Below are 57671 nucleotides of genomic sequence, written 5' to 3'. Positions count from 1 at the left end.
GGACGGCTCATCCGTACGCAACGGGATTCTGGTACGTATGAAAGCGCCGTATTCATGGCGCCTACGCTCTACGAATACGACTCCTTTGGCAACGTTACCAGACAGGCCCTGGCTTTAGTGGAAGACCCGGGACCGACCAACTCTCCCGTGCAGAAATATTCCTATAGTGTAGAAAACACGGACGAAGGGGTTTTCCAGGTGACGGTGATAACGCGTTATAATATCCAGGGAGCGCCTTTGACCTCCATCAGCAAACAGCTCATTTCCCGGATGTCTTCTTTGTTGGTATCAAAATCAGTCAGCATCAATGAACGCAACTTGACTTCCACGGAATGGGAGGAGTATGCTGAAAATACGAAAAGAATCCAAAAGAGCGTCGTTCCTGACTCTAACATCACGGCTGAAGCAGTGATTGTAGATGGGATCGTGCTCTCACAGAAGGATCACGCAGGAGTAATTTTTACGGCAAGCCGGAGCTATACGGTTACAGGAATGATCCTTACGCAAACGGATGCAAGAGGCAATATAACTACGACGCAGACTGACATCGCAGGCCGTAAAGTTTTAGTCACAAATGCTGCAGGCAACGGTACTGGTTTCATGTACGGCCAACCTCTCGATCAACCAACCACGGTTACCGGTTCCTTGGGCAACACCGTCAACTATCGTTACGACGATCGCGGTCGTAAGGCTGCGGAATGGGGGACGGCCGTTCAACCTGCTCTCTTTGACTATGACTCCATGGACCGTCTAGTCTCTTTGACGACTTTCCGGGTCGGCTCGGAAACGGTATCCAGCGATCCCGGAGGGAGAACCGATGGCGACACTACTATCTGGACTTACCATGAGACTTCCGGATTGGAAATCTCCAAGAGCTATGCCAATGGAACACATGTAGATAAAACCTACAATGTTCTCGGGCTGCCGGAGCGTCTTTGCAATGCGAGGGGGATGAGTGAAATCCGCGAATACGACACCCTCACGGGGCAACTGACCAGGGTGTCCTTCAGTGATGGCTCTACTCCCAGTCAAACCTATACGTACAATCATCTCGGCCAGCTCACTCAAGTAACTGATGCCGCCGGAACGCGAACCATCGGCTACAATGAATACGGCGAGCAGAAAACCGACAGCCTGGCAGCCGGAGGCAAAACCCACCTGATTACGGAAACGCGTGACCAACTGGGACGCAGTACCGGCTACACTTATGCCAAGGATGGAATTGTGGAACAAAACGTTTTCACCGGCTATGCAGATAATGGACGCATCGCTACCGCAGGTTTCCTGCACGGAGGTAAAGGAAAAGAATTCGGTTTTTCCTATCTTGAAGGAACCAACCTTCTGCAGACACTCACGAAGCCAAATGGAATAACGTTCACACAGAGCTATGAAGAAAAGCGTGATCTGGTCGCGGGCATGTACTACAAAAAAGGAAGCACGGCTATTGTAGGAAGGAAATACACCTATGACGTCCTGGGGCGCCCCCTCACACGGAGCACTTCCCGTCAAGGGACCGTGACGAATGACAGCTTCGTTTACAATACCCGCAGTGAACTGGCAGCGGCAACTGTGGATGGAGGAAATTATTCTTACGATTACGACAACATAGGCAATCGCAAGAATGCTGAAGAAGAGACGAAGGAACTTATTTATGGTTCTAACAATATCAACCAGTACACGTCCATTCAGGAAAGAGAAGGAGAAGCCTTTATTCCTGCCTTTGACGCCGACGGAAATCAGACGCTGGTGAAAACTTCTACCGGTACGTGGAAAGTAGTTTACAACGCGGAAAATCGTCCCGTGACTTTCACGAAGACGGAAGAGAACATGGTAACGGTCGTTACCTGCACTTACGACTTCATGGGACGCCGTGCCACGAAGAAGGAGGAAGTCATTACTGCCAGCCAATCCGGAGAAAGAACGGTTTTGGTAACTCTTCATCAGCGTTACATTTACCGGAGATATCTCCAAATCGCCTGTTGTGATCTGACTAGCTTTTCTCATCCCTGCCTGTGGCTGATCACATGGGATCCAGCGGAGCCAGTATCTACCCGGCCCCTGGCTATTCAGAAGGACGATGCGTGGTCTACCTACGGTCTTGATTTTACCAAAAATGTATGGGAAATCTTCAACGCCGAGGGTTCAATATCCATGACCTACAGTTATGAGCCCTATGGGGCAGTGACAGTAGAAGGAGACGTGAGGCAGCCTATCCAATGGAGCAGCGAGCATTTCGATGATGAGCTTGGTCTCGTCTATTATAATTACCGTTACTATAATTCTAGCAATGGAAGATGGGTTAATCGTGATCCTATTGGAGAAGTCGATGATAGGAATTTATACAAGTTTGCTCAAAATAATAGTATTAAAATTATTGATTTACGAGGTCTTCAAGGGGGAATGCGTGTTCCTTTTCCAATAGGTGGATATCCTGTGGAAATAAGTCCTGAATGGATAGTTGCAATCGTTAATTTTGGAAAATGGGTAAAAGGTATTTTACCTCCAGAAACGTATTATGAAGAAGGTAGTATGGAAGTAAATTCCATTAAAAAATCTGTAATAGGTAAAGACATTAGAGAATATTTTTTAGATAAAAATAAAAAATCCAAATACTGTCAGGATTGGGAACCAATATCTAATATAGCGATAATGTTTCCTCGATATCAATCTTTTTATTCTTTTGATAATTTTATTAAAGAATTCGGAAGATTTTTTATGAGTTTGCCAGATGGTATTGTTACATTCGTTGCCACTGTTCGAGGAGACGTTTCTATTGAAACTATTCAGGAGAACGGGGAATGTTTCATCTCGGCTTCTTATAAAGTTACTAATGTAACATCCTTCACTTCATTTGCTTATCATATGGCTCCAAAGGATTTTCCACCGGGAGAAGCTATGGGAAACTGGACTCAATATTATCAGTGGAAAGAAAAAATTAAATGTAGAAGCAAGTTGCCATATGATGATGAAATGGATGATTTAATGAATGAATTCCCATATAATATTGATGAAAATATGAAACTTCCTGACAATCCATTCTTTTTTCCTGTTCTATGAATAATATTTATAGAATTGATGTAACAAAATATATATTTTAATTGTAATCTTATGTTATAAATTATGGAGTTCCTAATTTCTTCTGTATTGATATTTTCAATTTTATTACCTTCTTTTTTTGCCGCTATATCTAAAAGTCAGGACATGATTCTTGTATGGAGAATAGTAGCTGTATTTTTTGGATTGCCATACTTATGTTTAATTTCATATGTAGTGTGGTACTATTCCGGATATTTATTCAGCATTTTTTCAGGAATTCTATTCTTATTTATTTTATATCATATTCAAACAATAATTAGATTTTTATTGAGAATTGCTAAAAAAATTATTTATCCTTTAATAAGATATATAAAAGTATTAATTAAAAAAGATTTTTAGTTGAATCTTAACTTTTGTAAATTATTGATATATGGATATTTTTGGCTTAATTTTTCAAGATGAAATAAATCAATATGTATTAGGAAAGAGGATGATCAATGGATCTATATTAAGAAAAGATGGTTCCATTTGCGGTCACTATTCGATGGAGGCATTTCATCAAAATTGTCATCTAAAGGTATCCATAGAATCTTCTCAACTTCAAGTCAATATACAAAAATCATTGGGAAATCCCACTAAAGGAATAAATAAACTCTTTATGCCATGGGGTAAAGGAAGCATTATTCTCAATGGGAAAGATGTTGCTCAATATACTTCTCATGGAGAGATCCAGTTCAAAAATCCTCAATTAGGTTTTCTGAAGGTTGTTCAGGATGATAGCGCCCGTAGGTTTTTATGGGCCAGGGCTTATGGATGTTCCTATAGTGATTCAAGTAAATTTAGAAATCATCGCCAAACGTTGCTTATGAGCAATGATGCTGTGTTTGGTTCGTTTTGCGGATACTACCAACGTTCTCCTTTTTTCAATGAGAATGATAAAAATATCATTGCTAACATGCCTTCAGAAAAACAATGGTGTATTTTTTCTTTATGCCTCATATGGAATGTAATAAGACCAATGGAAGGATTTTTACAGGATGAAATGACTCCTTCTTATAATTGTTTAGGAGATCCCATTCCAGATATTCCTTCGTTTGTGATATTAGAAAAGAATGGAGAGAAAATACTCTCCATAGCACCGGAAGATGTTAAAGGGAAAGTATCTAATCGTGATAAATTTCTTCAATTTATCAATCGTAATTGCCAATGGTATCTTGGTATTCCTCTCCTCTTGTTATTGTATGCTTTTTTGAAAGATTGTTATGAGTTTTTTGTTTTAAACATGAATGATATTCCTATCGGCAGACTATGGGTAACAGGTATACTATGTCTTTTAGTCTTTATTTTATATTGGAGGTTTGCTTTTAATCATAGTTCTTCGAAACATTATAGATTTTCTCTAAAAAATTAGGGTCTACAAGATTGAGGAAATGCCCAAATATAATAGGTTTTATCCTGAATATATAACTTAATGGGATTAAGATTTGAATCCTCACTCACCTCCGGCAAGTGATCACTTGCCGGAGGTTTTAATTTGAACTTTACATGTTCCGGAAATAGGTGTTAACGCCATACCAGATATTCGTTTCACACTAATGGACTGGAGAAGCGGTAATAAAACGGCATTATAAAACTCAAATTCCTGAGAATGCAAATTTATCATTGATCGCATAATTTCTTTGAAGTCATGAAAGGTCGCGTATAACAATGCTGGCCCTGTAGAGAAGGATACAGGTATGAATGATTTTTCGAAATGAAGTTTCTAATAAAAAATACCTCAAAAATTATCTTGATAGTATTCATAACGCCAAAAAGACGCAATGGAGGATTTTTGGAACTGGACGTACCCTGCCTATGTACAGTTGCAATACGTAATCCTGCTACAGTCTACGCCTCTGTCTAAAATTTAACAGAGTCGAAAGTGTCCATTAGACACTGTTCCGATAGAATAAGAAAAAGATTAAACAGTTTTTTCTTCTTTTCTTACCATTAAAAGGTGAATAAAGGCTGCCGTACAGATAGCTAGGCTGGTGGAACATCCCATCCAGGTGGAGAGCAGAAACGAATACAGAGCAGCAAGGAGTTCAGTAACCATAAAAAAATAACTAAAGAACTTTTCTATTTTCAGGCAAGTTTTTTTCGTTCTGCGAACAAACGGTATTTTTATTCTGAGTAAAAATGAAAAATTATAAAATCCAGCGTAAAAAAAGAGAGAGAAAACAGGAAACAGAACTAAGGCGAAATATATTTCTTGAGGAAGTGGTATGGGAAGATTTGTATTAAAGAGGAAAAGGTATTTTTAGTTTTCTGCTACATTTGAAAATAGCTGTTGATGAAGAATCGCTCAAAGCTGATTATTTTGGAAACAGGAAGTTCAATAAGCGTATAAAAGAAAACCCTGTAAGCATTGAGCTTGCAGGGTTTATTTATTGGTACCGCCGGTGGGACTCGAACCCACACTCTTTTGGAACTCGATTTTGAGTCGAGCGCGTCTACCATTCCGCCACGACGGCACGTGAAGTGGAAGAATTAAGCGGCAAGAGGGTCTCGGAGTCAAGAATTTACTGTGAAATATAGGGGCCTGCCGAAAAAAAACGGAGGGAATCCGTGGTGGATTCCCTCCGGAATGTTTCCGAATGGAAAGGAACTTTTAGAATGAGTAGCGCACGGTGGCGTTAACGCTCTGGTTGGTCATGTGTTTCCTCTGTTCCAGATGGTAGAAGGCTCCGGCGCTCCAGGCGCTGGAGATGACCCAGTTCAGGCCCGCATGGACGATCAGGGCGTGGCGTCCCGGATGGACGCCGTCCACCCGGAAGGGCGTGCCGAAGGCGTCCGTTTTCACGGAAGCGTTGCGGCGGGAGACGTCTCCGGCGTAGGCCACCGTTACCTGCGGCAGCAGGTACTGGCCCTTGCCGACGGTGATTTGCTTCTGCCAGGTGAGTCCGGCGGGGACACTCCAGTTCTGCACGGAGCCGTCCCGGTACCAGGCGGTGCCGGCATCGGAATGTTCCCCGATGACACCCTGGGAACCGTGCAGGAATTCAATGCCAGCGAAGGGTTTCAGCACATCCGTGCTGCTCAGGCGGATGTTCCAGGTTCCCTTCAGGCCGAAGCCGTATACGTCATCATTCCAGGATGCGGTGGTGGGGCTGCTGCCCAGCGTGCCATCTACGTCGTTGTCCATGTTGCCATAGGTGAAGTAGCCGTCAATGTCCAGGCTGTTTCCACGGCGCAGGTCGCGATGGTAGCGCTGGTAGAGCGCCAGCATCAGTCCATCCTGGTCCGCCTTGAATTGCTTGTCCGCGGAGTGGAAGGAACCGAAGGTCTGGCCGAAGGCCGCTCCGGATATCCAGTTTTTCGTCCAGGCGTAGTCCATGCCCACGGCATAGCCGCCGCCCTTGTAGTCAAAGCCGGAGGCTCCCGTGGTGGAGGAGACGTTCATGAAGTCCCCCAGCCCGGAGAACCAGATGTTACGCGCTCCCGGTCCGCGGAAGTCCAGTTGGGAAGCCGCCGTATGGGCGAAGCTGTCCACCACCCGGACGGAGGACCACAGCGTGTTGGCGATGCGGGAGGCTTCCTCTCCGCGCAGGGCTTTCACGGCATTGATGTTGATCTTGCCGTTGAAGATCAGGTGCAGGCCGTCGTCGGAAACCGTGAAGCCGATGTCCGTGACCAGGTCCGTGCGCCCCTTCAGCGTGGGGTCGATGCTGGTGAGGTCCCACAGGGATCCGTCCGGATCAATGACGGTGTCCGGGTCCAGGTTAACCAGGGACAGGGAGAAGATTTGTTCCTTGCTGAAGAGCAAGTTGTCTCCGATGACCACATTGACGTGCGCTCCATCCACATAGTAGGAGGAAGAGACGTTTATTTGGGAATAGGTGTCCGCTCCGGTATGGGCGGCATTGGCGGCCGTCGTCCCGTTCACGATGAACGTGAGTTCCTGCACTCCTCCCCACGCGTTCAGGCCTCCTTCATAGTTGTGGTAACCTGCGGAGGATCCGGTGCCGATCATGATTTCACTGCCGTAATAGGTAACCTCTCCCTTGAACGTGCCGGACCCGGATACGGTGGAACCATTGTTGGTATCCACGTCGGACAAGACGGTGGAGCCGTTCAGCACCAGGTGTCCCGGATTTGCCGCGCGTGTGAATGCCTGTCCCAGCTGGAGGGTTCCGCCTGCCACACCCAGGCTGGCGCCCCTGCCGTCCAGAACGAGGGTGGCGTTATTGCTGATAACGATGTTTTCCGCTGCATAGGAACCTGTGGCTACCACCGTCATGCCTTCCCCCGTGACGTTGAGGTTTTTGAAGGCGCCTCCATTGGCGGCGGAGGCGCTGTAGCCTACCGTGCCGGAGTGTTCCCAGTTCAGGGTCTGTTCCTTTTCATCACTGGCTGCCAGTGTCAAATGACCGGACGTGCCGCTGATGGAGCCGGAGGAGATGACGGCGTCTGACTGGCTCAGATCCGCCTCCCCGCCTTCCAGCACGATGCCGTGCTCCGGCAGGTTTTCTCCAATGATGACCTTGGATCCTTCCCCCACATAGATGCTTTCTCCGGGGTTGACGACGATGGGTTTGCCTTCACCCAGGAATACCTGGCCCTGAAGACGGTAGCTCATGTGGTAGTTTTCCAGTTGGAAGTCCTGCACCTTGGAGCCGTACATGGCCTTGATACCGTCCTTGATCTGGTCCAGCGTGACGACCCAGGCGGAATCCGTGGTGTTGAGCACCGTAGCGCCCACCGTGGCGTTTTGCGCCAGGTCCAGATTTACGTTTAGGCCGTCAAAGCCCACTTCCAGGGCAGTTCCCGCCGCATTCTGCACCAGGGTACCGTTGAGCAGCGTCATGCCTTCCGCAATGGTGAGCGTGCCATTGCCGGACAGAGTGCCCATGTTGTTAATGACGGCTCCTTCACGGAGAATCTGGGAGTTGCCTGTCAGGGTGGCGGCGGAGCCGTAGCCCACGTTGAGCCGGTTGAGCAGCCCGGCGGCTTTTTCCGTGGAGATGGTCCAGTTTGCCTTGTTGTCCGTACTGCCCACATTGAGCGTGACGGAGGAATGGTGGGTGGACGTGTCGGACTTGTTGGTGTTGACGGTTGTCTGCACCGTGTAGTCAAATAGTCCCGGGTCGGCTTCCGTGCCGGAGAGCAGCGTGATAGTGTCCGCGGAGCCCTCTTTGCCGGATCCGCCCAGCTCCCAGATGCCGCTGATGGAAGCACCTGCATGGACGGTGATGTTGTCTGTCGTGTTTTCCGTGTAGAAACCGGAGCCCGTAGTGCCGCCGCTGTACAGGGCATAGGCCATTCCGTCAGCTCCCGTTGCCGCAGCCTGGAGGATGCCGGTGGAACCGATGGTCGTCGTGATGCCAGCTCCGCCCATCAGGGCTGCTGCCGTATTCCCGGCAGTTGCCGCGCTGACGGTTCCATTGATGGTTCCTGTGGACAGGGAGAATTCCGCTAGCAGGCCATAGGCTGCCGCAGTTCCCGTGGAGGTTCCGGAAATGGTGCCGTTGATGTCTCCAACAGTTACGGAACCGGTGGAGCTTGCTCCTGCGGCGGTTCCGGCCATGGCGTTCGCCCGGATGGCGCCGTTCACATTGCCGAGGGTGATGTTGGAGTGAGTCTGGCTGCCGGATTCCTCCCCGGCATAAATGCCATAGGCATCCGTGCCGTTGGTGGTGGCGGTGATGGTTCCCGTTGCTCCCATGGCGCCCAGTGTGATGTTTTCCCTGGCTTCAATGCCGATGGCGGAAAAATCCTCGCTTGTATCGCCGGAGCCGGAGGTTGCCGTAATTTGCCCGTCAAGCCGGGAGATGTTCACCTGTCCGTAGTTGGACTGGATGCCCCTGGCGCCATAGCCGTCGTTTGTCACTGCGGAAATGGTGCCTGTAGAGGAGAAGGTGCCGATGTTGACGTCCTTGTAACGCGGACCCTGGTAGTCCATGGTGTTTCCGTAGGCATACAGGCCTCTGGCATAGTTTCCCGTGCCCAGCTCCACGGAGATTTTGCCTGCCATCGTGCCGATGTCCAGCCGTCCCTGATAGGCATAGATGCCGTTGGAGGAGAAATTGGCCGTGATGGAGATGAGGGCGTCTTCCGTGATCGTTCTGATGGAGAGGATTTTCCCGTAGCTCCGGATGCCGGTGGCATTCGTATTTGCTGCGGAGATGTTGAAGGTTCCTGCCAGGGTGCCGATGTCCAGATTGACTCCGGAGGAGGTGTCAATGCCAAAGGCGTTGTTTCTCGTGGAGGAGACATTGAATACGGCGTCCCCGGCAATCGCGTCAATGCTGAGGGTTCCGGATTTTCCCCAGATTCCGCGCACATTGCTGGAACCCGTCACGTTAAATGTGGCGGAGACCGTTCCCAGGCCCGCGTCTGAGGCTGTTCTGGCTACCGTGGCGTCATAAACGCCGGTCAGGTTTTCCTTGGAAGTATCCTGGGCATGGACCGTTCCCAGCATGCCGAGGCAGGCCAGGGTCATAGCCACAGCCTGCATCCGGTGCCTGGCGTGGCACGGTGTTTTTCCAGGAGTGTTGAACATTCCGGACTTCAAGGAGGCCGGACCATCATAGTCTGCTCCGTTCAAGCGGAGCGTATTGGATGAATGCATGTGTATGGTCTGAATGCCGGAATACTCGCCGGCGGTTCATAAAATACTTCGAGGCTGGCGATCTGGCTCATTGCAGGTTTTTAAGCCGTGCAATATACAGTGGCGGTACCGCTCCGGATTCACACCGGATTCCCCATTTATTTCCTGCCCGTACCACGGGCTTCCCGGAAGCGCCTCCCGTAAATCATGAAGGCCCGGCCAACATACCACAGGGGCACGGCACGGTCAATCTCCGGCGCATTTCTTTATGTGAAAATGCACAGTCCTTTGAAGTTCAAATACTTTTTGCTTTTGTCCTTTTGCCGCAGGTTACAGGGAGGGGAACCGTCCCCGGACGTCCTAACGTTTTTTCACGGTCAGGGGAAGCCCCGCCACCATGAAATAAACTTCATCCGCGCTTTTGGCAAGGAGCTGGTTGGCAATTCCCAGACCGTCGCAGTAGTGGCGCGTTTCCGCGTCCGCCTGGCTGATGCCCATGCCGGTTTCAGAGGAGACCAGAACCCAGGGCACGGGGGATTGGGGGATGAGTTCCTTCAAGGCCTCTATTTCCTCAATCAGCGCTTTCTGGAACGGCTCGTAGTCCGTAGGGTCCTTCTGGGCGTACAGGGTATTGGAGGCGAGCAGGGTCACGCATTCCAGAATGACGCCGTCCACCTGGTCCAGCAGGCCGGATTCCCGGACGGCGGCGGCCACATGGCGGGGGCATTCCAGCGTAAGCCAGCTTGCCGGGCGCCGTTCCCGGTGCTTGCGCACGCGGTATTCCATGGAACCGGCCCCGGGCCACACCTCCGCCGTGGCGACGTACAGGATTTTTTCCCCGAATCCGGCGGCTATTTGTTCGGCGTATTGGCTTTTGCCGCTTCTGATGCCGCCCAGGACGAGCGTCATGCGTGCGGGATTGGCGTCAGTGTTTGGAGATGTAGCGTTCATGGGATTCCAGCATGGCCTGGTGGGAGTTCAGAAAGTCGTCCAGACTGAAGACTTCCAGGGTAATGAGGGGGGAGAAAAGGATGTCCCACATGGGGTGGAGGAGGGCGTCCAGCGTGGCGGCGGGCATGTGGTGCAGGGATTTGTGATCCCGTTTTTCCAGCCCGTGCAGGTGGCACATGCGTATGTCCGGCAGCCAGAGCGGCAGAAGTTCTTCCGGCCGTAGGCCTTCCTTCCAGACATGGCCTATGTCAAAGCAGCGGGAATGGGGCGTGGCGGAGACCAGCTTGTCCAGGTAATCGGTCGGGTGGCGTTCCAGGTTTTCCAGGGCCAGGCATTCCGGAGCGGGCAAATGGGGCGTGATTTGCTCCAGGCTGCGGAGGATGCGTTCCGTTTCACGCTCCGTAAGGTGGGGGCGCATGTCCGGGCCGGGAATGTGGTCCGTAACCACGTGCATGACCCAGGTGTGGGGCTCCAGTTCCCGGGTCAGGTCAATGGCGCGGATGATGTTTTCCGTGTAGCGGCGCCCTGATTCCTCCGTGGCGAAGCCGCCGTCCGTGGGCAGGTGGACGTTCCACTTGACCCCGGCGTCCGCGGCGATTCCGGCCAGCTCCCGGATTTCCGCCGGGGTAATGAGTCCCTCCCCGTGGTCTCCGGCTTCCAGCAGGAGCAGGGCGATGTCATCCGCGTAATGGACGCATTCCCTGATGGCGGGGACGTAGTAGTCCGGGATGATGAAGGAGGTGCAGCCGATGTTGAGGCCCGGAACGCGGCATTTGTGCGGAGTTTTCATAAGGTGCAGAAGGTGAGCAGGACGAGCCATTCCGTGCATTCCACGGTGCAGCCGAACACGTCCCCAGTGACGCCTCCCAGGCGGCGGCGGGCATACAGGAGCAGGGCCGTGGAACCGGCCAGGGCCGTGAGCAGGGCGTACAGCCCGTGCCACCCTGCCAGCGCGCAGGCAGCCAGGGTGACGGCGGCGGCTATCAGGGCGTGGACGGGGCGCGTCCCCTGCTTGAAGGCTTCCCCCATGCCGCTGGGGCGCGCGCCCGGAAAACGCATGGCGATGAAGATCTGGCTGCGGGCCAGCAGCCCGGCCAGCGCGCACGCCGTGAGCAGCAGCTCCCATGAACCGCAGGCCGCCAGAGCCGCCAGCGCGGCGCCCTTGAAGGCCAGGTTAAAGAACAGGGCCGTGCCGCCGAAGGTGCCCAGGCGGGAGTCTTTCATGATTTCCAGCCTGCGTTCCCTCGGCACTTCCACGGGCAGTCCGTCCCCGCAGTCCGCCACTCCGTCCAGATGCAGGCCGCCCGTGATGGCTACCCAGCAGGCGCAGCCGATGACGCCGCAGACCAGCGGGGGGAAGAGCAGGGTGGCCGCCCAGGTCAGGCCGCCTGCCAGCCCTCCCACGACGAGGCCGACCAGCGGGAGCCATGCGGAGATGCCGTTCAGGTCGTTTTGCAGCGGCCACGGGCCTACGGGCAGCCGGGTCAGGAAGCCGAAGGCGGAGCGGATGGTGGTGATGACGGCCATGGTGCAGGGAAAGGAGGAGTTAGCGCGGAACGGTGATGTCCAGTTCCGGCAGGGTTTTCATTTCAGAGAGCACGCGCGTGGCGGCGTCCAGTAGCGGAAAGAACAGGGCCGCCCCCGTGCCTTCCCCCAAGCAGAGGCCCAGGTCCATGTACATGGTGACGCCGATGTGGTCCATAATGAGCTTGTGCCCCGGTTCCGCGGAGTTGTGGGAGCCGATGAAATATTGCGCCGCTTCCGGGCGTATGCCTTGGGCGATGGCTGCCGCCGCCCCGGCAATGAAGCCGTCAATGACGATGGGGACGCGCAGGGAGGCCGCGCCCAGCATCAGCCCGGCCATGGCCCCGATTTCCGGTCCTCCTATCTTCGCCAGCACGTCGATGGCGTCGGAAGGGTCGGGCTTGTTCAGGGCGATTCCCTGTTCGATGAGCTCTATTTTTTTACGGATGACTTCCCCCTTGACGCCGGAGCCGCGCCCCGTCACGGTTTCCACCGGGGTGCCCGTGAGCACGGCCACGATGGCGGAAGAGGGCGTGGTATTGCCGATGCCCATTTCCCCGGCGGCCACGATGTCCAGCCCCCTGGCTTTTTCCTCCCGGGCCATGTCGATGCCCACTTGCAGGCATTCCAGCGCCTGTTCCCTCGTCATGGCCGGGCCCCTGCTGAAATCGTTGGCTCCGTGCATGACCTTTTTTTTCACCAGCCCTGGCAGGTCGCCGAAGTCGTAATTCACGCCCACGTCCACCACGGAGAGGCGGGCTCCCGCGTTGCGCGTGAAGGCGTTGATGGTGCCGCCTCCTTGAAGGAAATTGCGGGTCTGGATGTAGGTGACGTCCGTGGACGTCAGGCTGAGGCCGTGGTCGGCAATGTGGTGGTCCGCGGCGAAGAGGACTACGGCCTTGTCCTTCAGGCGCGGCGCGGGATTGCCGGTCATGGCGGCAATCTGGATGGCTACGGGTTCCAGTTTCCCCAGGGCGAGGGGAGGCTTGGCCAGTATTTTCTGATGCTCCAGGGCGGTTTTGGCGGCCTGTTCGTCCAGCGGGGGGATATGCAGTTTGTTCATGATGGTCAGAAGCGGGGAATGAAGAAAAGGATGAGGGAGAAGATCAGCGTGCCCGCGGCGGCGGTCATCCACATGAGGCGTATGGCCAGGGCCAGGTCACTGACGGTGGCTTCCGTGCGCCCGGTCCCTATCCACGGGTAGTCCGCAGGGACCCCCTTGTAGGAGACCGGGCCGCCGATGCGGAGGCCCAGCGCGCCCGCGAAGGCCGCCTCGCTCCAGGCGGAGTTTGGGCTGGCATGGGCGCGGCGGAAGGCCCAGCCCGTGGTGAATGCCCTCCGGGCGGAGGTTCCCTTCACGAACAGGGCCGCCAGGGAGATGCACGGCAGGATGAGGCGCGCGGGGATAAAATTGAGCGCATCGTCCGTGCGTGCGGCAAAGGTGCCGAAGCGTCTGTATCGGTCGTTCTTTTTCCCCCACATGGCATCCAGGATGTTGAAAACGCGGTGCGTCAGCGCGGCGAAGGCCGCTCCGGAGGCTCCCCCTGCCAGGCAGCCTGCCGCAGCCCAGAACAAGGTGGAAAAGACGCCGTCCGTCAGATTTTCCGCCACGCTTTCAATAGCCGCCCTGGCCATGCCGTGACGGTCCAGCCGTTCCGTGTCCCTCCCCACGATCATGGAAACGGCGTGCCGCGCCTCGCCGTCCTTCCCGCTGCGCAGGGCGTTCGCCACCCGCAGCGCATGCTCCGCCAGGCCGCGCGGGGCCATGCAGATGTAAATGACCAGAACGGCCGGAATCCAGGGAATCCACGGGGAGGGGAAGAGGGAAAAGGGAAGGCAGAATACCGCGCAGGCAAGCCATGCGGCGGCGCAGGTTCCTAAAGCCGCCGCCGTTCCCGCCGTAAAAGTCCCGCCCCACAGCCGCCGCGCCAGAGCTTCCGCGCGGCGCGCGCACCAGCCGATCAGGCAGACGGGATGGAACCTGTTGGGCGGGTCTCCCGCCAGAATATCCAGCAGAAGGGCCGCAGGCAGGATGAACGGGCATGGAAGCATGGGTCAGCGTTTCAGTTGAAGAATACGGTAGATGGCCTTGAGGTCCAGATGCTCCCGGACCACGTCCGCCAGGCGGTCCAGCGCGCCGTCCAGGTCATAGGAGACGTGCAGGGCGGGATTGGCGGACAGCCCGGAATCCACCCTGACCATGTTGATGAACGCGCGGCGGAACTCGTCGCCGTCCAGAATTCCGTGCAGGTACGTGGCCCAGATTCGGCCTTTGCCGTAGCCGCAGGGGGAGCCGTCTTCCCGGAACATGATGGGGATGCTCCTTCCCTCATGGCGGGTGACACCATGGTGGATTTCATAGCCCGCCGCGGGAGGATCCAGCGGCGTGCTTGCCCGGCGCACGTTGAGCAGGGTTTTGGCGGAGGCGAAAGTGGTGGAAAGTTCCAGCAGCCCAAGCCCCGGCGTCCGTTCCTCTGCGGATTCCATGTGCAGCGGGTCCAGAATGTCCGTTCCCAGCATTTGCAGGCCGCCGCAGACGCCCAGCATCCACTTACCCTTTTCGGCGTGCCGGCGGATGGGCTCTTCCAGCCCGGCGGCGCGCAGGCCGGCCAGGTCCGCCGCCACGCTCTTGGTGCCGGGCAGGATGACCAGGTCCGGATTCCCCCATTCCTCCCGTGTCCGCACCTGGCGCAGGCGAACGTCCGGCTCCGCCGCCAGCGGGGCGAAGTCCGTGAAGTTGGAGACGTGGGCGGGCATTACTACGGCCACGTCCAGGCTGTCCGCGTGCCTGGCTTGCCCGTCCTGTTCAAAGGGCAGCGCGGCCCGGTCCTCTTCCGGAATATTGATGTTCCGTATCATCGGGATGACGCCCAGCACGGGCTTGCCCGTACGGTCCAGCATATAGCTGTGCGCCGGAGCCAGCAGCTCCGGATCTCCGCGAAACTTGTTGACCACAAAACCCGCCAGCAGCTCTTTTTCCCAGGGGGCGAACGTCATCCATGTCCCCAGGAAGGAGGCGTACACGCCGCCCCGGTCAATGTCCCCGGTGAGCAGAACTTTGGCGCGCGCGTAGCGGGCCATGTTCATGTTCACCACGTCTGCGGATTTCAGGTTGATTTCTCCGGGGCTTCCGGCCCCTTCCAGGCAGAGGACGTCATACTCGTCCGCCAGGGAATCGTACGCCCGGCGCACGTCCGGCCAGAAGCGCCTTTTGGCCGTAAAATATTCCCGCGCCTCCATGTGGCCCACGGCGCGCCCCATCACGATCACCTGGGAGCCGGTGTTGGAATGGGGCTTGAGCAGGATGGGGTTCATCCTGGCATCAGGGTCAATGCGGCAGGCCTGGGCCTGCACCATCTGGGCGCGTCCCATCTCCTCCCCCAGCGCGGTCACGCCGGAGTTGAGGGCCATGTTCTGCGCCTTGAACGGGGCCACCCGGTGGCCATCCTGAAGGAAAATGCGGCACAGGGCCGCCGTGAGCACGCTTTTTCCAGCATCGGAGCAGGTGCCCTGGATCATCAGGGCCGGTTTGGGCAGTTTGCGGAGAATGGCGGGGGCGTCTCCCTTCAGCTCGGCCCGCAGGGCCTCTGCCAGCAGGGCGTGTTCCTCCGGCGTGCGAACGCCTGCACGGAACCAGCCGCCGTTTTCCAGCCCCGGATAATTGGAGCAGTCGCGCAGCGCGATGCCGTGGTTTTTCAGGAGCCGTGCGGCCAGGCCGTAAGACGCCCCCGCCAGGCGGAAGAGCAGGAAATTGGCTCCGGACGGGAGTACTGCGGCGCCCGGCAGGGCGGAAAGCCTGCGGAACAGGTCTTCCCGGCGTTCCCGGTTCAGGGCGCGTTCCCCGTCCGCCCATGAAGGCGGCTGTTCCAGCACGGCCTGCGCCGCCGCCGCCGCAAAGGCGTTCACGTTCCACGCGGGCAGGGACTGCCTCAGCCGTTCCGCCAGCGGAGCGGCGCAGACGGAAAAGCCGCACCGGACACCGGCCATGCCGTAAAATTTGGTCAGGGAACGCAGGACGACCAGGTTGGGCAGAAGGGCCGCGTCATGGAGAAGCGATTCCGTTCCGTCCGCGTAGTCAATGAAGGATTCGTCAATAATCCAGATGACTCCGGGGCGGTCCCGCACGGCCTGGCGCAGGGCCGGAACGTCCAGCAGGCCGCCGGACGGATTACAGGGATTCGCCAGGAAAACGGCGCTTCCGCCTGCGGCCTGTTCCGCCGTCAGGAGGGGGGGCGGAATGAAGGAATTCCGTTCCTCCGTCCGGATGGAAAGAACGTCCGTGCCGTGGCGCAGGCAGGCCAGCCTGTACTCGGAAAAAGCGGGTTCCGGAATGACGGCCCGTTTCAGTTCCAGCGCGCGCGGGAGGGCGTGAATCAGTTCGTTGGCTCCGTTACCGAAGGTGAAGCAACCGGAAGGCAGCCCGTAATGAACCGCCGCCAGCTCCCGCAGCTCCGCCATGTCCGGGGAGGGATAGGGAACGGCTGCATCCATGGCCTTCCACAGCGCGGAAGCAATGAACTCCGGCATTCCCTCCGGCCTCAGGTTGACGCTGAAATCCAGAACCTCCCGTTCGGGCCGTCCGGCGTTCGCCGCCAGGGATTTTAAATCCCCTCCGTGTGAAAAACTGTTCATGCCGTAGTAGTAGAGACCGGAATTCCGGACGTCCGCGCGTGCCGGGAAAAGGAAGGAAACGCCTTGAGGAAACAGTTTTTCCGGGAGTTGGGAACTCCGCTGAAAACGGAAATCCTTCCCCGCTGCGGGAAGGAGGGGGAAAGGCGCGTCATGGGCGCATCATGTCCTGTACGCGCGGGGGGTGACAAGACAAAAATGGAGGACTCCGGTTGGAAAAACGGGATGGCGCGCGGCGGCTGAAAAGAAGAATCGTCCCCAAAGCGACGGAATGTTCAAAGAAAAATTTTTTTGGCTTGTCATACCGGCCCCTTTGGTATTTCATCCGTTTCATGAACCCTCATGGGAAGGGTTACAGACCTCAGGGACGCCCGTAGCCGGGCAGGAAATAGATTGGGGAATACCGGTGAAAATCCGGAGCGGTACCGCCACTGTAAGCGAGCCTGTCTCGCAAGCCAGAAGACCAGCCTGTGGGGTTGTCCAACTGTTCGGCGAGTTACCGAACGTAAGGCACCACAACCATGCTTTATACGAAGAAAGCCCTTCAGATGGGCGCTATTGCCGTTGGCCTTGCCGCATTCGCAGGCCAGTCCTCTCTTGCCGAGTCCGCTAAAAAAGAAGACTCCAAGCCCTCCGCCAGTTCGGAAACCATGCAGGTCATGCCGGAATTGACCATGGCGTCCCACTTTACGGGCGTGCCGTACAACAGGTCCGGGGTCTCCGTTTCCATCATCAATCCGGAAGAATTCCAGAAAGCGGGCATTGAAACCCTGACAGGAGCCCTTTCCCAGACTCCCGGCGTCTTCACGCTGGACGGCGGCGGCACCTGGCAGCGCGGTTCCGTGAGCAACACCGTCATCCGCGGGATGAACAAGGAAACCTACACCCTGACCATGGTTGACGGCATGCGCATCAGTGATGTCAACATGTCCGGCAACAAGCTGCTGGGGATCACCAATCTGTTTACGGTGGGCAATGTGGAAGTGGTGAAGGGCGCCCAGGGCGCCGTCTTCGGTTCCGGCGCCATTGGCGGCGTTGTCGCCATGGACACCCCGGAAGGGGAAGGCGATCCCGTGACCAGGATTTTTGCGGAAGCCGGTTCTTTCCATTCCTTCAACAGCTACGCGACTTCCTCCGGCAAGATCAAGAAGCTTTCCTACTTTGTGGGCGTGGGGTTTGAATCCACGGAAAACGATCCCACCATTTATCCGGCCATTTATGACAACCGGAAAGGCATGAACGACTTCCGCCAGTGGCAGGAAGCCGTGCGCCTGGGCTATGACGTCAATGACAAGGTGAAGGTGGGCTTTACCTACCGCCGCCTGGACTCCTACTTTGAATATCCCACGCCGTATGTGGACTACGACCAGTGGCCCGCCGTGACGGACCCCCACCTGTACAACACGGAAGACAAGAACCGCAGCAATCTGGTGACGGGGCGCGTGGATGCGGAAATTACCAAGCTGTGGTCCACCAGCTTCATGATCGGGCATTACAACATGGACTATTCCACGCATACGCCGGGCTTCGATTTCCAGCCCAACGTGATGCGCAACCGCCGCTTCCAGACGGAATGGCGCAATGCACTTACGTGGAACAAGGAATGGAAGACGGTCGCCGGCATGGCCTGGGACCGCTCCGACTACATGAGCGAAAACAATTACGTTGCCAAGGATGAATGGCAGAGCACGCTTGCCTTCTTTGCGGAGCAGATGTGGGCGCCCACGGACAACTTTGACGCCAGTGTGGCCCTGCGCCTGGAGCATGATTCCGTCTGGAACAATCACTTCACGTGGCGTTATTCCAATTCCTGGAAGGTGACAGGCAAGGATTCCCCCACCCGTATTTTCGGTTCCGTGGGTTCCGGCTTCCGCGCCCCCACCTACTTTGAACAGTACGCCGCCAATTACGGCTACGTGGGCAATCCAGACCTGGACGTGTCCAAATCCCTGGGCGGAGACCTGGGCGTGGAACAGCGCCTGGCGGACAACCATTACGCTTCCGTAACGGGGTTCTGGACCCGCATCAACGATGAAATCGGCACCAAGAGCGTAGGCACGTGGCCCAACTCCTACACGACTTACGACAACTTCTCCCACGCCACTTCCTATGGCGTGGAAGTAGCGTTCAAGGGGCAGTTCAAGGATGCGTGGAACAGCGGCTACTATGCCAACTACACCTTCACGATGCCCAAGCGCGACTCCATCGGCAAATATGAAACCGTCCAGATGGCCAATACCGCCCGCCACACCATCAACGCGGAGGTTTATACTTCTCCGGTTGAAAAACTGACGGTCGGCTTCGGCGTAACCTCCGCCATGGGGCGTACGGACTACAACTATGCCCGTCTGGACAACTTCTTTACGGCGCGTTTGTTCGCCAGGTACCAGGTGACGGACAATGTGGCGCTCCATGTGCGTGTGGAAAACCTGTTTGACCAGAATTTCATCATCACGAATGACTATAACTTCGGACCGCGCCAGGCCCGGGGGCTGGGAGTCTTCGGCGGTGTGACGGTCGAATTCTAATTGCTTTTCAGGACTAATTGTTGATTGCACCCCCATCTTCCGTCTTGCGGGCTGTTTCAGGCGAAGGGAACAGCTCCGGGCGGAAGATGGGCTTTTTGTTTTCCGGTGGTTCCGGAATCGGTTAACATGCGGCGGTAATCTGAGCTGTGTTTCGCTGGCTGTACATTCTGGGGGCGTTGGTCCTCGCCGTCTTTCTTGCAGGAGTTTTTTACTTCTCCCAGCGGGAGGCGGACGTTTGGCATGAAGCCTCCGGACGCACGGACGGCAGGGGCATGCCTGCCATATTTGACGGCTTCGTGGAACGGTGGAACAGGTCCGTGGAACGGGAACTGCTCCGGGAACTGGCGGGAGGGGAGCGGAAGAAAAGCCTGCTGTCCGTCTCCCGTGGCGATGGGGATGGGCGGCGTCTGGCCGAGCAGGAGCGTTCCGTGGAACGCATCGGCAGAAGGCTGGAGCTGAAAGACCATATCCGCCAGCTTCCCCTGAAGGAAGTTCCTGCGGGATTGGAATGGCAGACCGGAATGGAGGAGCCGGAAGTGGGTGACCACCGCGCCGTGAAAGGAGGGCTGGTCCGGCTGTGGATCAATACGCCGTTTCCCGGAACCCTGCGGGCGTTCGGACCGGGAAGCGAAAACTTTTTCAACTACTCCGCCATTGACAACGTGTGGCTTCCCCTGGTGGGCCTGCATCCGGAAACCTTCCGGCCCATTCCGGGGCTGGCGGACCGCTGGGCCGTCTCCGAGGACGGAAAAACCGTTTTTTACCATCTGGACCCGGAAGCGACATACTCGGACGGCCGCCCCGTGAAGGCGCAGGATTTCCTGCTGAATATCTGCCTCCGCACGTCCGGCTTTGCCCGGGACCCCTTCTGGACCACCCTGTTCCGCTCCACGTATGACCAGATTACGGTATACGGGGATTCCGTCATTGCCCTGACGCTTCCGTCCCCCGGGCCGCTGCTGCCTTACATGGCCTGTGTGGATTTCCATCCGGCCCATCCCGGTTTTTACCATGATTTCAACTCCCTGTTTCTGGAACGCTACCAGTGGAAGGCGCCCCCGAATACGGGGGGCTACGTGGTGGTTCCCGGTAAAATAAGGATAGGCGAGCGCATCACCCTGGCCCGCGTGAAGGACTGGTGGGCGAAGGACAGGAAATACTACCGCTATTCCTGCAATGCGGACCAGGTGGAGCATGTATTTGTAAACCTGGAAAACAAGGCGGTTGAAATGTTCCGCCGCGGAGAGCTGGACATGATGAACGTCCGCAAGCCGGAAGTGTGGGAAAACAGGCTGGAACTGCCGGAAGTGCACCGGGGCTACATAGACAAATACAGCCTGGAAGCCGGTTATGCCTGCCCCCCGTACGGCCTGTACCTGAACTGTGCGGACAAGCTTCTGAAAAATCTCGGCGTCCGCAGGGGGCTGGCGCATTCCGTGAACATGGGCATGGTGATTGATACCCTGTTCCGCGGGAATATGAGAAGGCTGGGTTCCTACATGGAGGGGTACGGCGATCTGACACTTCCGCTGAAAGCGCCGGAATACAGCAAGAAAAAAGCCATGGAATATTTTGCCCGCGCCGGCTACCGGGAAATGGGGGAAGACGGCGTGCTGAAGAATGAACGGGGGGAACGGCTGGTGGTGGAACTGACCTTTGCGGACTCCTCCACCCTGATGACCAACGTTTGTTCCATTCTCCGGCAGGAGGCCCTGAAATGCGGGGTGGACCTGCGCCTGGACCCCCTGACCTATAATGTCTGTTCCCGGAAGGTATTTGAAAAACGGTACCAGGCCGCCCTGTGGGCGTGGCCGCTCCAGACGCCGTTCCCCCGGCTGTATGAAACCTTTGCTTCCGAGCTGGCGTACGATGCCCGCGGCAACCCCGTGGGCAACACGAACAATATCTTTGCCGTGGCGGACACGGAACTGGATGCGGCCCTGGACGCGGAGCGGAATGCCCCGGATGGCGCCGCCCTGAAAAAAGCTCTTCACCGCGCCCAAAAGCGCATTCATGAACTCTGCGTCTGGATTCCCGGCTGGCGGGAACCCTACACGTACGTCGCCTGCTGGCGCTGGATACGCTGGCCGGAATCCCCCACGCGGTTCTGTTCCCCCCGGATTTACAACCCCTTGGAATCCCACCTGTACTGGGTGGATGAAAAAATGAAGAAGGAAACGCAGGAGGCCCGGCGCCGGGGCGTTCCGTTTGAGGAAAGGCACCAGGTGATACGCCTTGAAAGACCGGATGACGCCGCCCCGTAATAAGACCAGTTCTCCGGCTTCTTTTTAAATTGAAGGGAGGCGGTTTTTCATCATAATTCCCCTTATTATTCCCTAGAACCGTTTATTGACTCCATTATCATGAAAATATCACTTTTTTCCGCCCTGTTTCTGGCAGGCCACCTTTGCATGGCCGCTCCCATGCCCCTGCCGGAATCCAATGACGGCGCCAAGCATGTCTTCGCCACCAACCAGGAAAACTTCCTGATGGACGGAAAGCCTGTCAAAATCATCTCCGGGGAAATGCACTACCCGCGCGTGCCGCGTGAGCACTGGCAGGACAGGTTCCAGCGCATGAAGGCCATGGGCATGAACACCGTCTGCACCTATCTGTTCTGGAACGTGCATGAACCGGAACCCGGCAAGTGGGACTTTTCCGGCAACCTGGACTTTGTGGAATTCATCAAGGAGGCGCAGAAGGCCGGCCTGTGGGTCATCGTGCGTCCGGGCCCCTACGTTTGCGCGGAATGGGAATTCGGCGGGTTCCCCGGCTGGCTGCTGAAGGATGAAGACCTGAAGGTCCGTTCCCAGGACCCCCGTTTCCTGGAACCGGCCATGGCTTATCTCAAGAAAGTCTGCTCCATGCTGGAACCGCTCCAGATCACCAAGGGTGGCCCCATCATCATGGCCCAGGTGGAAAACGAATACGGCTCCTACGGCTCCGACAAGGACTACGTGAAAAAACACCTGGAAGTCATCCAAAAGGAGCTTCCGGGCGTGGTGCCCTTTACCTCGGACGGCCCGAACGACTGGATGATTAACAACGGCACGCTGCCCGGCATCGTTCCCGCCATGAACTTCGGCGGCGGAGCCAAGGGCGCCTTTGCCAACCTGGAAAAGCACAAGGGCAAGACTCCCCGCATCAACGGCGAATTCTGGGTAGGCTGGTTTGACCACTGGGGCAAGCCCAAAAACGGCGGCAGTACGGAAGGCTTCAACCGCGACTTGAAGTGGATGCTGGAAAACAACGTCTCCCCCAACCTCTTCATGGCGCACGGGGGCACCTCCTTCGGCTTCATGAACGGGGCGAACTGGGAAGGGGCCTACACGCCGGACGTGACCAATTACGACTACGGCGCGCCCATCTCTGAAAACGGAACCCTGACGGACCGCTACCGTACCTTCCGCCAGACCATTCAGGACTATTACGGTGATACGTACAAGCTCCCCGAACCGCCCGCGCAGCCGGAAATGATGGAGCTGCCGCCCATCACGTTTACGGAGAAAGCCGGCATGTTCAACCGGCTCCCGCAGCCTGTCATCCGCAAGGAGCCCGTGCACATGGAAGCCCTGGGGCAGAGCCTGGGCTTCATCCTGTACCGGACGAAGGTGAACGGCCCGGTGAAGGGAGAGCTGAAAATGAACAACATGCAGGACCGCGCTATCGTTTACGTGGACGGCAAAAGGCAGGGAGCGGCGGACCGCCGCTACAAGCAGGACGCCTGTGACGTGGTCATTCCCGCGGGCCTTCATACGGTGGATATCTTTGTGGAAAACATGGGCCGCATCAACTTCGGCGGCCAAATCCAGGGGGAACGCAAGGGAATCCGCGGCCCCATCACGCTGGACGGGAAGAAGCTGGAAAACTTCCTCATCTACAACCTCCCGTGCAAGGGCGTGGAGCTCCTGTCCTTCTCCGGCAAGAAGCCGGGCGGTGACCAGCCCGTGTTCCACCGTGGATATTTCAACGTCTCCAACCCCAGGGATACCTACCTGGACATGCGGGACGGCTGGAAAAAGGGCGTCGTGTGGGTGAACGGCCACAATCTGGGCCGCTTCTGGTTCATCGGCTCCCAGCAGGCGCTTTACTGCCCCGGCGAATACCTGAAACCGGGGAAAAATGAAATCGTGGTGCTGGACGTGGACGGCGGCTCCGGCACGGTGAAAGGCGTGAAGGAAGCCATTTACGAAGTCAACAGGGACCCCGCCATGGCGGACGTCTTCCGTGTGGGCAAGCCCGTGGCTCCCGCCGCCAGCCAGCTCGTGCACAAGGGAACCTTCGCCAAGGGCGCGGACCAGCAGGAAATCAAATTCCGCGCTCTCGTCCAGGCCCGCTACATCGCCCTCGTCAGCAAGAACGCCCATGACAACGGTCCGCACGCCGCCATTGCGGAGCTGAACTTCCTGGATGCCTCCGGCAACCTGCTTCCCCGCGAACAGTGGTCCGTGGTCTATGCGGACTCCCATGAAACGGCGGGGGAAGCCGCCCAGGCGGGCCTGGTGATGGACAACCAGCCCACCACCTACTGGCACACCAAGTGGCAGGGAGACAACCCCACGCACCCGCACATGATCGTGCTGGACCTGGGCAAGGTGCAGAAGCTCTCCGGCTTCCGCTACCTGCCGCGCCAGAACCGGGAAAACGGCCGCATCAAGGACTATGAAGTCTACGCGTCCCCCAAGCCGTTCAAGCCTGCCAAATAAGGATTCCCGGAAATCCTGATCTTTCCGGGGCCGCTCCATTCTTTGGGATGGAGCGGCCTTTTTCCTTTTGGAGCATTTTTGGAAGCAACGGAATCTTCACGCGAACGCGGCATGCGCTGGTTTTAAGAACACGTGTTTGCTGATGCCTTGGTTACCGCATGGCAACGCCCCCCGGCATGAAAAAGGCGGCTCCGTGGTGTACGGAGCCGCCGGGAGGCAGTAATGAACTCAATGATTAATTGTTAGAAGTTCCACGAGAAGCCCAGCTTGATGGTGTGGTAGCCGGGATCACTGTAGCCCTGAATCTGGTAATATTCGTAGCCGATCAGGAAGTCAGCGCTCTTGGAGATGCTGAATTTGAACCCGGCCTGGGCCGCCCAGGAAAACTTGGTGGTGGAGATGGTGTGGGAACGGCTTCCGTCTTCCAGACCGTGGATGGTGGTTTTAATGTCTCCGTACGTGGCGCCCGCCTTGCCGCCCAGATAGAACATCGTGTAATCGCCGATGGGGAGGTTCAGCGTATAACCGGCCATCATCGGAACGTAGGTGGAGCGGACGCTGGCGGTATAGGGGCCGCTGATGCCCAGGTCATGCACGCTGGGATGGTGGGAGCCTGCCAGAATGCCGCCGTTCAGGGAAATCTGATGAACAATGCTGCCGGTTTCAATGTAATTGAAAATGCTCAGATTGCCGCCGGCCACGTTGGGCATGGCATCCTTGGTGGCGATGCCGTAAGCTCCTTCCAGGGACATGCCGAATTGGCCGTCGTATTTGTCGGCGTGGTAGGCATTGGCGGCGGATACGGAGGCCACGAGGGCCAAACCTAACAGTATAGTCTTGTTCATATGGGGATAAATGGTGAATTTAACTGTGATCCATTCTTGGCAGTTTTCCCTTTTGAAGTCAAACATGAAATGTCAAATTTGCATGAAATCCCCGGGCACCGGGAGATGAAGTTGCCAGAACGGACCCGGTGGGGTACATTCTGTGCCATGGAACAACAAGCGTGTGATTTGCTGGTGACCGCTTCCCGCATGCTGGCGGGCGCGGGGCAGGCCGGCGCCGCCGGAAATGCGGCCGTCGCCGTCCGGGACGGGAAAATTCTGGAAACGGGGAGCGCCGCAGAGCTGGAAGCCCGGTGGAAGCCCGCCGCCCGCAGGGACCTGGGAAATGTCCTGCTGATGCCGGGGCTGGTCAATGCCCATACGCACGTTCCGATGACCTTCTTGCGCGGCTTTGCGGATGACCTGCCTCTGATGGAATGGCTGACCGGGCATATTTTCCCTGTGGAAGCCCGCCTGACGGACAGAATCGTCTCCCTGGGGGCGCGGCTGGGCATGTATGAAATGATGCGGACGGGCACGACGGCTTTTGTGGACTCCTATTTGCTGGAAATCAACGTGCTCCGGGAGGCGGAGCGCATGGGAATGCGCTGTGTGGGAGGGGAGGCTCTTTTTGCGTTTCCTTCCCCGGCGTATGGCGGATGGGATGCGGCGGAAGCCCTGTACCGGGAGCAGGCGGCGCGCTTTGCGGGCCGCGGCAGGGTGCAGGTGGCCCTGATGCCGCACAGCGTGTACACCACCAGTGACGACGTGCTCCGGCGTTCCATGAAGCTGGCGGAGGAACTGGACCTGATGCTGCATATCCATCTGTCGGAATCCGCCGGAGAAGTGGAACAGTGCCGCTCCCTGCACGGGGACAGGCGCCCGGTGGGTTATGCCCGGGACATGGGGCTGCTGAATGAACGCACCGTGCTGGCCCACATGGTGGACGTGACGGATGATGAACTGGAACTGGTAGCCTCTTCCGGAGCGGCAATCGCCCACAATCCGGTCAGCAATTTGAAACTGGCTTCCGGCTTCGCCCGCGTGCGGGACATGGTGCGGGCCGGCATTTCCGTCTCCCTGGGAACGGACGGAGCGTGCAGCAACAACAGCCTGGACATGTTTGAAACGATGAAGCTGGCCGCCATTCTTGCCAAGGGATGCAGCGGGGACGCCACCGCGGTGCCCGCCACGCAGGCGCTGGACATGGCCACGGCGGAGGGCGCCCGCATCTTCCGGACGCCGGGGCTGGGAACGCTGGCTCCGGGAGCTCCCGCGGACATGATTGCCCTGGACCTGGATGAACCGAACCTCTGCCCGATTTTCAACGAAGCGTCCCATGCCGTTTATGCCGCTTCCGGCAAGGACTGCGTGTTCACCATGGTGGAAGGGAACATCCTGTACGACCACGGAACCTACACGGACGGCCTGTATGCGGACACCGCCGCGGAAATGCGGGACCTGGTGGAGTGGGTGAAGGGGAAGGAATAAAGACGGAAGACTAAATACAAAAGAGAAAATAGTCTTTAACAGGCATTTCCCCTCTATTTAATCTTTTGTCATTGGGGCGCCGTTCAGGCGGCGCATGCTCATATTCCTTCTTTACCCGCAAGGGGGGATGCCTTTATAGTATTTTCATGCAATATGATCTCATCGTCATTGGTGGAGGCCCTGCCGGCTATGTGGGCGCCATCCGCGCCGCCCAGCTGGGAAAATCCGTGGTGTGCGTGGAACACGACCGGGTAGGGGGCACCTGTTTGAACTGGGGTTGCATCCCCACCAAGGCGCTTCTGAAAAATGCGGAGGCCTACCTGACCGTGACGGCCCGGGCCAAGGAATTCGGCATGACGGTGGAAGGCGTCAGCGTGGACTGGAGCGAGGTGATCGGCCGTTCCCGCAAGGTCAGCGACCGCCTGGCCGGCGGCGTGGGTTTCCTGTTTAAGAAAAACAAGGTGGACTCCGTTACGGGAGAAGCCTCCATCATTGCCCCCGGCAAGGTGGAAGTGAAGGCCGCCGACGGAACGACGAGCGTTCTGGAAGGGAAAAACATCCTGATCAGCACCGGCTGCGTCACCCGCACGGTGCCCAGCCTGCCCCTCAACGGCACCACCATCATCGGTTCCAAGGAAGCCATGGTGCTGGAAAAGCGGCCTGAAAGCATGGTCATCATCGGTTCCGGCGCCATTGGCACGGAATTCGCCTACATTTACAACTCCTTCGGCACCAAGGTAACGCTCATTGAAGCGCTTCCGCGCATGCTTCCCAATGAAGACGACGACTCCTGCCAGACGCTGGAACGCGCGTTCAAGAAGCAGGGCATCAAGGTCATGACGGGAGCCTCCGTGGAATCCGTCACGGAAACCTGCGACGGCAAGGTCAAGGCCAACGTGAAAAACAGCAAGGGACAGGAAGAGGAAATCACGGCGGACGTCTGCCTGGTGGCCATCGGCGTGAAGCCGGTCGTTCCCGCCGCTCCCGGCCTGGAGCTGACGGAAAAGGGATTCATCAAGGTGAATGACCGTTACGCCACATCCATTCCCGGCGTTTACGCGGCGGGCGACGTGATCGGCGGCGTGCTGCTGGCGCATACGGCCACCTTTGAAGCTGTGCAGGCCGTGGAAGGCATGTTTAATCCGGACTACCAGCCCAGGCAGGTCGGCTTCTTCCCCAGCTGCACGTACTGCTACCCGCAGGTGGCTTCCGTGGGTAAAACGGAACGCGCCCTCAAGGAAGCGGGCGTGGAGTACAAGGTGGGCAAATTCCCCTTCCAGGCCATTGGCAAGGCTGTGGCCGCCGGAGAAACGGACGGCTTCGTGAAAACCCTGTACGGCGCCAAACACGGCGAACTGCTGGGCGCCCACATCGTAGGGCCGGAAGCCACGGAACTCATTGCCACGCTGGGTATCGGCATTCAGGCGGAACTGACGGACGAGGACATCCACGCCACCATCTTTGCCCATCCCACGCTGTCGGAGGCCATCCATGAATCCATGCTGGCTTCCGAGGGAATCGCCATCCACATGTAACGGTTTTCACGGGAAGAGCCCCGGAACGGGGCTCTTTTTCTCATTTTCTTTTCAGTTGCCCCAAGGCTTGCGTCGCTCCTTAGGTGTTTCATCTATGGTTTCAAAAGGGGCGGAAAACCGCTCTTGCGATTTTACAAGAGCGGGAAAATCTCTGATCAGGAGAGACGGAAGAAAAAATATTCCATGGTTTGGCCGAAAGACAACCGCCTGGGACGGTGGCCTGATTCATTCCAGTTTTCCTGAAGCAACATGCCGGAAGAACTGATTCCCGGGAAAAACTGTAAAGAGGAAAGACATTCAGCCTTTCCTCTTAGTATTTAGACTTTTCCTCCGCGACGCCTCACAGCTCAAATACCGGATTCTCCACGGCGTTTTTCACGGCAATGAGGAATTGTACGGCCTGCTTGCCGTCCACCAGGCGGTGGTCATAGGAAAGGGCCAGGTACATCATGGGCCGGGCGACGATCTGGCCGTCCCGGACAACGGGGCGTTCCTGGATGGCGTGCATGCCCAGAATGCCGCTCTGGGGCGGGTTCAGGATGGGAGTGGAGAGCAGGGAGCCGTACGTTCCCCCGTTGGAGATGGTGAAGCAGCCCCCTTGCAGGTCCTGCATGGACAGGCTTCCGCCGCGCACTTTTTCTGCCAGGGCGGCGAGTTCCAGTTCCAGCTCCGGGAGCGTTTTCCGGTCGCAGTCTCGCAGCACGGGGACCACGAGGCCCTTGTCCGTTCCGATGGCCACGGAAATGTCGTAATACAGGTTTTCCACAATGTCCGTGCCGTCAATTCTGGCGTTGACCTGGGGCACCTCCTGCAGGGCCTTGACCACCGCCTTGATGAAGAAGCTCATGAAACCAAGCTTGGTCCCATACTGTTCCCGGTAGTTCGCATTGAATTGTTTGCGGAGTTCCATCACGGCAGACATGTCGCACTCGTTGAAAGTGGTGAGGATGGCCGCCTGGTGCTGGGCCTCCACCAGCCGGGCCGCGATGGTGCGGCGCAGGGGGCTCATGGGCTTCCTGATAAAGCGCGGGGGAGCTTCCTTTTCAGGCTTTCCGCTCTCTCCAGTGGAATTCTGTTCCGGGGCGGACATTTGCTTTTCCGATTTTTGCTCCGGGGATTCAGTCCCGGCGGCGGGGGCTGTGGAAGCCGGTTCCTCCCGTGTTTCCGGCGTTGCGGTTTTCTGCGGTTCCGGCGGCGCGGGAGCGTCTTCCTTTTCCGGTGCGGCGGCGGTTCCGGCAGCGGAGGAGATATGGCCCAGGACAGCCCCGATAGGAGCTTCCGCTCCTTCCGGAACCATGATTTCCAGCACGCCGTTTTCGTCCGCCTCCAGGTCTGTGGAAACCTTGTCCGTTTCCAGAGTTACCAGGGTGTCGCCTTTGGCTACCGGGTCACCGGCATTCTTGTGCCACGCGGCCACAGTGGCGGTGGTGATGGATTCTCCGAAGTTGGGGATCAGGATGTCGCTCATGGAATAAGGATGGTTCAGGATTGCGCCCGCGGCCCGAAGGCGGTGGCGATGAGACGTTTTTGCGCGGCGGCGTGCAGGGCCTTGGCGCCCTCCGCAGGGCAAGCCATGGGCGGCCGCCCCGCATAGCGGAAGGAGGTGGCGAAGAGGCGTCCCAGCCTGTTCCGCAGGTGGCCCCAGGCGCCCATGTTGGAGGGTTCCTCCTGGCACCAGACGAAGTCGCGCACCTTCTGGTAGGGAGCCAGCAGGTAGGTGAGCTGTTCCTGGGCCAGCGGGTAGATTTGTTCCAGGCGGATAATGATTGTGTCTGAAATGTTCCGCTCCTTCCGGTAGGCGGCCAGGTCATAGTAAACTTTCCCGGTGCAGAAGACGGCGCGCATCACCTGGTCCGGCGCGGGAGCGTCCGGGTCCGGAAGCACTTCATGAAAGCGGGAGGGAGCCAGGAATTCCCGGTGGGGGGAAACGGCCTCCGCACGGGAGAGCAGGCTTTTGGGCGTGAAGACGATCAGCGGCTTGTGCACGTTCTGGTGCACCTGGCGGCGCAGGGCGTGGAAGTACTGCGCCGGGGTGGTGGGGTTGATGACCTGCATGTTGTCGTCCGCGCAGAGCTGGAGATAGCGTTCCATCCGGGCGCTGGAATGTTCAGAGCCCGCCCCTTCATAGCCGTGGGGAAGCAGCAGCACGATGCGGTTCTTCTGGTGCCATTTGGCCTCCGCGGCTGCAATGAACTGGTCCACGATGACCTGCGCCCCGTTGGCGAAGTCCCCGAACTGGGCCTCCCACATGACCAGCGCGTCCGGGCTGTCCAGCGCGTAGCCGTATTCAAAGCCCAGCACGGAGGCCTCCGAGAGGGAGGAATTGTAAATGCGGAACGTAGTAGTGCCGTGGTTCAGCTTTTCCAGGGGGGTATACAGGGAGCCGTCGTTGAAATCATGCAGGACGGCGTGCCTGTGGGAGAAGGTGCCGCGCTGGCAGTCCTGGCCGGACAGGCGGATGTGGTGGTCTTCCGTAAGCAGGCTGCCCCACGCCAGGGCTTCCGCCATGCCCCAGTCCAGCAGTCCGCCGTCACGGAAGGCTTCCCGGCGGCGTGAGAGGAAGCGTTTTTCCAGCGTGGGATGCGGGGTGAAGCCGTCCGGCAGTTCCGTCAGGATGTTTCCGACGCTTTGGAACAATTCAGGGCTGATCCCCGTGCGCACGCTGGTGCGCGGGATGGGTGTTTCATCCGCGTCCTGCGAGGTGGCGGGGAGGATGTAATCAGCCGGGTTTTCCTTCATCTGCTGCAGGGCCTGTTCCATCCCGTCCCAGATGTGTTCCCGGATGTCATGCTCCTGCTGGGCCGTCAGTTCTCCGCGCTCCCTGAGTTCCGTTCCGTACAGGGCGGCTGCGGTGGGGCGCGCCTCAATCCGTTTGGTCTGCATGGGCGCGGTGAAGGCGGCCTGGTCCGTTTCATTGTGCCCCAGGCGGCGGTAGCAGTACATGTCCAGAATGATGTCCCGCCCGAACTGCTGGCGGAACTGGAGGGCGAATTCCGCCGCCCAGACCAGGTCCTCCGGGCTTTCTCCGTTGATATGGAGGATGGGGGACTGGAGCATCTGCGCCACGTCCGTGGCGTAGCGGGAGGAGCGGGCCTCGTCCGGGCTGGTGGTGAAGCCGATCTGGTTATTGATGATGAGGTGCACGGTGCCCCCCGTCCGGTAGCCTTTCAGCAGGGAGAGGTTCAGCACTTCCGCCACGAGCCCCTGTCCGGCAAAGGCGGCGTCTCCATGCAGGACCAGCGGCAGCACATGCTTGCGCTCCGCGTCTTCCAGATTGTGCTGCATGGCCCTGGCCCGGCCTTCCACCACGGGATAGACGGCTTCCAGGTGGCTGGGATTGGAGGAGAGGCGCACGTGGAGTTCCTGCCCGTCCACATGGCGCGTGGTGGCATAGCCCAGGTGGTACTTCACATCGCTCCTGCCGATGGGGGATTCCGGCAGGTAGTCCGGCGTGAATTCATGGAAGATGGTTTTCAGCGGCTTGTGAAGGATATTGGCAAGCACGTTCAGCCTTCCGCGGTGGGCCATGCCCATTTCAATGTGGGAGACGCCGGCGGCGGGGCACCGCTTGACGAGCGCGTCCAGCAGGACGATGGCGCCTTCCCCTCCTTCCAGGGAGAAGCGTTTTTCCCCGATGAAGCGCTTGCCCAGGAATTCCTCAAACAATTCCGCCTTGCAGAGATGGAAGAAGGCGTCCCGCCGGACCTCCGGGCCGTAGTCCACGCCGTTCGCCCGGAGCTTGATTTTTTCTTCAATCCAGGAGCGGATTTCCAGATTGTCTATGTGGTGGTATTCAAACCCGATGGCTCCGCAGTAGGTTTTTTGCAGGTGGCTGATGATTTCACGCAGGGTGAACGTCCGGCCGTCCATGAACGTGCCGATGTTGGCGGGCTGGTCCATGTCCTCCTCCCGGAAGCCCATTTCCTCCAGGTTGACGGGGGTGCACGCCTTGTCCGGGGAGGCCAGGGGATTGAAGTGGGAGCACTGGTGCCCCATGACCCGGTACGCCCGGATAAGCTGGTTGACGCGCCCGCGGCATTCCGCGCTTTCCGGCGGCACGGTGTAGGGGGAGGCGTCCGTGCCGTTTCCGGTGTTCCCGCGTTCCTGCGGAGCGCCGCCGCTGCCCAGTTCATACCCCTCAAACCAGGCTGCCCAGAGGGGATCTACGGACAGGGGGTCGTTCTTCCATGATTCATGGAGCGCCGTGATTTCTTCAGGCGCGAGTCTGGAAAAGATGGAGGCGTTCATGCTGCGGGATGGGTTGATATGGGGCTATTCTCTCTTCACTGGTCACTATTCTCTGCCCGCGGGGCATTAATAGCTGTGTTCGTTAAGCTGGACCTTCCCGCGGAAGACCCAGTAAATGGCGGCGGAATAGGCCAGCACGAGCGGCACGCCCAGGATGGCGATGTACGTCATCACCACCAGGCTTTCCCGCGTGGAGGAGCCGTTGACGAGCGTCAGGGAGTTTTCCGGATTGGGCATGGAATAGAGCAGGTTGGGGAACATGGCCGCCCCGAAGAGGGCCATCATGCAGCCCATTGTGGAGCAGGAGGCGATAAAGGCCCAGCCCGGACGGTTCCTGTGGATGAAGATCCAGATGGCCGTGATGGAAATGACCGCCAGGGCCGCGATGCCGTAAATCCAGGGGGAGCGTTCCAGGGCCGCCGCTACATGAGGCACGTACAGCAGGGTGGCCGCCCCGTGAAGGATAATCAGGATGGTGAAGATGATGATCCAGGGCTTGAGCAGTTTTTTGATCTGGTCCTGAAGATTCCCCTGCGTTTTCATCAGCAGGAAAATACCGCCGTGCATGGCGAACAGGGCTACCGTCGTCAGTCCCAGCAGAACGGAATAGGGGTTCAGCAGGCTGAGGAAGGTTCCGGTGAAGTTGCCCTGGTCGTCCAGCGGGATGCCCTTGGTCACGTTCCCCATGGCTACGCCGATGAGGAGGGCGGCCAGGAGGCTGCTGATGGAGAAGGTGGTGTCCCACCCTCTGCGCCACCATTTCATGGGCTGCTTGCTCCGGAATTCAATGGAGACGGCCCGGAAGATCAGGGTAAGCAGCAGGAGCATGAAGGCCAGGTAGAACCCGGAGAAAACGGAGGCGTACACGTACGGGAAGGCGGCAAAGAGGGCGCCGCCGCCCGTGATGAGCCAGACTTCATTGCCGTCCCACACGGGGCCGACGGCATTCAGCGTGAGCCTTCTGTTTTCATCTCCCTTGATGAAAAGCTGGAGGGTTCCTGTTCCCAGGTCAAAGCCGTCCAGGATGGCGTATCCGGAAAAGAGCACGCCGACGAGGATGAACCAGATGATTTGCAGGTCTGTGAGAGTGAGATTATCCAACATGGTTTTAACGGGGTGGGGGATTAGTCTTTGATGAAGGGAACCTGGAGCTTGCCTTCCCCGGTTCCGTCGTCTTCTTCCGCTTCCTGGTCCGGACCCTTGCGGATTTTATGGGTGATCTGATAGAGGAAGAGGGCCAGAAGCAGGGTGTAAATCACGCCGAACATGCCGAGGGAGGAGAGGGCTTCCGCCGGAGTAAGGGTGGGGGAAACGGCATGTTCCGTCCTCAGGATGCCGTACACAATCCACGGCTGGCGGCCCATTTCAGCCACAGCCCAGCCCACCTGGTTGGCGATTTGGGGACCCAGTACGGAAAAGACGAAGCACCAGAGAAGCCAGCGTTTCTGAAAAAGCCAGCCCTGTTTCCAACCCCATATTCCCACCAGGAACAGCGCGGCCAGCGCGCAGCCGATCAGGATCATGATGTGGAAGGAATAGAAGACGGGCAGGATGGGGGGGCGTTCATCCTGCGGAATGTCATTCATGCCCGTAATGGGCGTATCCAGGTCGTGATGGGTAAGGAAGGTCAGCAGGTACGGAATGGAGATGCCCGTGACTTCATGGGTGGACGGGTTCATCCAGCCGACGAGGTGGAGGGACAGGGGAGCGCCCGTTTCCATCACGCCTTCCATGGCGGCGAATTTGGCGGGCTGGTGGATGGCGACTTCCCTGCCGCTGGAGTCTCCCGTGATGCCCATGCCCACTACGCCGATGAGGCCGATGACCAGAGCCACCTTGAAGCTTTTTTCAGCCCCTCCTGTAAAGCGTTTTTTCAGGATGTACCAGGCGGAGACGCTGAGGACGAGCGTGGCCCCCGCCAGCCAGCAGCCGGCCAGGGCGTGCGTCAGGCGGTCCATGGTGGAGGGGTTGAAGACCACGTCATAGAAACTGGTGATGTGGGCCTGGATTTTCCCGTTCACCTCCACCAGCTTGTACCCGGCGGGCGTCTGCATCCAGGAGTTCGCCACAATGATCCAGATGGCGCTGAAATGGGCGCCCAGGGCGACCATGCAGGAGGAGAAGAAGTGCATTTTAGGTCCCACCTTGTCCCAGCCGAAGAGGAGGATGGCCAGGAAGCCGGATTCCAGGAAGAAGGCGAAAATGCCTTCCGCCGCGAGGGGGCTGCCGAAGATGTCGCCCACGCAGCGGGAATAGTCCGCCCAGTTGGTGCCGAACTGGAATTCCATCACGATGCCGGAGGCGACGCCCAGGGCGAAGATGATGCCGAATATCTTGGTCCAGAACTTGGCCTGCTTGTGGTAGAGCTCATTCTTTGTTTTCAGCCAGAGGCCTTCCAGCGCTACCAGAACTACCCCCAGGCCGATGGTCATCGGCGGGAAGATATAGTGGAACATGATGGTGAGAGCAAATTGAATACGGGATAATAAGACCGGATCGTCCATGATTGATTGGGGATGAGTGGTTTTTAATGGAACAAGATGCCGGCAGCCAAATTCCGGTACCTTCATGATTTATACATCCCAAACGCTCCTTTGTTCAATTATTTTCCTTTTTATCCAATAACTTTTTTAGATTATCTCTAAAAAAGAATGGTTTAGAGCTGGATGGACACGGCGGTTCCCTCTTCCACCAGGTCAAAAAGGACCAGCATGTCTGCGGGGGAAAGGCGGACGCACCCGTGGGAACACGGTGTTCCCAGGAGTTCCGGATGGTTGGTGCCGTGAATGTAAATGTAGCGTTCCCGCGTATTGGCGTTTTCCGGTTCCAGGCCGTCCAGCCACAGGATGCGCGACAGGATGAGGTCCGAATGTTCATCCAGCCCCTCCGGAATAGCGCCGGGGTAGCGGCCAACCGGAAGGCGTGAAAGAAAAATGGTGTCCTCCGGTTCTCCGTCTCCTATTTTCCGGCAGATGCGGAAACGGCCCGTGGGTGTTTTTCCGGAACCCTCTTCAAACCCAGCTCCGGCTTTTCCGCTGGAAACGGGGCACCGGAACAGGACTTTTCCGGATGCTTCCAGCGCCAGCTCCTGCCGGGACAGGTCAATGCGTATGGAAGGGGCGGACACGGCGGAAGGCGGGGAAAAATGGTCAGGCCTGCTGTTCCATCCGGGCAATGATGGCCTGGATGGCGGCTGTCAATTGCCGCGCCACGCTATTGTAGGCGGACTGTCCGCAGCCGATCGGGTCTGCAATGCTGCGGTTGTCCGTGTAGCAGGTGACCAGCCGGATTTTATCCGCATGCTCGGGGAAATTGGCAAGCAGAGCGGCCAGGTGGCTCTCCGTCATGGCGTAAACGGCTGTGGCTTTTTCCATCAGCTCATGCGTGACGGGGCGGCTTTCATGGCAGGACAGGTTGACGCCGTGCGCCTCCAGCACGTGGAGCGTTTCCGGGCTGGCCTCCTGCCCGTGCCATGCGGAGGTTCCTGCGGAACCGGCCTGCCATTCCGGATGGCCGGCGGAGAGTTTCCGGAAAAGGCCTTCCGCCATGGGGCTGCGGCACGTGTTGCCGGTGCAGATGAAAAGAATGTGTTTGCGCTGTGTCATGAGTCGGGACGTTATCTTTTGGAATGATGGGGGATAGGCACCTCGTTGGGTTCCTGGTACAGGTTGTCCGGAGGGAGGACGTGGCCCGCTCCGCTGCCGTCCGCAGGGGTGGAGCCGCCGTCTTCCTCCTCCTCGTCATCCGCATTCCCGGAGGGAGGAGTGAGCCACGGAAACAGGAAGCCCGCCAGGGCCACGCACAGCACCCCCGTGACGGGCGTCATGACGGGGAACCAGGTATCATGGACGGAGAACAGGTACCACGCAATAACCGGAACCGCCAGAATGCAGAGGCCCCAGATGATGAAGCGGCCCCGGCGCTGGAAACGCAGGGCCCATACGGCCAGGAGCAGGACATCCAGCACGATGACCCACTGCACCCAGGCCGGAGCCGCCGGAATCAGAACGGGAGGGGCCGGAGCCAGGGAACCCATGATGCTGCGGATGGTTTGGGCGGCCAGGAGGGCCTGTGCGTCAGGAGTCTCGGAAAGGGCGGACGGCTCGGAAACGATGACCGCATCCGCTGAGGAAAGCAGTTTTCTGACGGCGGTGGTATCCGGCGGGCGCAGTCCGGACATGACGGGTACGATCACCTCCTTCGTGTCCAGCATGGTGGGGCTGCTGTGCTCCGCCAGCGGAATGCGGCCGTACTCGTCCAGGGGAATGGAGCGCTTGCTGCCCAGGAAAAGGGTCTCTCCCGGGATGATTTTCACGTCGCCGGGCTTCAGGTCCAGTGCATTCAGGGCGGCGACCAGCGGCAGGGTGGGGATGATGTCCCCGCCCCAGCGTACGAAAAGGGGGGGGGACACCCGGTCTTCCGGGGAGGGGGAAAACAGTTCGTTATTCTCCACAACGGTACCCAGGGTGAGTGCCGCCGTCACCAGTTGGGGAGATTCTCCCACCAGTCTGTCCGCACGCGGGAAGCGGTCCGCCTTGCCAACGATGTTGGCGGCGGGAACAGCCAGCTTCTTCCAGTCCGGCGGCAGCGGCGCGTGGCGGGAGGACTCGCTCATCTGCCGCCCCAGGGCCTTGTGGGGAAAGCGGTCCAGCTCATACCCCACGGCGGCTTTCACAATGCTGTCCGGCTCCTCGTCCCACGTCAGGGGGGCCGTCACGTAAACATTCTTGGCCCCCTGCTCGTACAGGTGGCGGAACAGGACCGTGTAATCCATGGGGTTGGGCGGATACGTGGCAAAGCTGTTCAGGGAGGATTCCCGGTGAAGGGAAACTACGGGAAGCTGGGCCGTCTGCCCGTTGTTGAAATAATCGTAAGGCTGGAGAACGATGCTGTCTTCCGCATTCAGCCCTTCCGGATGCACGTTCCGGTACTCTCCGGCCAGGGAGCGTTCAGCCGCCCATTCATAACAAAAAACGGTGGGGGGAAGAAACACGTACCCCAGAATCCATCCCAGGCCCAGGGATATCTGGAACAGGGACACAATAAGCAGGAATCTGGGGGTCAGCGTCATCAGGGTACGAAATGAAAAATCATGCTAACATGGGCGCCAGTGGTTCTGCAAGCGTGGAGCCGGGCAGAAGCCTCCGAAGGTGTTCCAGCCCGGCGGGAATCTGGGCAAGGTACCAGGTTTTCCCCTGGTTGTGGCCGATGTTGGCGTAGGCTCCCAGCATCTGCATGACCCGCTGCAGGGCGCAGGCGCGGAAAATGCGCTCATCCAGGGGGTGCCCGGTAATCCTTTCCCACTCCCGGAGCAGCTCCTGCACCTGTGCGGGGGCCAGATGGGCGTAGCCGTCATAAACCAGAGAGGCCAGGTCATACTCCGGGCGTCCGCCGCGCATGCCTTGGAAATCAATCAGCCACGTCTTCCCGGCATGGATATGCACGTTCTGGGACTGGCTGTCCCGGTGGACGGGCCGCGCGGGAAGGGAGGCCAGGAACTGCGCCAGTTCTTTCAGGGCCGGGTGGTTCAGAAAGGGTGCCGCCTCCATTCCCAGATGGGAGCCCAGCAAATGTTCTGCAAAATAGGCCTGTTCCCAGCGGTACAGGGCCTCGCCAAAAGCGGGCTGAAGAGAAAAATCCTCCGGGAACGGGCAGTTATGAAGCAGATGAAGCTGTTCCATGGCCCGCACGTAGCGCGGGCGCAGGGTGGGCCAGGGTTCCCCCCGGAAGCCCAGAAGATTGGCATCCCCCAGATCCTCTACCAGGGCGGCTCCGCAACCGGGGCCGAGCGGTTCATAATCGTAAATCTCCGGCACGTTGACGCCATGGGCACGCAGGTGCCGGGCCGCGGGAATGAAGGAATCGTTATCCGCGCGGTCATTGCCCCAGCGGATGCCTATGCAGGTGCGGCCGTCAAGCCGGATGCGGACAATGGTGCGCCCGGACGCCCCCAGGGCCAGGGTCTTGAAATCTTCTTCCCGCGGAACGGCGTGAAAACTCCGTTGAACCAGGCTGGATAATTCTTTCATGAAAAGGCGTGGCAGTGGGGCCTTGCGGAAGGGAGCGGACGGAGGGCGCGTCCTCCGTCCGCTGAAAATGGGGTGGGTGACGAATCAGGCCGGGAATTGGCGGTCTTCCCCGTAGCCGTAATGCTCCACGACGTAATCCACATCCTTGTCTCCGCGGCCGGAGCAGTTGACCAGGATAGCGCCTCCTCTGTTTTCCCGGGCCCACTTCATGGCGTAGGCGATGGCGTGGGAACTTTCCAGAGCGGGAATAATCCCTTCGTAACGGGAGAGCTTGAAAAAGGCGTCCACGGCCTCTTCATCCGTAGCGGTGACGTAATTCACGCGGCCGATGTCGTGCAGGTAGGCGTGTTCCGGTCCCACGGAAGGATAATCCAGCCCGCTGGCTACGGAATGGACGGGACCGGGATTGCCGTCCTCATCCTGAAGCATAATGCTCTCGAACCCATGCAGAACGCCCTTGCTCCCGTAGGAAATGGAAGCGGAATGGTCCCCCAGCCTGGGGCCCTTGCCGAGCGGTTCCACGCCGTAAATGTCCAGCGGGTCTCCCAGGAAGGCGGTAAACATGCCCATGGAATTGCTGCCGCCGCCCACGCAGGCGCACACCGCGTCCGGCAGAAGCCCCGTCATTTCCAGGAACTGTTCCCGGGCCTCCACGCCGATGCACATCTGGAAATCACGCACCATTTGAGGGAAGGGGTGCGGACCCACCACGGAGCCGATGCAGTAAATGGAATCCTTATAACTGTTCAGGTAGGAATCAAAGGCGGAATCCACGGCTTCCTTCAGGCTCTGGAGGCCGTGCGTGACGGGCACCACCTTGGCGCCCAGAATCTTCATGCGCGTGACGTTGGGAGCCTGCTTGGCAATATCCACCGCTCCCATGTGAACCTCGCATTCCAGCCCGAAAAAGGCGGCGGCCGTAGCCAGCGCCACGCCGTGCTGCCCGGCGCCCGTTTCCGCAATGATGCGCTTCTTGCCCATATACTTGGCGAGAAGGCCTTCACCCATGCAGTGATTCAGTTTGTGGGCGCCCGTATGGTTCAGGTCTTCCCGCTTCAGGTAAATCTGTGAGGTCCCCAGATGGCGGGAAAGGCGTTCACAATGGTAAACCGGAGTGGGACGCCCCTGGAACTGCTTGCGGATGCGGCGCAGTTCATTAATAAACTGGGCGGAATGGGCGATCGTCTGGTAGGCTTCCGTGATTTCTTCAAAAGCGGGAACAAGCTCATCCGGCAGGTAAACGCCGCCATATTCGCCAAAGCGGCCCTGAGCATCCGGAAAATTGCGTAAATAAGTATGGAGATCCATGGTCTATTGCATTCGTGACTGACAGTATTTAGCACGCCGCCCCAATTCAGGCAAAAACAATCTCCGCAGGAAGCCTTTTTAAGAAAAGGAGAATTTCCCCTCTGCTGCACTGCGGAAGAAATTCAGGCGCGTAGCCCCCAGGCCTCCGCTTCCGGCTGGCTGTTTTCGTTCAAGCCATGGGATACTGTCCTTCCTCCGTCACCTCTGATGGCTGCACTGCCGGGAACAAGGACCTCCGCCCGTGTAAAAACCGTAAACCGGATACTGAAAGGATTGCCGCAAGCCTTTGCGGCCACTGAAAAACAATGGAGCGCCGGAGAGCCAATAGGAAAAAGAGCGCCCGAACCAGTCAAAACCGGCTGCCTTTTCCTGGTACAGAACCAATAAAACCGGAAATCAGGCCAGACGGCGCTTCTTAATGGATTTCCCGGTATCGGCAAGCGTCTGGCGTGCGTCGGGATCCGCTCCGGCCATCAGGGCGGCCAGGTCCCGGACGATGTTCTGGCGCATGCGGTCCACCAGATCGCGCCCCTCCTGGGTGATGGCGACCATGATTTTACGGCGGTCCTTGGCCGCGCTCATGCGCTTGAGGTAGCCCATCTCCTGAAGTTTATCCACCATGCCGGTAGCCGCCGCAGTGGAATGCCCCATCTTCAGGGCAATGCTGGACATGCTCAGAAAATCCTCGCTGGCCAGGTAAGTCAGCAGGAAAAACTGGGGATAGGAAACCTTGCCCTCATTCAATTCTGAAGAAAGATTCAGAATGCAGGAACGTTGCGTGAACAGGATGAAATCCGCCAGCTTGTTTGCTTCTTCGGAAATGGAGCTCATGGTCGTTGTGAATATCAGGGGGTAGGTTTGTAACGGTGCCGTCCGCAGGCTTGGCGGCGGTTCAGCCAACCTACTGCCACGGCCTTCCGCGGGCAAGTCAAAAATATAAATTTTTATTAAAATTTTACATTTGCGGATAATAAGCCTTTTGATGGTATTTGAAATACAATATGTTGAATGTTAATAGAATGGTTGTATTTTGAAGATAGAATGTGAATAACATGTTAAAAATAGGTGTAAGCTGTTGATAAGTGGAAATCTTTTCCATGACTGCCCGGAAGCCGGAGCAAATCTGGCATAAAAAGGCGCCACAGCATGACAAGCCCGGTCCGGAAAGAGGCCTCATGCAAGGGTTCTCATGGGAAAAGACGGCCTGTTTCAGAAAAGTTTTATACAGGTGTGCGTCAGGAAAAACAGGATGCTGCCGCCTTTGGAGACAGGTTCCGGCGTCGGTTCCGGATTGCCGGAAAAGAGGGAAAAGAGGGAAAAGAGGGAAAAGAGGGAAAAGAGGGAAAAGAGGGCTCTACCCCCGGAAATTCTTATGGATGCCTGACGGCATCGGCAGGCATGGCGCATTGGTGCGCCGGGCTGGTTCATTTGCCGTGGACAGGCGTAAAGACAGGAGAAACCCCTTTAAACGGGCCTGGACGGGTGCAGAAAGGGGAAAGACGGCATTGCAGCCAATGCCGATGAACAAGCGTGTTCTAGGGCCGCCTGGTAGCGAACGCTTCCCCCTGGAGGAACCAATGCTCCCCGTCCTCCGTGGCCATGTTTCTCCAATGGAACGTATTTTCCGTAAGTTCGGAAAAAATCCATTTCATCTTTTGCCCGGTAATTTCCGTCAGGACAATCCGGCTGCCTTCCTTTCTCGCTTCCAGCCGCGTGGCTTCTCCGGCCACGCCGTAAAAAATGTCCCATGTCCGTTGTTGGGGATTGTAGATCCTGACCGTCGTGCCATAGGCGGCATCCGCCCAGGTTTTAATCTTCCGGGCCTCCCGGGAAGGGCAGATGAACACATCCTGAATGGCCATGCCTTCCAGAATCCATGAAAAAATCCATTCCCCTTTCACGTGGCGTTCATGCTCCGTGCCGTGCCCGTCAACCCACTCAATATCCCAAGTCCCGACGAGTGGGCCAAACCAGTTGTCCTCCTCCGGAATGAGGCTGTTTTTCTCCGGGCTCACCAAGGCGGTTTCAAAATCATTCATCTTTAAAATTCTATTTGAAAAACTGGTTACAGGCCCAGGCGCATTGTCCGGGATGCTGTTATAAAATGTTCACACTCGCAGAAACCTTCTGCCAGTGCCATTATTCTCCAATGCCACAAGTTTCCGGTTGCCGCGCAGCATGACAGGCAAAAAAATTATTAAACGGAGTGCTTATTCTTTGGACATTCTTACATGCTGCCAGCCTTGTGCTTATATCCATACACTCCTGATAATCGAACTACTCTGCCGGCCATTCCCCGGAAAAGGGCTTCCGTGAAGAAACCTGCCGGAGAATGGCCGCCAGAGCGGTTACGGTATCCGTTAATTGGCGGGGGGAGGGGTAAAGACGCGGGCGCCCAGCTCCTTGTCCATAAGAAGCATTCCCTGGCCTTCTCCCTTGATCATGCGCAGTTTGCTAATGATGTCCTTGACGGTTTCTTCTTCTTCCACCTGTTCACTGACAAACCAGTGCAGGAAAATATCCGTAGCGAAATCCTTTTCCTCCTTGGACAGGCGGACCAGATCATTGATGCGGCGCGTAACTTCCTGCTCGTGGGTCAGCGTTTCTTCAAACATTTCCAGAATGTTGGACCAGCTCGCTGCGGGTGCGTCTATGGACAGCATGGTAAACTGGCCTCCGCGAGCCAGAAGAAAATCATAAAATTTCAAGGCATGGGCGGTTTCTTCCTGATACTGGACACGCATCCAGTGGGCAAACCCCGTCAGGCCGGCGTCCTGCAGGTACGCGGACATGGCCAGATAAAGGTTGGCTGAATACATTTCCCATTTGATTTGCTCATTAAGAGCGGTTGCCATTGTTGTACTGATCATATGTAAAATCCTGTTGATTTCCTTCTCTTCTACAAAACAAAGTCCGCAGAATCAAGATAATCCTGCGGACTGTATGACGGGGGAATTTCAAAAAAGCGTCACGCTTTTACAGCGGCGGCCTCCGGAACATTTTCCGCAGGAACCTCTTCCTCCGCGGGAGCGGCGGGAGTTTCTGTGGGTTCCGTTACCGTGTCAGTTTTTTCACTCGGTTCCTCGTTGGCTGCCGGGTGTTCGGAAGAAGGAATATCGGACTTCTGCTCCAGGGGAGCGGAGCCGGCTTCCGCAGGCTTGGGCTGCGTTTTCTCTTCCGTCTTCTGCTTGTCCTTGACGGCCTTCTTGGGAGAGGGAGCCTGGGCCGGAACGGCCTTTGGGCGGCTGACGGTGTTATTGGAGAAAACAAGAATGTAACCCTGTTCGGACAGCCAGAACAGGTCGCGGACCAGATTCTGCTGTTTTTCCGTGGCCTGGGCCATTTCCTCTTCCGTGGCTTTTTCCGGGTCCGGAACGGGAGCCAGTTCCTTCAGCATGGCGTCAACGCCCTTGCCCGGATTGCTGGCCGCCCAGGTGGCGATGGACATCAGGGAATCAGACAGGACGGTGCCTTCCTCCATGGCCTTGGGACGCGCCGGACCGGTGTAATGGTTGCCCTTCCACTTGAAAATGGGCATGTGGTGGCGGGCCAGACCGTGGCAGAGGTTTGGAATCAGCATGCTGGGATGGCGGCGCGTGGTGCCGGACAATTGGATCAGGTGCGCCCACAGGCCGGGGGAAAGATGGTTCTTCTTCACGGCGCCGTTGACGAACACCTTGTCCGTGACGTCATAGCAATCCTCAAAATGGTTGGACTCAAAATCCTGTTCTACGGCGGCGGGGGATTCCAGAAGAACTTCGGATGCTCCTTCACGCACGGGTTTCCAGGCGGTGCGCTTGGAGACTGCGTCCTGCCAGGCCTGAACGGCTTCTTCGCTCTTGTCCGTCACGATTTTGGAACGGAACGCCTCAAAAGGCATGCTGGCAAATTTGGTGCGGTGCAGGTTCATCAGGGCGGACTGGTAGCCGTGCCAGTTGACGGGCCCCACCAGTTCATTATTCAGGGAGCACTTGGCAACCGCCTTGAAATCGCCCTTGGGCGCTTCCACTTCCTGTTCCACGGACTCATAATACTTGGGCATCCAGGCTGACTGCCAGAGATGCTTGACGGCCTCCTGGCGGGAAATGAAGCAGGCTCCGTCGCCATGCTTGCAGTGGTACAGGTCCGGTCCGTTCTCCTGCTTCATGAATACCAGGTCATAACGGTCATAGGATCCCATGACCACCTTGGCCAGGTCCAGCAGGGAAATGGTGCGGCGATGCTTCTGCACCTCCTGATGAAGGGCGGCCAGGCCGGAATCCACGGGGCGCAGCTCCACGCGCAGCCCTTCTGCGGGTTCCGCCAGCGGGGGGCGTGCTGCCTCTTCCCGGCGTTCCCCGTCGCGTCGCGGACGGAAGGAACCGCGGGTGCGGTCATCCCGGTTGAATCTTCTTTCGCCACTCTGACCGTCAAAACGGCGTTCCCCCCGGGGCTGCCTGCCTTCGCGGTTATCGCGCCGCGGCCGGCGGTCGCCTCCCTGCCTGTCTCCGGACCTGCGTTCCGGATAAGACGCGGCACGTTCCTGCCGGGCACCCGGTCTCGCCCAGGCCGGACCGAATTGGAAATCGGCCAAGCCGGAAAGATCCGGAATTTGCTGCTTGGGGTCTGTGGAAGGAGTTTCGTCGGTCATCATGTACGGGTTGTTTCAATAGCAACTAAATGAGGTAGATGGCAATCATTTTACGTGCAAACAGGCTGAAAATTGTTCAAAATGTCATGAAATGCATCTGGAAATGCAAATAATCCCGGTGCATTCTTCAAATCCAACCTTTGTCAAATTCTCTATTATGGATAAAATACGTCAACGCCTTTCCGACCTTGGTTATGCCATTTATGATGCGCCCGCGCCCGTAGGTTCCTACGTGCAGTGTGTGCGCACGGGAAACCTGCTTCACCTCTCCGGCGGCATCTCCGTCAACGGTGAGGATAAATACTTCGGCAAGGTGGGGCAGGATTTAACCGTGGAAGAAGGGCAGGCCGCTGCGCGCGCCGCCATTCTGAACCGTCTGGCTGTCATTGTGCAGGCGGTGGGTTCCCTGGAAAAAGTTTCTCGCATCGTGGCCGTGAACGGCTTCGTGAATGCCGGTCCCGACTTTTACGACCATCCCAGGGTTCTGAACGGCGCGTCCGACCTGCTGGTGGAAGCCTTCGGCGAAATCGGCCGTCACAGCAGGACCGCCGTAGGAGTGTCCGCACTGCCGCTCAACGTAGCGGTGGAAATCAGCATGGTTGTGGAAGTCTGCGGCTAGGCTTTGAAAGCCGGAAGGGGATTCGTGCTTGAATCCCCGCGGCATTCCTGTAGAGTGCCGTCCGGTAAATGCCCTCGTGGCGGAATGGTAGACGCTGCAGACTTAAAATCTGTTGTCCGCAAGGACGTACCGGTTCGAGTCCGGTCGGGGGTACTTAGCTAAATACAAATTACAAATCTATGTAGATAAAAGCCCGCTGCCAGCGGGCTTTTTTGTTCATGGCATTCCATCGGTTTTTTTGAATGGCTGCATCAGTAAATGCTGAATCCCCGTTTGAAGAAATAAAGTTGGCTGCGTTCCATTGCTCCGTTTATGATGCGGGGAACCAATGAAAGAACGCTGGGCGAAAATAGTTGCCGGACAAAGAATTGAAAATGGGAAAAGTAGGCCATTTTGGGCTGGAAAATCTGAATACTGCTTATGAAGTTTTTCAATATACGCTGGTTTGGGAAGCCGGCTAATTCATGCCGGAGCGGAAAAAGAGGGGTCTTGCTGGCGTTGAAGATAACGGGCGGCGTTCTTGTGGGAATGGTTTTGTTGTCCGCCGCGTCGGAGTGGTACATTTTTTCCGCTTCCAAGAACAGAATTTTTGAGCATTCCGCGGATGTTCCTGTTCGCGCGCCTGCCCTGGTGCTGGGGTGCTCCCCTGCGTTCATGGGAGGTCCCAACGGGTATTTCTATAATAGAATGGATACGGCGGCGGAACTTTGGAGGGCTGGGAAGGCGGCGGTTTTTGTCGTTTCCGGGGACAATAGCTCCCACGCCTACAATGAACCGGATTGGATGAAGCAGGCCCTGGTGGAGCGCGGCGTCCCGGATGACCGGATTGTGTGTGACTTTGCGGGGCTGCGGACGCTGGATTCCGTCGTGAGGATGAAGGAGGTCTTTGGCGTTTCAACCATGGTCATCGTTTCCCAGGAATTTCACAATGAACGCGCCCTGGCGATCGCTGCACATGAGGGAATGGAAGCGTGGGCCGTCAGCGCACCGGATGTTCCCAACCGCCGTTCACGCATTAAAAGCTGGTTCAGGGAACGTGCGGCGCGCATGTGGATGATGCTGGATTTGTGGCTGTGGGGGCGTGAACCCCGGTTCCTGGGGGAACCCGTGGCGCTGCCGGAAGTAAAAGGGGAAAAATGATCAACGCCTCATGCGGCCTGGCGCGTCATGAGGCGTCTTTTTTCATGCGGAACGGCAAACCTGGGGAATGCCCGTACCTTGGTCCATTAAAGACTGGATGAATCAATCATGTGGGTTACGTGGGAAATCTGCCATGGGGATGGTGAACAGTCCAGAAGGCCTGAGTGAACAATCCGTCACGGAAGAAGGCCGGCTGGAAAATAAGGTTCGCCGGAATAGCCCCTTGTGGTAAAGTGAACACATGGATGACGCTGCTGAAACCGTTCATAATGCATTGCCTCCCAAATGGCTGGAATGGGCGGTGGAACTTCAGTTTCTGGCCCAGGCGGGGATAACGTATGCGAAAGACCCCTATGATCTGGAGCGTTTCCAGCGGTTGAGGGAAATCGCCGCGGAAATCATGAGCGCCAAATCCGGGCTGGATATGGATACGGTCCGGGGATTGTTTTGCAGTGAAACCGGATTTCAAACGCCGAAAATGGATACCCGTGCGGCCATCTTCCGGGAAGGTAAAATTTTGCTGGTGAAGGAAAAAGGCTCCGGCTTGTGGTCCATGCCGGGCGGCTGGGTGGATGTGAACCAGTCCGTACGGGATAACACGATCAAGGAAGTGCGGGAAGAAGCCGGACTGGAAGTGGAAGCGGTACGGCTGATAGCCCTGCATGACCGCAACAGGCACAACCCGCCTCCCTATGCGTACGGAGTCTGCAAGGTCTTTGTATTGTGTGAAGAAAAGGGCGGCTCTTTCCAGCCCAATCTGGAAACGTCTGAAAGCCGCTGGTTCGGACGGGGTGAACTTCCTCCCATGGCTCTGGAAAAGAACACTCCGGAACAGGTGCTTCTGTGTTTTAAGGCAGCGGAAGATCCCTGCTGGAATCCCGTATTTGATTAAAAAAGGGAACATACACGGCAAAATCATTGACTCTTTCCGGGAAAGTGCTATGCCAGTTCCAGCGGCTTGTGAAAAGCACGCTGTTTTATTCCGATTGCAACGTTCCCTTCTTCTAGCGGTCAGGAAGGCCGTCTCTCCAACGGCAAAGGCTCGGTTCAACTCCGGCAGGGAATGCCATCCGGCGGCCTATGGCCCCATAGGGGCCGGTTCTTCTTCCTGATGCCTGTTGACGGCAACTCATTGTCCGTAAAGGCGCTCTCTTTTTGGCGCATGTCTCAGGTGCATTTCTTCGGAGTGCCGTCCTTTTCCGAAAGAATTTTCCGCTCCGCGGAAATTCAGGTTCCTTTTCCCTTAATTTTCCTGTTTTGCCATTGCGGTTCCCTTCAACTGCGACATATTGAAGCCGGAATATTCTGGTTGTTCCTGTGAGCGTGGAAAACGGTTTCCTTTTTGCATGAAGGACGGTGTTTTTCGCCTTTCCATTTTGTTGTTGTTGCGTTCATGAAAAGTGCGGATTTCAAATCCGCCGTCAATGATGAATTAATATTTTTTCATGCGTATCAGATACTTGTGGTTGAATATATAAATGGCAGGGCTTCCGTAAGCCAGCGTGAAAGGAAAGTTCAGATTTATATAAGTTATTTACCATCATTGATGATGAACGCTTTTATACGGGCATGAAGATGCCGGATTTGAAATCCGGTAGTTTTCGGGCAGAGCTATGTATAAGTTTTTTGGAAAACGCGTATTGGATATTGCTATCTCCTTATGGACATTGATGATCGTATCGCCTCTTCTGGCCGTTATATCCATAATACTCCTGGTTCATACGCGGAAGTCCCCGTTTTTTTCCCAGATGCGTGTCGGGTACCGCGGAGAATTGTTCCGGGTCTTTAAATTCAAGACCATGACGGATGCCCGTGATTCGGAGGGGCTGCTGCTTCCGGATGACTTGAGGTCTTTTCCGCTGGGAACTTTTTTACGCCGTTATTCCCTGGATGAACTGCCCCAGTTGGTCAACATTATCAAGGGAGACATGTCCATTGTAGGCCCCCGGCCATGGATTCCGGAGCAACTGGAAGTTTTTTCCCGCCGCTGCTGCATGGCGCGCTGTTCCGTCCGGCCCGGATTGACCGGCATGGCCCAGGTATACGGAAGGAACGGAATCCCGTTCTACAGGCGGTTGTGCTACGACATCGTTTATGCCCGGAATGTGTCCCTGTTCATGGATGTCAGGATTGTTTTTCAAACCGTTGTCCGGTTGCTGACCCATAAGGACGTCCGGCAGTGCGAAGACGCTTTCAGGAATATCTCGGGCAGCATTCCTGTCAGGAACGATCTTTCCCTGCCTGTGTTTTTTCCGTCCAAGCAGCAGGAGTCCTGACTATTTATCTGTTTAATAACATACCCTTGCACCTCATGATTATGCATCATCGCCCTCTTTTTTCCTCCGGAATTTTCCGGCTGGCCTCCCTGGCTGTCTGTACCCTGCTTCTGGCCTCCTGCGTTAATCCGAAAGAGGTTCTCTATATCCAGGACATTACGGGTGAGACCCGGCAGGATATAGTCACCAAATACCAGACGACTATTCAAAAAGACGATCAGCTTTATATTTCCGTCAGCAGCAAGCAGCCGGAACTGACTACCCCCTTCATCATGGCGGAAATGGGCAATTCCATCTCCAACAACACCGGCAATTCGCGGCCCAAAGGGTACCTGGTGGACGACGAGGGATATATTGTCCTGCCGGTCATCGGGAAGATGAAGGCCGCCCGGAAGACGTGCTCCCAGCTTGCACACGACATTTCCGCGAAGCTCCGCAACAGTGATTACATCAAGGACGCCTCCGTCAACGTCCAGATCATGAACTTCAAATTTTCCGTTCTGGGGGAGGTGAATAATCCCGGTTCCTACCAGGTGGACGGCCAGCGCGTCACCATTTTTGACGCCATCAGCCGGGCGGGAGATTTGAATATCGACGGCAACCGGGACATCGTGCTGATCCGGGAAATGGAGCGTGACCGGAAGATCGTCAAGCTGGACCTGCGCAGCAAGTCCATTTTCTCCTCTCCTTATTACTACATCAGGCAGAATGATATTATTTACGTCACTCCGTCGGACCGCAAGATCAACATGAGGAGCGAGAGCGCCCAGTACTACGCCTGGGGCCTTTCCGGCCTGTCCCTGCTTATTGCCGTCATCGCCATCAGCCTGTAAGACGCTTCATCCGATTTTTCCTTCCATGCCCGTTTCAGTGATACAGCCTGAGGACAACGATATTTTTTCCTTCCGGTTCATTTTTTCCACGGCCAGGAGGTATTGGCCCTGGATTCTGGCGTGCGCCCTGCTGGGCGGGGGGCTGGCTTATTTCATCTCCGCGCGGCAGGGGTATTTGTACCAGAAGACCGCCCGCATCATGCTGAGGGATGACAAGCAGAAGAACGCCCAGGTTTCGGAAATCATTCTCTCCGATCTGGGATTCAAGCCGGGGGAGGCCAACCTGGCGAATGAGAGCTATGTGGTCAAGTCCTCGGAGGTGATGGGCCGTGTCGTGAAGGGGCTGGGGCTCAACGTTTCCTACTGGGAGAAGCGGAATATCCGGAAAGTGGATCTTTACCATACGACTCCCCTGAAGGTTGAGTTCAGTGAAGAGGCGGCGTTTCAGCCTTGTTCCCTGGCGGTTACTCCGCTGAACGGCCGGGAATTTTCCCTGTCCTGCCGGGAGAAGGAGGGCGGGGAAAACGTTCTGCACGGAAAGTTCGGCGTTCCGCTGAAGCTTCCCTTCGCCACGGTGAAGGTATGCCCTACTTCTCATTTTTCTTCAGGCAGCGTGGGAAGGACCATTTTTGTGGAGCGTGTTTCCGTGAAGGAGGCCACCGACGGAATGCTGGGCCGGCTGAGCGTAACGCGGCCGGATTCCAAGGAAAGCAGCCTGCTGGAGCTGACGTTGAGGCTTTCCCATCCGCAAAAGGCGGAAGACGCCCTGAATTATCTTATTGAAGTTTACAATGACCATTCCAGGCGGGAGAAGCAGCTGGCCGCCTCGCGGGCGGAGGAGTTCATCGTCAAACGCATTGGCAAGCTTGGCGGCCAGCTCGGCGGCGTAGACAAGCAGGTGATTGACTACAAGCGCAACAGCCGGATCGTCAAGGATATGGATACGACGCTGGATGCCACGTTCAACAGGGTGCAGGAAATAGGGACGGAACTTTTCTCCACCAGGACGGAGTTGATTCAGGTGAAGGTGCTTGCCAGGCTGCTGGCGGACCGGAGCCGCCAGCAGGACATGATCCCCGCCAATATAGGCATTCAGGATGCGGGAATTGCCAAGCAGATTGAACTTTTCAACGACAATTTCCTCCAGCATAAAAAATTGTTCGCCAGCGCGGGAAGGCAGAATCCCATGGTCTCCTCCCTTGCGGAGAACATGAAGGAGATGCGCGAATCCATTGGCCGTTCCATTGCCAATTACTGCAACGCGCTGGAAGTGAGGATGAGTGAACTGGAAAAGGAGCGGAATGAACTCAACCGGCTTTTGTCGGACATGGCCTCCAAGGATGAAGGCCTGGTCCCCCTTCTGCGGGAACAGAAGGTCATGGAGGAGCTTTACCTGATGCTGCTGAAAAAGAGGGAGGAAAACGCTCTGGCCCTGGCCACGACGGAACCAAGCGCCCGCATTCTGGAACCTGCGTTCGGCTCCAATGCCCCCGTAGCGCCCAAATTGTTCCTGATGACGGTGGGCGGCATGGCCGGAGGAGCTTTGGTGAGCCTGTTGGCCCTGCTGGCCGGAAACGCCCTGAATACGAAGGTGCGGGACAAGAAGGACCTCGCCGGACTGACGGACCTGCCGCTGGCAGGAGCGCTGCCCCTGCTTTCCGGAAAAGAGCGGGCGAAGCTGCCCCTGGTCGTCATGAATGGCCGCTCCCTCATGGAAGAATGCTTTCACATTCTCCGCAACAATGCGGAACTTATGCTGCTGCCCAATCCGGAGGAAGCCTCCCGCGTGCTGTTCATGACGTCCACACGGGCGGGAGAGGGGAAGACGTTTACGGCCCTGAACCTGGCCGCCGCGTATGCCCAGACCGGAAAAAAAGTCCTCCTCATTGACGGGGACTTGCGCAAGGCCAGCCTTTCCGCCTTTTACGGAGGGAAGAATAGCAGGGGCCTCGTGCACCTGCTGATGAACCCGCAGGCGTCTCCGGATTCCGTCCTGCAGTCCGGCAGGAAGTTCCCGGGGTTTGACCTGGTGACGGCAGGCCCCGTTCCCCCCAACCCCGTCGCGTTGCTGACCCAGGACCGTTTTGAAGAGCTGCTCCGGTACTGGCGCGCCCGGTATGACCGCATCATCCTGGACGGCTGCCCGTATGAGGCCGTGGTGGACGCTTCCCTCATGGCGCGCCATGCGGACCTGGTTCTTTATGTCATCAGGTGCGGCATGATCGAGAAGCAGTACGTCCCCGCCATCCAGGGGCTGGCGGACAAGGGCGAATTCCGTGCCGTCGCCCTTATCCTCAATGCGGAGAATTTCAAAAATTCCCGTTTTCATTATTACAGCGAGTATTCCGAAGCAGACGGATAGAGCCGTTGAACCGCCCCTTTTTCCAGCATTCGCCCTTCAGTCTTTTTCTTCCACCGTTTCATGAACACCGTCTCCAGAGTGATAAGGAACACAGGATTCCTGTATATGAAAATGGGCGTCACCATGTTCATTTCCCTGTACGCGACGCGCTTGGTCCTGAATGCCCTGGGAGTGGACGACTTCGGCATTTTCAACATGGTGGCGGGCGTGATTGCCATGCTGGCTTTTCTCAACGCCAGCATGGCGGCGGCTACCCAGCGCTTCATGAGCTATGCGGAGGGGGAAGGGGACCCGGAGAAACAGAAAATCGTGTTTAATATCAGCGTGGTGCTCCATCTTGCCATTGCCGTGATGGTCGGAATCCTGCTGTACGCTGCGGCCCCCATCCTGTTCGGGCATGTTCTCAATATTCCGGAGGACCGGGTTTTTGCCGCCAGGTGCGTTTACTGGGCCATGATCGCCAGCACCGTGTTCGGCATTCTGGGCGTTCCTTATGAAGCCGTGCTGAACGCCCATGAAAATATGCTGTATTTCGCCGTCATAGGCGTTCTGGAATCTTTCCTGAAGCTGGGAGCGGCCCTGCTTGTCGTTCATGTGCTGGCGGACAAGCTGGTTCTGTACGGGGTGTTGATGGCCGGGATTTCCATCCTTGCCATGACGGCCATGCTTGTTTATTGCCGCAGGAACTATGCGGAGTGCGTGATTGCGCCGCGGCGTTACTGGAAACGCGGCGTTTTCCGGGAAATGGGAAGCTTTGCAGGCTGGAATTTCACGGTTTCCGCCAGCAGCATGCTGTCGGAATACGGCGTCGGCATCGTCCTGAACCACTTTTTCGGCGTCGCCCTCAATGCGGCGCAGGCCGTCGCCCAGCAGATCAACGGGCAAACCATGGCTTTTTCCGGGACCATGCTGAAGGCCCTGAATCCGGTCATTTCAAAAAGCGAAGGGGCGGGCAACCGCGGCCTCATGCTGCGTGCCTCCCTGTCCGGCTGCAAATTCGCCTACCTGCTCATGGCGGTTTTCGCCATTCCGCTGATTCTGGAGGCTCCGGGGCTCCTGGGTCTCTGGCTTCATTCCGTCCCCGCCTGGGCGGTCCTGTTCTGCAGGCTCCAGCTTGCCAGAACCTTGCTGGAACAGCTTTTCCTCAGCCTGGGGTCCGCCATTTACGCGGAGGGGAACATCCGCCTGTACACGCTGGTGAAAACGGGGTCCGGAATTCTTTTCCTGGGCGCTACCTGGGGATTCTACCGCATGGGATGGTCTCCCTGCATGATGTATGTGGCCGCCATTCTTTTCGTAACCCTGCCGGGGGGGCTGCTGGCCCTTTCCATTTGCGTGCGGCGCCTGGGTCTCAGCCTGCGGGATTTTTCTTTCCGGGTGCTGGCGCCGTGCCTTGTTCCCAGCGCGGCTACGTTTGCCGCGGGCATCCTCCTGTGCCGGATTGATGCGTCGCTTTCTCCCGTTCCGGTATTGTTCCGCACCTGCTCGCTCCTGGCCGTCTTCCTCCTTTTCCTCTGGTTTTTTTCTCTGGACGGCAGGGAGCGCGGCACCCTTGTTTTTTTCCTGAAAAGCGCCTGGAGAAAAATTCAGTTTTCCAAATAATTCCATGAAATCCTATTCCATTCTCGTCAATACCTGTGATTCCTTTGAAGACTGCTGGGAGCCTTTTTTCAGGCTCTGGTCCCTTTATTGGCCCGATTGCCCCGCCCGCGTGTACCTGAATACGGAGTACAAGACCTATTCCGGTCCGGAAAAAAACGTCGTTTCCCTGAGGAGCTGCGCAGGCCGGATCATTCCGGGGCGCAGGAGGGCCACGTGGAGCGAATGCCTGAAATGGGCCCTGGAGGCCATGGAAACGGATACGGTGCTTTACATGCAGGAGGATTACTTCCTGACGGCGCCGGTGGACGGCGGGGCGGTGGAAAGATACGCGGCGCAGATGCGCGCCCATCCGGAAATTCCCTGCATCCAGTTGACGCCGGAGGGAATTCCGGTCCGCGAGCCTTCGCGGTATGAAGGCCTTTTCACCAGTGACCCGGATTATCCCTGGTACGCGTGCTGCCAGGGCTCCCTGTGGCGCAGGGAGGCGCTGCTTTCCCTGTTGAGGAAGGAAGAATCCGCATGGAAGTTCGAATGCTTCGGCAGCCGGAGGGCTAAGTATTCCCGCATGGAGTTTTTGACGGTGGACCCCTCCCTGTTTTCCCGGGAGGGGTACCAGATCATTCCCTACATTTTCACGGGCATCATCCACGGCAAATGGTACGGGCCGGTGGCGGAGCTGTTTGAACGGCACGGCATTTCCATGGATTTTTCCAGGAGGGGTTTTTTTGATCCGGAGGAAAAGCCCCCTTGCTCCGCAAGAATCAGGAATGCCGCCAGGAACTGGAAGACGTGGCGCAGCCGGCTGGAGCTCCGCTCCATGAAGCGCCGCTTCCTTCGGGAGGAGAATGCCTGCGGAGGTAATTAAACTTGTCCATGCCATGATTTCACTGATGCACCAGGGTTTGCATTTGCTGCGCCGCATGTTTGACCGCTGTTCCGGCAGGGAGGAACTGAGCCCCCCTTCCTGTGAACTGGACGCGGACGCGGCTTCCGCGATGATTGAGGACCTTCTCCGCTCCGGCCGTCCCGCCATGGTGGGGCGGTTTGGCTGCACGGAAATGTCCTGCCTGCATAATTATCTGGAAATTGGGAAGGCGGGCAGGAATCCGCTGGACTACATCACGGGCCGGAGGGGCCAGTGGTGGTGGAATAAAAACATCATGAGGCAGATGAGGGAGTGGTCCGGCTTTTTCCCGGCCGCGCCGGAGTATCTGGCCCGTTTCTGCGAGCTGATGCTGCGTGACATGATGGAACTGGATATCCTGGGAAGCTGGCTTCCGTACGAACGGGAAGTGATGCCCATGATCCGGGATGTTCCCCGCGTGCGCCTGCTGAATCTGGAGCCTTACTGGTCTTCCCGGCCATGGAGCAGGGCCCTGGAGGGAAGGAAGGTGCTGGTGGTCCATCCTTTCGCAGAAAGCATAACGCTCCAATACGAACGGAACCGGGAAAGGATTTTTGAAAACCCGGAGGTTCTTCCTTCCTTTTCCCTGGAGACGCTGGCCGCCGTCCAGAGCATGGGAGCGGGGCCGGACCGTTTTGCCGACTGGTTTGAAGCCCTGGCATGGATGGAGGGGGAGATGGACCGCCGGGATTACGACGTCTGCCTCATCGGGTGCGGGGCTTACGGCTTTCATCTGGCGGCCCATGCCAAGAGGAGGGGCAGGCAGGCCGTGCATCTCGGCGGGGCTCTCCAACTGCTGTTCGGCCTGCGGGGCAGGCGCTGGGAAGACCCGGCCTACGGGGCCGATCCCGGCGCTCCCAAACATGATTATTCCCGGCTTTTCAATGACGCGTGGGCGAGGCCGGGAAGAGAGGAGACGGTAGGCCACGCCAGCCGTGTGGAGGGGGGGTGCTACTGGTGAAAAACATGAACGCTCCGGAAAAAGGGATGAACGTGCTCTGGCTGTCCAATATCCTGTTTCCCGAACCGTGCCGGATGCTTGGGCTTCCGGAACCGGTTCTGGGAGGCTGGATGTACGCGGGAGCGCAGGAGCTGATGAAAGCCGCCCCGGATTTAAAGCTGGCCGCCGTCATGTTTTACCCGGGGCGCACCCTGCGCCGCCTGGACGGGGAGGCCATGACCTATTACCTGGTTCCCGCCCCTGCGGACATGGGGGTTTACAGGAAGGAACTGGAACCCTGTTTCCGGGAAATCAGGGATATATTCAGCCCGGACGTGGTCCATATCCGCGGTTCCGAATACCCGCACTCCCTGGCCTGGGTGCAGGCCTGCGGGGCGGAACGCACGGCCGTTTCCATCCAGGGGCTGTCTTCCGTCTGCGCCGGGTTCTATATGGGCGGCATTCCTGCCCGGGAACTCGTGAAATCCGTTACCTTCCGCGATCTGCTGCGCCGCGACACGCTTTTTGCCCAGCAGCGGAAGATCAAGGCGCGTGGAAAATACGAACGGGAGCTGTTCGGCAAGGTGCGCCATGTAATCGGATGTACCGCCTGGGACCGTTCCCACGCATGGGCCATGAACCCCGCGGCGCGGTACCATGTTCTCCAGCCCACGCTCAGGGAACCCTTTTACCGTCATGAATGGGATGCCGGAGCGTGCGAAAAGCATACGATTTTTCTCAGCCAGTCCCACTACCCCCTGAAAGGATTCCACAAGGTGGTGGAGGCTCTTCCCCTGGTTCTGCGGCATTATCCTGACGCCAGGGTGAAGGTGGTCGGACCGGACATCCTGTCAGTCCCTGCGTGGCGCAGGAACGGCTACGCCCGTTATTTGGGAAACCTGATGGAACGGCTTGGAGTCCGGGACCGCTTCCGCTGGCTGGGACGCCTGGACGCGGAGCAGATGTGCAGCCAATTCCGGAAAGCGCATGTATTCGTTTGCCCCTCCATGATTGAAAATGAGTCCAATTCACTGGGGGAAGCCCAGATGGTGGGCACTCCCTGCATCGCGGCTTATGCCGGGGGGATGATGGATTCCGTGTCCGACGGGGAAACGGGTTTCCTGTACCGGTTTGAAGAGACGGAAATGCTGGCCATGCTGGTGTGCCGCCTGTTCGGGGACATGGATCTGTGCAGGCGTATTTCCTTCCGCGGAAGGCAGGCCTCCCTGGCGAGCCATGACCGTTCCGCGAATGCGGAACAACTGAAACGCATCTACGGGAGCATTGCCGGAGACGCAGGGAACGGCACGGAGGAACATGAAGGAAAGGGAAGGGAGGGGGCCGCATGCAGCAATTGATTTACCTTGCCAGGAAAGCTGTGCTCCGCTGCTGGGCCGTCTGCCTGCATCCCCTTCACAATTGGTATGCCAGGTGGCTCCTGTATGCCGGCAATGCGGTTTACGGCCCCGGCCTCTGTTCGTTCGGAATTCCGGACGTCAGGATATCCAGGGGAAGCCGCCGCCGTTCCGTTCCGTGCCGCATAGGAAGGGAATTTACCATGCGGAACGGCCCCCACGGCGTCTCCCGTTCCTCCCAGCGCTGCCTGATTTCCGTGGACAGGGACGGCGTGCTGCGCATCGGCAACCGGGTGGGCATCAGCAATACCGTGATTATCTGCACGCGGTCGGTGACGATCGGAGACGATGTAAAGGCCGGATTCGGAGTCCACATCATGGATACGGATTTCCACGCGTTGGACCCGGAAGCCAGGCGGGGAGCGGAGGACAGGCTTCTGCGCCGGTCCGCTCCCGTCAGGATTGGGAACAACGTCTTCCTGGGTGCCGGAACCTTCATTTTGAAAGGCGTTTCCATCGGGGACAACGCCGTCGTGGGAGCCCGTTCCGTGGTGACGCGTTCCATCCCTTCCAATGAGGTGTGGGCCGGAAATCCGGCGCGCCGCATCCGCCGGGCGGAGGAGGGGAAAGCTTCTCCGGTGATGGAAAGGAGCGCGCATGCGTAATACGGCCCTTTCATGTCAGGCGAATGAAAGCCCGCCCCTTGATGGGAAATCCCGCCTTCCTTCAAGCATCCGGGTCGTGCTCCCCTTCATCATCCTGGTGAAGGCCATGATCATGTTGTCCATGTACTCGTCCGCCGCCGTCCTTCACCCGATTTGTACGGAACAGGCCATTTCCCTTTCCTCCGCCCTCCTGCTGGCGGTGTCCTTCGTCATCATGCGGAAGTATTTCCGGAGGGAGGACGCCCCCGTTTATCCCCTCTTTTCCATTTATTTCCTGTGGGTATTCATTTGCTGCCTGCGGGGCGTCTTCGCCGTGGACGGCTACTGGTCCGCGCGGGCCCTGGTGACGAATGCCCCCACGCTTTTCATTCCCGTGCTGGTTTACGTGTTCAGCCTGCCGGAGGTGACGCGGCAGGTCATGTCCGTCTGGTTCAAGGTGTTCATCCCCGTTTTTTTCCTGTTCATGTTCACCCTCAATCCGGACTTTTACGCCTCCCTGCTGAATCCCCTGCTGATGCTGGTGCCGTGGCTGCCCCTGCTGCCCCGGAAATGGAAGCTGGTGGTGCTGGTCATGGCATGCCTGATGGTGTGCGTCAGCATGGGAGCCAGGAGCCAGATTTTAAAGGCGCTGGTGGCTTTGTCCCTGCTGGCCGTCTATTGCGGCAGGGATTTGCTCAAGGACTGCTTTTACAGGATGATGCGGCACGCCCTGTTTTTAATTCCCTCCCTCTTTCTCGCCCTCGGGCTGGGCGGCGTCTTCAATGTCCTGGACATCGGCTCCTACGCCGGAGCGCCGGGAAGTTCCGTGGAGGACGACCTGCTGGCGGATTCCCGCAGCATCGTCTTTGAAGAGGTGGCCTCTTCCTCCCTGAAGGACGGCTGCATTTTGCTGGGGCGCACCCCGGCGCAGGGGTATGAAACCAGTTTCCAGATGTCCCAGGATGAGC

41 protein-coding genes, 2 tRNA genes and 2 riboswitches (2 of these 45 cut by a window edge) are annotated in these 57671 nt (G+C 57.4%); of the genes, 20 read left to right on the top strand and 23 right to left on the bottom strand.

Translation table 11 applies throughout. The features are described 5' to 3' along the window. On the top strand, nucleotides 1-3057 hold the 3' portion of the coding sequence (locus tag CXU21_RS03545; protein WP_180972611.1) for an RHS repeat domain-containing protein. 2187 nt of this gene lie to the left of the window's left edge; 3057 of the gene's 5244 nt are visible here — the last part of the coding sequence; its start codon lies beyond the left edge, outside the window; the stop codon is at nucleotides 3055-3057. 409 nt (nucleotides 3058-3466) lie between these two features. After that, nucleotides 3467-4447 carry a hypothetical protein gene (locus tag CXU21_RS12095; protein ID WP_146016937.1) on the top strand — a complete coding sequence of 327 codons (981 nt, stop codon included), beginning with the start codon at nucleotides 3467-3469 and terminating at the stop codon, nucleotides 4445-4447. Nucleotides 4448-5466: 1019 nt separating this feature from the next. Here CXU21_RS12095 and CXU21_RS03540 read toward each other — a convergent pair. From CXU21_RS03540 to CXU21_RS03505, 8 genes are all read right to left on the bottom strand, one after another. After that, nucleotides 5467-5549, bottom strand: a tRNA-Leu gene (locus CXU21_RS03540). Between the two features lie 137 nt (nucleotides 5550-5686). Continuing rightward, nucleotides 5687-9577: an autotransporter outer membrane beta-barrel domain-containing protein gene (locus CXU21_RS03535; protein ID WP_180972610.1), complete on the bottom strand. Its 3891-nt coding sequence runs from the start codon at nucleotides 9575-9577 to the stop codon at nucleotides 5687-5689. Between the two features lie 104 nt (nucleotides 9578-9681). Next, nucleotides 9682-9839: riboswitch (cobalamin riboswitch) on the bottom strand. Nucleotides 9840-9985: 146 nt separating this feature from the next. Next, nucleotides 9986-10576: a bifunctional adenosylcobinamide kinase/adenosylcobinamide-phosphate guanylyltransferase gene (locus CXU21_RS03530; RefSeq protein ID WP_102725074.1), complete on the bottom strand. Its 591-nt coding sequence runs from the start codon at nucleotides 10574-10576 to the stop codon at nucleotides 9986-9988. Beyond that, nucleotides 10551-11366 (bottom strand): cobamide remodeling phosphodiesterase CbiR, encoded by an 816-nt coding sequence (cbiR, locus tag CXU21_RS03525; RefSeq protein ID WP_180972407.1) that lies wholly within the window; start codon nucleotides 11364-11366, stop codon nucleotides 10551-10553. The genes CXU21_RS03530 and cbiR overlap by 26 nt, the downstream gene beginning before the upstream one ends. Beyond that, nucleotides 11363-12103 (bottom strand): adenosylcobinamide-GDP ribazoletransferase, encoded by a 741-nt coding sequence (gene cobS / locus CXU21_RS03520; RefSeq protein ID WP_102725073.1) that lies wholly within the window; start codon nucleotides 12101-12103, stop codon nucleotides 11363-11365. Before cobS ends, cbiR begins: the two co-directional genes overlap by 4 nt. A gap of 19 nt (nucleotides 12104-12122) precedes the next feature. Next, nucleotides 12123-13163 (bottom strand): nicotinate-nucleotide--dimethylbenzimidazole phosphoribosyltransferase, encoded by a 1041-nt coding sequence (cobT, locus tag CXU21_RS03515; protein WP_102725072.1) that lies wholly within the window; start codon nucleotides 13161-13163, stop codon nucleotides 12123-12125. Between the two features lie 5 nt (nucleotides 13164-13168). Next, complete coding sequence (gene cbiB / locus CXU21_RS03510) at nucleotides 13169-14152, bottom strand: adenosylcobinamide-phosphate synthase CbiB (protein ID WP_102725071.1); 984 nt, start codon at nucleotides 14150-14152, stop codon at nucleotides 13169-13171. A 3-nt stretch (nucleotides 14153-14155) separates the two neighbouring features. Continuing rightward, nucleotides 14156-16732 (bottom strand): cobyric acid synthase, encoded by a 2577-nt coding sequence (locus tag CXU21_RS03505; protein ID WP_102725070.1) that lies wholly within the window; start codon nucleotides 16730-16732, stop codon nucleotides 14156-14158. A gap of 343 nt (nucleotides 16733-17075) precedes the next feature. Beyond that, nucleotides 17076-17215: riboswitch (cobalamin riboswitch) on the top strand. 35 nt (nucleotides 17216-17250) lie between these two features. On the opposite strand from CXU21_RS03505, the gene CXU21_RS03500 reads away from it, so the two are divergent. The 3 genes from CXU21_RS03500 (at nucleotide 17251) to CXU21_RS03490 (ending at nucleotide 23963) form a co-directional block, all read left to right on the top strand. Then, complete coding sequence (locus tag CXU21_RS03500) at nucleotides 17251-19257, top strand: TonB-dependent receptor plug domain-containing protein (protein WP_102725069.1); 2007 nt, start codon at nucleotides 17251-17253, stop codon at nucleotides 19255-19257. A 146-nt stretch (nucleotides 19258-19403) separates the two neighbouring features. Then, on the top strand, nucleotides 19404-21521 hold the full coding sequence (locus CXU21_RS03495; protein WP_102725068.1) for an extracellular solute-binding protein: 2118 nt from the start codon (nucleotides 19404-19406) through the stop codon (nucleotides 21519-21521). A 99-nt stretch (nucleotides 21522-21620) separates the two neighbouring features. Next, nucleotides 21621-23963 carry a beta-galactosidase gene (locus CXU21_RS03490; RefSeq protein WP_102725067.1) on the top strand — a complete coding sequence of 781 codons (2343 nt, stop codon included), beginning with the start codon at nucleotides 21621-21623 and terminating at the stop codon, nucleotides 23961-23963. A gap of 242 nt (nucleotides 23964-24205) precedes the next feature. Here the strand turns inward: CXU21_RS03490 and CXU21_RS03485 are convergent, their stop codons facing one another. After that, complete coding sequence (locus CXU21_RS03485; RefSeq protein WP_022396750.1) at nucleotides 24206-24808, bottom strand: porin family protein; 603 nt, start codon at nucleotides 24806-24808, stop codon at nucleotides 24206-24208. Between the two features lie 147 nt (nucleotides 24809-24955). Between CXU21_RS03485 and CXU21_RS03480 the strand changes: the two genes are divergently transcribed. After that, nucleotides 24956-26278 carry an amidohydrolase gene (locus CXU21_RS03480; protein ID WP_146016935.1) on the top strand — a complete coding sequence of 441 codons (1323 nt, stop codon included), beginning with the start codon at nucleotides 24956-24958 and terminating at the stop codon, nucleotides 26276-26278. A gap of 146 nt (nucleotides 26279-26424) precedes the next feature. Further along, a complete protein-coding gene (gene lpdA, locus CXU21_RS03475) occupies nucleotides 26425-27813 on the top strand; it encodes a dihydrolipoyl dehydrogenase (RefSeq protein ID WP_102725065.1) in 1389 nt (462 codons plus the stop codon). A 340-nt stretch (nucleotides 27814-28153) separates the two neighbouring features. Here the strand turns inward: lpdA and sucB are convergent, their stop codons facing one another. The 13 genes from sucB to CXU21_RS03405 all read right to left on the bottom strand — a co-directional run bounded on the left by sucB (nucleotide 28154) and on the right by CXU21_RS03405 (nucleotide 44031). Beyond that, nucleotides 28154-29281: a dihydrolipoyllysine-residue succinyltransferase gene (sucB, locus tag CXU21_RS03470; RefSeq protein WP_102725064.1), complete on the bottom strand. Its 1128-nt coding sequence runs from the start codon at nucleotides 29279-29281 to the stop codon at nucleotides 28154-28156. A gap of 14 nt (nucleotides 29282-29295) precedes the next feature. After that, nucleotides 29296-32061, bottom strand: coding sequence for a 2-oxoglutarate dehydrogenase E1 component (locus CXU21_RS03465; protein ID WP_102725063.1), 2766 nt, complete (start codon nucleotides 32059-32061; stop codon nucleotides 29296-29298). Nucleotides 32062-32127: 66 nt separating this feature from the next. Beyond that, entirely contained in the window at nucleotides 32128-33165 is a 1038-nt protein-coding gene (gene cydB / locus CXU21_RS03460; RefSeq protein WP_102714038.1) for a cytochrome d ubiquinol oxidase subunit II, read from the bottom strand. A gap of 20 nt (nucleotides 33166-33185) precedes the next feature. After that, a complete protein-coding gene (locus CXU21_RS03455) occupies nucleotides 33186-34565 on the bottom strand; it encodes a cytochrome ubiquinol oxidase subunit I (RefSeq protein WP_102725062.1) in 1380 nt (459 codons plus the stop codon). 152 nt (nucleotides 34566-34717) lie between these two features. After that, nucleotides 34718-35188: a L,D-transpeptidase gene (locus CXU21_RS03450; RefSeq protein WP_257997346.1), complete on the bottom strand. Its 471-nt coding sequence runs from the start codon at nucleotides 35186-35188 to the stop codon at nucleotides 34718-34720. 22 nt (nucleotides 35189-35210) lie between these two features. After that, complete coding sequence (locus CXU21_RS03445) at nucleotides 35211-35666, bottom strand: low molecular weight protein arginine phosphatase (RefSeq protein WP_102714034.1); 456 nt, start codon at nucleotides 35664-35666, stop codon at nucleotides 35211-35213. An 11-nt stretch (nucleotides 35667-35677) separates the two neighbouring features. Next, on the bottom strand, nucleotides 35678-37132 hold the full coding sequence (locus CXU21_RS03440) for a hypothetical protein (RefSeq protein ID WP_102725061.1): 1455 nt from the start codon (nucleotides 37130-37132) through the stop codon (nucleotides 35678-35680). Nucleotides 37133-37151: 19 nt separating this feature from the next. Next, entirely contained in the window at nucleotides 37152-38090 is a 939-nt protein-coding gene (locus CXU21_RS03435) for a phosphotransferase (protein WP_102725060.1), read from the bottom strand. Nucleotides 38091-38174: 84 nt separating this feature from the next. Beyond that, the gene (gene trpB / locus CXU21_RS03430) at nucleotides 38175-39398 is read right to left on the bottom strand and encodes a tryptophan synthase subunit beta (RefSeq protein ID WP_102725059.1); all 1224 of its coding nucleotides are present in this window, start codon (nucleotides 39396-39398) and stop codon (nucleotides 38175-38177) included. 396 nt (nucleotides 39399-39794) lie between these two features. After that, nucleotides 39795-40229, bottom strand: a complete 435-nt coding sequence (locus tag CXU21_RS03425) for a MarR family winged helix-turn-helix transcriptional regulator (protein WP_022396764.1) — start codon at nucleotides 40227-40229, stop codon at nucleotides 39795-39797. Nucleotides 40230-40933: 704 nt separating this feature from the next. Beyond that, a complete protein-coding gene (locus tag CXU21_RS03415) occupies nucleotides 40934-41437 on the bottom strand; it encodes a hypothetical protein (RefSeq protein WP_102725057.1) in 504 nt (167 codons plus the stop codon). Nucleotides 41438-41758: 321 nt separating this feature from the next. Then, the gene (locus CXU21_RS03410) at nucleotides 41759-42268 is read right to left on the bottom strand and encodes a ferritin (RefSeq protein ID WP_180972404.1); all 510 of its coding nucleotides are present in this window, start codon (nucleotides 42266-42268) and stop codon (nucleotides 41759-41761) included. A gap of 98 nt (nucleotides 42269-42366) precedes the next feature. Next, nucleotides 42367-44031, bottom strand: a complete 1665-nt coding sequence (locus CXU21_RS03405) for a hypothetical protein (RefSeq protein WP_102725056.1) — start codon at nucleotides 44029-44031, stop codon at nucleotides 42367-42369. 154 nt (nucleotides 44032-44185) lie between these two features. On the opposite strand from CXU21_RS03405, the gene CXU21_RS03400 reads away from it, so the two are divergent. Beyond that, nucleotides 44186-44647, top strand: coding sequence for a RidA family protein (locus CXU21_RS03400; protein WP_102714740.1), 462 nt, complete (start codon nucleotides 44186-44188; stop codon nucleotides 44645-44647). Nucleotides 44648-44717: 70 nt separating this feature from the next. After that, nucleotides 44718-44800, top strand: a tRNA-Leu gene (locus CXU21_RS03395). A 98-nt stretch (nucleotides 44801-44898) separates the two neighbouring features. Here the strand turns inward: CXU21_RS03395 and CXU21_RS12310 are convergent. Beyond that, nucleotides 44899-45303, bottom strand: coding sequence for a hypothetical protein (locus tag CXU21_RS12310; RefSeq protein WP_180972609.1), 405 nt, complete (start codon nucleotides 45301-45303; stop codon nucleotides 44899-44901). On the opposite strand from CXU21_RS12310, the gene CXU21_RS03390 reads away from it, so the two are divergent. The 11 genes from CXU21_RS03390 to CXU21_RS03340 all read left to right on the top strand — a co-directional run. Continuing rightward, entirely contained in the window at nucleotides 45302-45787 is a 486-nt protein-coding gene (locus CXU21_RS03390) for a SanA/YdcF family protein (RefSeq protein ID WP_180972402.1), read from the top strand. The genes CXU21_RS12310 and CXU21_RS03390 overlap by 2 nt on opposite strands. Nucleotides 45788-46028: 241 nt before the next feature. Further along, on the top strand, nucleotides 46029-46679 hold the full coding sequence (locus CXU21_RS03385) for an NUDIX hydrolase N-terminal domain-containing protein (RefSeq protein ID WP_102714014.1): 651 nt from the start codon (nucleotides 46029-46031) through the stop codon (nucleotides 46677-46679). Between the two features lie 721 nt (nucleotides 46680-47400). Then, entirely contained in the window at nucleotides 47401-48063 is a 663-nt protein-coding gene (locus CXU21_RS03380) for a sugar transferase (RefSeq protein ID WP_102725055.1), read from the top strand. Between the two features lie 35 nt (nucleotides 48064-48098). Beyond that, a complete protein-coding gene (locus CXU21_RS03375) occupies nucleotides 48099-48896 on the top strand; it encodes a polysaccharide biosynthesis/export family protein (RefSeq protein WP_102725054.1) in 798 nt (265 codons plus the stop codon). A gap of 37 nt (nucleotides 48897-48933) precedes the next feature. After that, nucleotides 48934-51258 (top strand): GumC family protein, encoded by a 2325-nt coding sequence (locus CXU21_RS03370; RefSeq protein WP_180972607.1) that lies wholly within the window; start codon nucleotides 48934-48936, stop codon nucleotides 51256-51258. Nucleotides 51259-51363: 105 nt separating this feature from the next. Next, the gene (locus tag CXU21_RS03365; protein WP_102725052.1) at nucleotides 51364-52860 is read left to right on the top strand and encodes a hypothetical protein; all 1497 of its coding nucleotides are present in this window, start codon (nucleotides 51364-51366) and stop codon (nucleotides 52858-52860) included. A 4-nt stretch (nucleotides 52861-52864) separates the two neighbouring features. Further along, entirely contained in the window at nucleotides 52865-53725 is an 861-nt protein-coding gene (locus CXU21_RS03360; RefSeq protein ID WP_102725051.1) for a hypothetical protein, read from the top strand. A 13-nt stretch (nucleotides 53726-53738) separates the two neighbouring features. After that, nucleotides 53739-54725 (top strand): hypothetical protein, encoded by a 987-nt coding sequence (locus tag CXU21_RS03355; protein ID WP_102725050.1) that lies wholly within the window; start codon nucleotides 53739-53741, stop codon nucleotides 54723-54725. 5 nt (nucleotides 54726-54730) lie between these two features. Further along, complete coding sequence (locus CXU21_RS03350; protein ID WP_022396778.1) at nucleotides 54731-56062, top strand: glycosyltransferase family 4 protein; 1332 nt, start codon at nucleotides 54731-54733, stop codon at nucleotides 56060-56062. Beyond that, complete coding sequence (locus tag CXU21_RS03345) at nucleotides 56050-56724, top strand: acyltransferase (protein WP_102725049.1); 675 nt, start codon at nucleotides 56050-56052, stop codon at nucleotides 56722-56724. The genes CXU21_RS03350 and CXU21_RS03345 overlap by 13 nt, the downstream gene beginning before the upstream one ends. Nucleotides 56725-56800: 76 nt before the next feature. Then, a protein-coding gene (locus tag CXU21_RS03340; RefSeq protein ID WP_180972606.1) for a hypothetical protein crosses the window boundary here: on the top strand, nucleotides 56801-57671 show its 5' portion. Its footprint extends 374 nt past the window's final position; the window shows 871 of its 1245 coding nt (coding positions 1-871); the start codon lies at nucleotides 56801-56803; its stop codon lies off the right edge, out of view.

The organism is Akkermansia muciniphila (assembly GCF_002884975.1).
GTDB lineage: Bacteria > Verrucomicrobiota > Verrucomicrobiia > Verrucomicrobiales > Akkermansiaceae > Akkermansia > Akkermansia muciniphila_C.
This window is presented reverse-complemented; position numbering and strand designations above follow the sequence as displayed.

Coding starts and splice junctions, on each gene's coding strand:
- trpB (WP_102725059.1), bottom strand. CDS start 39,398: ATGGATCTCCATACTTATTTACGCAATTTTCCGGATGCTCAGGGCCGC.
- CXU21_RS03445 (WP_102714034.1), bottom strand. CDS start 35,666: ATGACACAGCGCAAACACATTCTTTTCATCTGCACCGGCAACACGTGC.
- CXU21_RS03425 (WP_022396764.1), bottom strand. CDS start 40,229: ATGAGCTCCATTTCCGAAGAAGCAAACAAGCTGGCGGATTTCATCCTG.
- CXU21_RS03530 (WP_102725074.1), bottom strand. CDS start 10,576: ATGAACGCTACATCTCCAAACACTGACGCCAATCCCGCACGCATGACG.
- CXU21_RS03535 (WP_180972610.1), bottom strand. CDS start 9,577: ATGTTCAACACTCCTGGAAAAACACCGTGCCACGCCAGGCACCGGATG.
- CXU21_RS03440 (WP_102725061.1), bottom strand. CDS start 37,132: ATGACGCTGACCCCCAGATTCCTGCTTATTGTGTCCCTGTTCCAGATA.
- CXU21_RS03505 (WP_102725070.1), bottom strand. CDS start 16,732: ATGAACAGTTTTTCACACGGAGGGGATTTAAAATCCCTGGCGGCGAAC.
- lpdA (WP_102725065.1), top strand. CDS start 26,425: ATGCAATATGATCTCATCGTCATTGGTGGAGGCCCTGCCGGCTATGTG.
- CXU21_RS03485 (WP_022396750.1), bottom strand. CDS start 24,808: ATGAACAAGACTATACTGTTAGGTTTGGCCCTCGTGGCCTCCGTATCC.
- CXU21_RS03410 (WP_180972404.1), bottom strand. CDS start 42,268: ATGATCAGTACAACAATGGCAACCGCTCTTAATGAGCAAATCAAATGG.
- CXU21_RS03490 (WP_102725067.1), top strand. CDS start 21,621: ATGAAAATATCACTTTTTTCCGCCCTGTTTCTGGCAGGCCACCTTTGC.
- CXU21_RS03400 (WP_102714740.1), top strand. CDS start 44,186: ATGGATAAAATACGTCAACGCCTTTCCGACCTTGGTTATGCCATTTAT.
- CXU21_RS12310 (WP_180972609.1), bottom strand. CDS start 45,303: ATGAACGCAGGGGAGCACCCCAGCACCAGGGCAGGCGCGCGAACAGGA.
- cbiB (WP_102725071.1), bottom strand. CDS start 14,152: ATGCTTCCATGCCCGTTCATCCTGCCTGCGGCCCTTCTGCTGGATATT.
- CXU21_RS03365 (WP_102725052.1), top strand. CDS start 51,364: ATGAAAATGGGCGTCACCATGTTCATTTCCCTGTACGCGACGCGCTTG.
- CXU21_RS03350 (WP_022396778.1), top strand. CDS start 54,731: ATGAACGCTCCGGAAAAAGGGATGAACGTGCTCTGGCTGTCCAATATC.
- CXU21_RS03380 (WP_102725055.1), top strand. CDS start 47,401: ATGTATAAGTTTTTTGGAAAACGCGTATTGGATATTGCTATCTCCTTA.
- CXU21_RS03465 (WP_102725063.1), bottom strand. CDS start 32,061: ATGAACGCCTCCATCTTTTCCAGACTCGCGCCTGAAGAAATCACGGCG.
- CXU21_RS03355 (WP_102725050.1), top strand. CDS start 53,739: ATGATTTCACTGATGCACCAGGGTTTGCATTTGCTGCGCCGCATGTTT.
- CXU21_RS03455 (WP_102725062.1), bottom strand. CDS start 34,565: ATGGACGATCCGGTCTTATTATCCCGTATTCAATTTGCTCTCACCATC.
- CXU21_RS03500 (WP_102725069.1), top strand. CDS start 17,251: ATGCTTTATACGAAGAAAGCCCTTCAGATGGGCGCTATTGCCGTTGGC.
- CXU21_RS03480 (WP_146016935.1), top strand. CDS start 24,956: ATGGAACAACAAGCGTGTGATTTGCTGGTGACCGCTTCCCGCATGCTG.
- cobS (WP_102725073.1), bottom strand. CDS start 12,103: ATGGCCGTCATCACCACCATCCGCTCCGCCTTCGGCTTCCTGACCCGG.
- cydB (WP_102714038.1), bottom strand. CDS start 33,165: ATGTTGGATAATCTCACTCTCACAGACCTGCAAATCATCTGGTTCATC.
- CXU21_RS03390 (WP_180972402.1), top strand. CDS start 45,302: ATGGGAGGTCCCAACGGGTATTTCTATAATAGAATGGATACGGCGGCG.
- CXU21_RS03435 (WP_102725060.1), bottom strand. CDS start 38,090: ATGAAAGAATTATCCAGCCTGGTTCAACGGAGTTTTCACGCCGTTCCG.
- CXU21_RS03415 (WP_102725057.1), bottom strand. CDS start 41,437: ATGAATGATTTTGAAACCGCCTTGGTGAGCCCGGAGAAAAACAGCCTC.
- CXU21_RS03385 (WP_102714014.1), top strand. CDS start 46,029: ATGGATGACGCTGCTGAAACCGTTCATAATGCATTGCCTCCCAAATGG.
- CXU21_RS03360 (WP_102725051.1), top strand. CDS start 52,865: ATGAAATCCTATTCCATTCTCGTCAATACCTGTGATTCCTTTGAAGAC.
- CXU21_RS03345 (WP_102725049.1), top strand. CDS start 56,050: ATGCAGCAATTGATTTACCTTGCCAGGAAAGCTGTGCTCCGCTGCTGG.
- sucB (WP_102725064.1), bottom strand. CDS start 29,281: ATGAGCGACATCCTGATCCCCAACTTCGGAGAATCCATCACCACCGCC.
- CXU21_RS12095 (WP_146016937.1), top strand. CDS start 3,467: ATGGATATTTTTGGCTTAATTTTTCAAGATGAAATAAATCAATATGTA.
- CXU21_RS03405 (WP_102725056.1), bottom strand. CDS start 44,031: ATGATGACCGACGAAACTCCTTCCACAGACCCCAAGCAGCAAATTCCG.
- cobT (WP_102725072.1), bottom strand. CDS start 13,163: ATGAACAAACTGCATATCCCCCCGCTGGACGAACAGGCCGCCAAAACC.
- CXU21_RS03375 (WP_102725054.1), top strand. CDS start 48,099: ATGATTATGCATCATCGCCCTCTTTTTTCCTCCGGAATTTTCCGGCTG.
- cbiR (WP_180972407.1), bottom strand. CDS start 11,366: ATGAAAACTCCGCACAAATGCCGCGTTCCGGGCCTCAACATCGGCTGC.